Origin of the sequence: Streptomyces sp. NPDC102283 (genome assembly GCF_044766265.1) — a bacterium.
In the GTDB taxonomy this organism is placed as follows: Bacteria; Actinomycetota; Actinomycetes; order Streptomycetales; family Streptomycetaceae; genus Streptomyces.
Genome location: NZ_JBIWLQ010000015.1, coordinates 168,558 through 217,895, shown reverse-complemented (window position 1 = coordinate 217,895; position 49,338 = coordinate 168,558). Strand labels below are relative to the sequence as shown.

58 protein-coding genes and 1 pseudogene (1 of these 59 cut by a window edge) are annotated in these 49,338 nt (G+C 72.2%); 32 read left to right on the top strand and 27 right to left on the bottom strand.

Going from position 1 to position 49,338, the window contains the following annotated elements:
- Positions 1-421 precede the first annotated feature (421 nt).
- Positions 422-874, bottom strand: coding sequence for an ATP-binding protein (locus tag ACIRJT_RS27645; protein WP_403914071.1), 453 nt, complete (start codon positions 872-874; stop codon positions 422-424).
- A gap of 248 nt (positions 875-1,122) precedes the next feature.
- On the opposite strand from ACIRJT_RS27645, the gene ACIRJT_RS27640 reads away from it, so the two are divergent.
- From ACIRJT_RS27640 to ACIRJT_RS27630, 3 genes are all read left to right on the top strand, one after another.
- Positions 1,123-1,974 carry a helix-turn-helix domain-containing protein gene (locus tag ACIRJT_RS27640; protein ID WP_403914069.1) on the top strand — a complete coding sequence of 284 codons (852 nt, stop codon included), beginning with the start codon at positions 1,123-1,125 and terminating at the stop codon, positions 1,972-1,974.
- Between the two features lie 10 nt (positions 1,975-1,984).
- The gene (locus tag ACIRJT_RS27635) at positions 1,985-2,182 is read left to right on the top strand and encodes a DUF397 domain-containing protein (protein WP_403914067.1); all 198 of its coding nucleotides are present in this window, start codon (positions 1,985-1,987) and stop codon (positions 2,180-2,182) included.
- Between the two features lie 285 nt (positions 2,183-2,467).
- The gene (locus ACIRJT_RS27630; protein ID WP_403914065.1) at positions 2,468-2,878 is read left to right on the top strand and encodes a hypothetical protein; all 411 of its coding nucleotides are present in this window, start codon (positions 2,468-2,470) and stop codon (positions 2,876-2,878) included.
- 111 nt (positions 2,879-2,989) lie between these two features.
- On the opposite strand, the gene ACIRJT_RS27625 is transcribed toward ACIRJT_RS27630, so the two are convergent.
- Positions 2,990-3,454: a spore-associated protein A gene (locus ACIRJT_RS27625; RefSeq protein ID WP_403914063.1), complete on the bottom strand. Its 465-nt coding sequence runs from the start codon at positions 3,452-3,454 to the stop codon at positions 2,990-2,992.
- Positions 3,455-3,721: 267 nt separating this feature from the next.
- On the opposite strand from ACIRJT_RS27625, the gene ACIRJT_RS27620 reads away from it, so the two are divergent.
- Positions 3,722-4,360, top strand: a complete 639-nt coding sequence (locus ACIRJT_RS27620) for a maleylpyruvate isomerase family mycothiol-dependent enzyme (RefSeq protein WP_403914061.1) — start codon at positions 3,722-3,724, stop codon at positions 4,358-4,360.
- 105 nt (positions 4,361-4,465) lie between these two features.
- On the opposite strand, the gene ACIRJT_RS27615 is transcribed toward ACIRJT_RS27620, so the two are convergent.
- Both ACIRJT_RS27615 and ACIRJT_RS27610 read right to left on the bottom strand, forming a co-directional pair.
- Positions 4,466-5,161, bottom strand: a complete 696-nt coding sequence (locus ACIRJT_RS27615) for a fascin domain-containing protein (RefSeq protein WP_403914059.1) — start codon at positions 5,159-5,161, stop codon at positions 4,466-4,468.
- Between the two features lie 220 nt (positions 5,162-5,381).
- The gene (locus ACIRJT_RS27610) at positions 5,382-5,792 is read right to left on the bottom strand and encodes a MerR family transcriptional regulator (RefSeq protein ID WP_403914056.1); all 411 of its coding nucleotides are present in this window, start codon (positions 5,790-5,792) and stop codon (positions 5,382-5,384) included.
- A 62-nt stretch (positions 5,793-5,854) separates the two neighbouring features.
- Here ACIRJT_RS27610 and ACIRJT_RS27605 point away from each other — a divergent pair.
- Positions 5,855-6,343: pseudogene (locus tag ACIRJT_RS27605) on the top strand (alkene reductase); the annotation flags it as partial.
- Positions 6,344-6,459: 116 nt separating this feature from the next.
- Positions 6,460-7,437 (top strand): phosphatidylinositol-specific phospholipase C, encoded by a 978-nt coding sequence (locus tag ACIRJT_RS27600; protein WP_403914054.1) that lies wholly within the window; start codon positions 6,460-6,462, stop codon positions 7,435-7,437.
- Positions 7,438-7,455: 18 nt separating this feature from the next.
- On the opposite strand, the gene ACIRJT_RS27595 is transcribed toward ACIRJT_RS27600, so the two are convergent.
- From ACIRJT_RS27595 to ACIRJT_RS27575, 5 genes are all read right to left on the bottom strand, one after another.
- Positions 7,456-8,907: an ATP-binding protein gene (locus ACIRJT_RS27595; protein ID WP_403914052.1), complete on the bottom strand. Its 1,452-nt coding sequence runs from the start codon at positions 8,905-8,907 to the stop codon at positions 7,456-7,458.
- Entirely contained in the window at positions 8,904-9,638 is a 735-nt protein-coding gene (locus ACIRJT_RS27590) for a response regulator transcription factor (protein WP_403914050.1), read from the bottom strand. Before ACIRJT_RS27590 ends, ACIRJT_RS27595 begins: the two co-directional genes overlap by 4 nt.
- An 88-nt stretch (positions 9,639-9,726) precedes the next feature.
- Positions 9,727-10,776 carry a S1C family serine protease gene (locus ACIRJT_RS27585; protein WP_403914048.1) on the bottom strand — a complete coding sequence of 350 codons (1,050 nt, stop codon included), beginning with the start codon at positions 10,774-10,776 and terminating at the stop codon, positions 9,727-9,729.
- A gap of 128 nt (positions 10,777-10,904) precedes the next feature.
- Positions 10,905-11,945 carry a LacI family DNA-binding transcriptional regulator gene (locus ACIRJT_RS27580; RefSeq protein WP_215110868.1) on the bottom strand — a complete coding sequence of 347 codons (1,041 nt, stop codon included), beginning with the start codon at positions 11,943-11,945 and terminating at the stop codon, positions 10,905-10,907.
- Between the two features lie 24 nt (positions 11,946-11,969).
- Complete coding sequence (locus tag ACIRJT_RS27575; RefSeq protein WP_403914044.1) at positions 11,970-12,776, bottom strand: winged-helix domain-containing protein; 807 nt, start codon at positions 12,774-12,776, stop codon at positions 11,970-11,972.
- A gap of 291 nt (positions 12,777-13,067) precedes the next feature.
- On the opposite strand from ACIRJT_RS27575, the gene ACIRJT_RS27570 reads away from it, so the two are divergent.
- The 8 genes from ACIRJT_RS27570 (at position 13,068) to ACIRJT_RS27535 (ending at position 18,828) form a co-directional block, all read left to right on the top strand.
- Entirely contained in the window at positions 13,068-13,994 is a 927-nt protein-coding gene (locus ACIRJT_RS27570) for an alpha/beta hydrolase family protein (protein ID WP_403914042.1), read from the top strand.
- 59 nt (positions 13,995-14,053) lie between these two features.
- Positions 14,054-14,308, top strand: a complete 255-nt coding sequence (locus ACIRJT_RS27565; protein WP_403914040.1) for a MoaD/ThiS family protein — start codon at positions 14,054-14,056, stop codon at positions 14,306-14,308.
- A gap of 10 nt (positions 14,309-14,318) precedes the next feature.
- Positions 14,319-15,815, top strand: a complete 1,497-nt coding sequence (locus ACIRJT_RS27560; RefSeq protein ID WP_403914039.1) for a hypothetical protein — start codon at positions 14,319-14,321, stop codon at positions 15,813-15,815.
- A 167-nt stretch (positions 15,816-15,982) separates the two neighbouring features.
- A complete protein-coding gene (locus tag ACIRJT_RS27555; protein ID WP_403914037.1) occupies positions 15,983-16,672 on the top strand; it encodes a DUF2993 domain-containing protein in 690 nt (229 codons plus the stop codon).
- Between the two features lie 280 nt (positions 16,673-16,952).
- On the top strand, positions 16,953-17,033 hold the full coding sequence (locus ACIRJT_RS27550; protein ID WP_350310325.1) for a putative leader peptide: 81 nt from the start codon (positions 16,953-16,955) through the stop codon (positions 17,031-17,033).
- A gap of 164 nt (positions 17,034-17,197) precedes the next feature.
- Positions 17,198-18,037 (top strand): sulfurtransferase, encoded by an 840-nt coding sequence (locus ACIRJT_RS27545; RefSeq protein ID WP_215110756.1) that lies wholly within the window; start codon positions 17,198-17,200, stop codon positions 18,035-18,037.
- A gap of 83 nt (positions 18,038-18,120) precedes the next feature.
- Entirely contained in the window at positions 18,121-18,408 is a 288-nt protein-coding gene (locus tag ACIRJT_RS27540; protein WP_003968135.1) for a DUF1416 domain-containing protein, read from the top strand.
- A gap of 162 nt (positions 18,409-18,570) precedes the next feature.
- Positions 18,571-18,828: a DUF3099 domain-containing protein gene (locus ACIRJT_RS27535; protein ID WP_403914033.1), complete on the top strand. Its 258-nt coding sequence runs from the start codon at positions 18,571-18,573 to the stop codon at positions 18,826-18,828.
- Positions 18,829-18,891: 63 nt separating this feature from the next.
- Here the strand turns inward: ACIRJT_RS27535 and ACIRJT_RS27530 are convergent, their stop codons facing one another.
- On the bottom strand, positions 18,892-19,254 hold the full coding sequence (locus ACIRJT_RS27530) for a DsrE family protein (RefSeq protein ID WP_403914030.1): 363 nt from the start codon (positions 19,252-19,254) through the stop codon (positions 18,892-18,894).
- 322 nt (positions 19,255-19,576) lie between these two features.
- On the opposite strand from ACIRJT_RS27530, the gene ACIRJT_RS27525 reads away from it, so the two are divergent.
- From ACIRJT_RS27525 to ACIRJT_RS27515, 3 genes are all read left to right on the top strand, one after another.
- Positions 19,577-20,149 carry an FABP family protein gene (locus tag ACIRJT_RS27525; protein ID WP_047177390.1) on the top strand — a complete coding sequence of 191 codons (573 nt, stop codon included), beginning with the start codon at positions 19,577-19,579 and terminating at the stop codon, positions 20,147-20,149.
- A gap of 84 nt (positions 20,150-20,233) precedes the next feature.
- A complete protein-coding gene (locus ACIRJT_RS27520; RefSeq protein ID WP_403914027.1) occupies positions 20,234-20,782 on the top strand; it encodes a Fur family transcriptional regulator in 549 nt (182 codons plus the stop codon).
- A gap of 9 nt (positions 20,783-20,791) precedes the next feature.
- Positions 20,792-21,757 carry a YgfZ/GcvT domain-containing protein gene (locus ACIRJT_RS27515; protein ID WP_403914025.1) on the top strand — a complete coding sequence of 322 codons (966 nt, stop codon included), beginning with the start codon at positions 20,792-20,794 and terminating at the stop codon, positions 21,755-21,757.
- A gap of 19 nt (positions 21,758-21,776) precedes the next feature.
- Here ACIRJT_RS27515 and dtd read toward each other — a convergent pair whose 3' ends face one another.
- Positions 21,777-22,226, bottom strand: a complete 450-nt coding sequence (gene dtd / locus ACIRJT_RS27510) for a D-aminoacyl-tRNA deacylase (protein ID WP_371624377.1) — start codon at positions 22,224-22,226, stop codon at positions 21,777-21,779.
- 115 nt (positions 22,227-22,341) lie between these two features.
- Here dtd and ACIRJT_RS27505 point away from each other — a divergent pair, with 115 nt between their 5' ends.
- From ACIRJT_RS27505 to ACIRJT_RS27495, 3 genes are read left to right on the top strand one after another with little or no spacing between them, the layout of a single operon-like run.
- Positions 22,342-22,998, top strand: a complete 657-nt coding sequence (locus ACIRJT_RS27505; protein ID WP_403914022.1) for an ABC transporter substrate-binding protein — start codon at positions 22,342-22,344, stop codon at positions 22,996-22,998.
- A gap of 50 nt (positions 22,999-23,048) precedes the next feature.
- A complete protein-coding gene (locus ACIRJT_RS27500; protein ID WP_403914021.1) occupies positions 23,049-24,035 on the top strand; it encodes an asparaginase in 987 nt (328 codons plus the stop codon).
- A gap of 24 nt (positions 24,036-24,059) precedes the next feature.
- Positions 24,060-25,310 carry a GNAT family N-acetyltransferase gene (locus tag ACIRJT_RS27495; RefSeq protein ID WP_403914018.1) on the top strand — a complete coding sequence of 417 codons (1,251 nt, stop codon included), beginning with the start codon at positions 24,060-24,062 and terminating at the stop codon, positions 25,308-25,310.
- A gap of 83 nt (positions 25,311-25,393) precedes the next feature.
- Here ACIRJT_RS27495 and ACIRJT_RS27490 read toward each other — a convergent pair whose 3' ends face one another.
- Positions 25,394-26,242, bottom strand: a complete 849-nt coding sequence (locus tag ACIRJT_RS27490; protein WP_403914015.1) for an ABC transporter permease — start codon at positions 26,240-26,242, stop codon at positions 25,394-25,396.
- Positions 26,235-27,239, bottom strand: a complete 1,005-nt coding sequence (locus ACIRJT_RS27485) for an ATP-binding cassette domain-containing protein (protein WP_403914012.1) — start codon at positions 27,237-27,239, stop codon at positions 26,235-26,237. Before ACIRJT_RS27485 ends, ACIRJT_RS27490 begins: the two co-directional genes overlap by 8 nt.
- 154 nt (positions 27,240-27,393) lie before the next feature.
- Here ACIRJT_RS27485 and ACIRJT_RS27480 point away from each other — a divergent pair, with 154 nt between their 5' ends.
- Both ACIRJT_RS27480 and ACIRJT_RS27475 read left to right on the top strand, forming a co-directional pair.
- Positions 27,394-28,239, top strand: coding sequence for a TetR/AcrR family transcriptional regulator (locus ACIRJT_RS27480; protein WP_403914010.1), 846 nt, complete (start codon positions 27,394-27,396; stop codon positions 28,237-28,239).
- 19 nt (positions 28,240-28,258) lie between these two features.
- The gene (locus ACIRJT_RS27475) at positions 28,259-28,954 is read left to right on the top strand and encodes a TetR family transcriptional regulator (RefSeq protein WP_403914007.1); all 696 of its coding nucleotides are present in this window, start codon (positions 28,259-28,261) and stop codon (positions 28,952-28,954) included.
- 109 nt (positions 28,955-29,063) lie between these two features.
- Here ACIRJT_RS27475 and ACIRJT_RS27470 read toward each other — a convergent pair whose 3' ends face one another.
- The 4 genes from ACIRJT_RS27470 to ACIRJT_RS27455 all read right to left on the bottom strand — a co-directional run bounded on the left by ACIRJT_RS27470 (position 29,064) and on the right by ACIRJT_RS27455 (position 33,109).
- A complete protein-coding gene (locus tag ACIRJT_RS27470) occupies positions 29,064-29,861 on the bottom strand; it encodes a phosphotransferase (RefSeq protein ID WP_403914005.1) in 798 nt (265 codons plus the stop codon).
- A gap of 41 nt (positions 29,862-29,902) precedes the next feature.
- Positions 29,903-30,607 carry an HAD-IA family hydrolase gene (locus ACIRJT_RS27465; protein WP_403914113.1) on the bottom strand — a complete coding sequence of 235 codons (705 nt, stop codon included), beginning with the start codon at positions 30,605-30,607 and terminating at the stop codon, positions 29,903-29,905.
- A 331-nt stretch (positions 30,608-30,938) separates the two neighbouring features.
- Positions 30,939-31,925, bottom strand: a complete 987-nt coding sequence (locus tag ACIRJT_RS27460) for a peptidoglycan-binding protein (protein ID WP_403914002.1) — start codon at positions 31,923-31,925, stop codon at positions 30,939-30,941.
- A 329-nt stretch (positions 31,926-32,254) separates the two neighbouring features.
- On the bottom strand, positions 32,255-33,109 hold the full coding sequence (locus ACIRJT_RS27455; RefSeq protein ID WP_403914000.1) for an alpha/beta fold hydrolase: 855 nt from the start codon (positions 33,107-33,109) through the stop codon (positions 32,255-32,257).
- A gap of 138 nt (positions 33,110-33,247) precedes the next feature.
- On the opposite strand from ACIRJT_RS27455, the gene ACIRJT_RS27450 reads away from it, so the two are divergent.
- Positions 33,248-33,424, top strand: a complete 177-nt coding sequence (locus tag ACIRJT_RS27450) for a hypothetical protein (RefSeq protein ID WP_403913997.1) — start codon at positions 33,248-33,250, stop codon at positions 33,422-33,424.
- A 45-nt stretch (positions 33,425-33,469) separates the two neighbouring features.
- Here ACIRJT_RS27450 and ACIRJT_RS27445 read toward each other — a convergent pair whose 3' ends face one another.
- Positions 33,470-34,267, bottom strand: coding sequence for a hypothetical protein (locus ACIRJT_RS27445; RefSeq protein WP_403913995.1), 798 nt, complete (start codon positions 34,265-34,267; stop codon positions 33,470-33,472).
- A gap of 218 nt (positions 34,268-34,485) precedes the next feature.
- Here ACIRJT_RS27445 and ACIRJT_RS27440 point away from each other — a divergent pair, with 218 nt between their 5' ends.
- From ACIRJT_RS27440 to ACIRJT_RS27430, 3 genes are all read left to right on the top strand, one after another.
- Entirely contained in the window at positions 34,486-35,007 is a 522-nt protein-coding gene (locus ACIRJT_RS27440) for a helix-turn-helix domain-containing protein (RefSeq protein WP_403913992.1), read from the top strand.
- A gap of 36 nt (positions 35,008-35,043) precedes the next feature.
- Complete coding sequence (locus ACIRJT_RS27435; RefSeq protein ID WP_403913989.1) at positions 35,044-35,727, top strand: hypothetical protein; 684 nt, start codon at positions 35,044-35,046, stop codon at positions 35,725-35,727.
- Between the two features lie 146 nt (positions 35,728-35,873).
- Entirely contained in the window at positions 35,874-36,215 is a 342-nt protein-coding gene (locus tag ACIRJT_RS27430) for a DUF2516 family protein (protein ID WP_403913986.1), read from the top strand.
- Here ACIRJT_RS27430 and ACIRJT_RS27425 read toward each other — a convergent pair.
- The 4 genes from ACIRJT_RS27425 to ACIRJT_RS27410 form a co-directional block, all read right to left on the bottom strand.
- Positions 36,197-37,618 carry a PP2C family protein-serine/threonine phosphatase gene (locus ACIRJT_RS27425; RefSeq protein ID WP_403913983.1) on the bottom strand — a complete coding sequence of 474 codons (1,422 nt, stop codon included), beginning with the start codon at positions 37,616-37,618 and terminating at the stop codon, positions 36,197-36,199. The two genes, ACIRJT_RS27430 and ACIRJT_RS27425, sit on opposite strands and share 19 nt — an antisense overlap.
- 292 nt (positions 37,619-37,910) lie before the next feature.
- Positions 37,911-38,999 (bottom strand): NlpC/P60 family protein, encoded by a 1,089-nt coding sequence (locus ACIRJT_RS27420; protein WP_403913980.1) that lies wholly within the window; start codon positions 38,997-38,999, stop codon positions 37,911-37,913.
- Positions 39,000-39,104: 105 nt separating this feature from the next.
- Positions 39,105-39,323, bottom strand: a complete 219-nt coding sequence (locus ACIRJT_RS27415; RefSeq protein WP_403913977.1) for a hypothetical protein — start codon at positions 39,321-39,323, stop codon at positions 39,105-39,107.
- 116 nt (positions 39,324-39,439) lie between these two features.
- Complete coding sequence (locus ACIRJT_RS27410) at positions 39,440-40,225, bottom strand: class I SAM-dependent methyltransferase (protein ID WP_403913974.1); 786 nt, start codon at positions 40,223-40,225, stop codon at positions 39,440-39,442.
- 190 nt (positions 40,226-40,415) lie between these two features.
- Here ACIRJT_RS27410 and mshA point away from each other — a divergent pair, with 190 nt between their 5' ends.
- Together mshA and ACIRJT_RS27400 are read left to right on the top strand one after the other, a co-directional pair.
- A complete protein-coding gene (gene mshA / locus ACIRJT_RS27405) occupies positions 40,416-41,768 on the top strand; it encodes a D-inositol-3-phosphate glycosyltransferase (protein ID WP_403913971.1) in 1,353 nt (450 codons plus the stop codon).
- 71 nt (positions 41,769-41,839) lie between these two features.
- Positions 41,840-42,352 carry a YbjN domain-containing protein gene (locus tag ACIRJT_RS27400; protein WP_217224532.1) on the top strand — a complete coding sequence of 171 codons (513 nt, stop codon included), beginning with the start codon at positions 41,840-41,842 and terminating at the stop codon, positions 42,350-42,352.
- 87 nt (positions 42,353-42,439) lie between these two features.
- On the opposite strand, the gene ACIRJT_RS27395 is transcribed toward ACIRJT_RS27400, so the two are convergent.
- Complete coding sequence (locus ACIRJT_RS27395; RefSeq protein ID WP_403913968.1) at positions 42,440-43,447, bottom strand: phosphotransferase family protein; 1,008 nt, start codon at positions 43,445-43,447, stop codon at positions 42,440-42,442.
- Positions 43,448-43,745: 298 nt separating this feature from the next.
- Between ACIRJT_RS27395 and ACIRJT_RS27390 the strand changes: the two genes are divergently transcribed.
- Positions 43,746-44,552, top strand: coding sequence for a hypothetical protein (locus tag ACIRJT_RS27390; RefSeq protein WP_403913965.1), 807 nt, complete (start codon positions 43,746-43,748; stop codon positions 44,550-44,552).
- 52 nt (positions 44,553-44,604) lie between these two features.
- On the opposite strand, the gene ACIRJT_RS27385 is transcribed toward ACIRJT_RS27390, so the two are convergent.
- The 3 genes from ACIRJT_RS27385 to ACIRJT_RS27375 all read right to left on the bottom strand — a co-directional run bounded on the left by ACIRJT_RS27385 (position 44,605) and on the right by ACIRJT_RS27375 (position 45,755).
- Complete coding sequence (locus ACIRJT_RS27385; protein WP_403913962.1) at positions 44,605-44,847, bottom strand: hypothetical protein; 243 nt, start codon at positions 44,845-44,847, stop codon at positions 44,605-44,607.
- The gene (locus ACIRJT_RS27380) at positions 44,844-45,092 is read right to left on the bottom strand and encodes a hypothetical protein (protein ID WP_403913960.1); all 249 of its coding nucleotides are present in this window, start codon (positions 45,090-45,092) and stop codon (positions 44,844-44,846) included. The genes ACIRJT_RS27385 and ACIRJT_RS27380 overlap by 4 nt, the downstream gene beginning before the upstream one ends.
- Before the next feature lie 273 nt (positions 45,093-45,365).
- Positions 45,366-45,755, bottom strand: coding sequence for a hypothetical protein (locus ACIRJT_RS27375; RefSeq protein ID WP_403913957.1), 390 nt, complete (start codon positions 45,753-45,755; stop codon positions 45,366-45,368).
- Positions 45,756-45,987: 232 nt separating this feature from the next.
- On the opposite strand from ACIRJT_RS27375, the gene ACIRJT_RS27370 reads away from it, so the two are divergent.
- Positions 45,988-46,731 (top strand): class I SAM-dependent DNA methyltransferase, encoded by a 744-nt coding sequence (locus ACIRJT_RS27370; RefSeq protein WP_403913955.1) that lies wholly within the window; start codon positions 45,988-45,990, stop codon positions 46,729-46,731.
- Between the two features lie 56 nt (positions 46,732-46,787).
- Complete coding sequence (locus ACIRJT_RS27365) at positions 46,788-47,480, top strand: hypothetical protein (RefSeq protein WP_403913952.1); 693 nt, start codon at positions 46,788-46,790, stop codon at positions 47,478-47,480.
- Between the two features lie 82 nt (positions 47,481-47,562).
- Here the strand turns inward: ACIRJT_RS27365 and ACIRJT_RS27360 are convergent, their stop codons facing one another.
- Positions 47,563-48,324, bottom strand: a complete 762-nt coding sequence (locus ACIRJT_RS27360) for a phosphoglyceromutase (protein ID WP_371624355.1) — start codon at positions 48,322-48,324, stop codon at positions 47,563-47,565.
- A gap of 206 nt (positions 48,325-48,530) precedes the next feature.
- Here ACIRJT_RS27360 and ACIRJT_RS27355 point away from each other — a divergent pair, with 206 nt between their 5' ends.
- Positions 48,531-49,338, top strand: the 5' portion of a protein-coding gene (locus ACIRJT_RS27355) for an MDR family MFS transporter (protein ID WP_403914111.1). Its footprint extends 521 nt past the window's final position; 808 of the gene's 1,329 nt are visible here — the first part of the coding sequence; it begins with the start codon at positions 48,531-48,533; the stop codon falls past the right edge of the window.

Sequence of the window (49,338 nt, the reverse complement as noted above, 5' to 3'; positions counted from 1 at the left end):
ACCACCCGCCGTAACAGCCACACCCCAGGCAGAGGAACCGACAGCGGCACCGCCAGCGACACCGGCCGAAGTGCCCGCCTCCCCTCCGACCACGGCTCTCACCTGGGTGTTCGCCGGACAGCGGGACGGCCTTCGTCTGATCGTGCGCTCCGGCCAAGGTGCACCGATCACGATCAGGGGTCGACAGTTCGGTGTCGAGCCGAGCCGGGTGACGAAGGCGGGCGCGAAGCCGCCGAAGTGTTCGCGCACGTGGGCCTGTCCGGCACACAGCGCCTGGCCGGGGATGAAGTCGCGGCCGGTGGCATCGCCGCAGAGCCACCAGGCGGCGCTTCCCTCGCGGCGGGCCCCGGCGCGAGGGCGATCCCGGCGGCGAGCGCACCGAGAACAACGGCTGCCACGGTGACGCCCCACGGGGCGACGCTCACGGGGTCGGCTCCGGTCGCCCGAGCGTGAACCAGACGACCTTGCGCCCGGGGTGCTGACGATCGCCGCCGCGCGTCCCCCAGGCCAGCGCCAGGCTCTCCACCAGGGCGAGCCCCCGCCCGCCCTCTGCTTCCGGGCCCGCCCGCAGTGCGTCGAGCGCGCCGGTGAGCGGGCCTCCCTCGTCCGTGACGGTGACGGTGACCCGCTTCCGGTTGACGGCCGCGTGGACCCGGATCAGTGGCGTACCGGTGTGGCGGTGAGCGTTGGTGACCAGCTCGGTCACGCAGATCCGGGCGTCGTCGACCAGCCCGAGGTGCCGGCTGACCTCCAGCAGTGAGGTGACGAAGTCCCGCGCGATGCGGGGGGCACTCGCGGTGTTCGGCAGGGTGAGGCGGTAGACCTCTCCGCCGAGTGGGTTGGTGTGTACGGGAGTTGGGGTTACGGCGGTCATGTCGGTCTCCCTTGTGGTCCGGTGCGGTGAACGGGGGCGCTGAGCCCGGCCCGTGGCGATGGCCGCCGCGCCGCGCGTGTCAACGCGCGTCGAAGCGGCTGCACTTCGGGGGTGCCGAGGTGTAGCGCGGTGCTGCGACGAACCGTAGCGCATTGTCTAACGCGTTAGACGTCTTCTCGTAACTTCCTCGACGGCTTGGATGCCTACGGAGTGGGGGTCCACACTGGGACCCGACGAGAGGAGGGTCGATGCCATCGAGGAAGGCGCCCACGGCACGTCAGCGCCGTGTGGGTACCGAGCTGCGTCGGATTCGTGAGCACACAGGGCTGTCGCTCACGGGGGCGGCGGCAATGCTCGGTACGGACCGCACCACCATCAGCAACATCGAATCCGGAAGGTTCGGTGTCAGTGCCGAACGGATTCGTACCTGGGCCGGCCACTACGGGTGTCCCGACCACGCTTATATCGAGGCTCTCGCGGGAATGGCTACCGAGCGCATAAGCGGCTGGTGGGAGGATTATCGAGGTCACCTCACCAGCGATGCCCTTGATCTGGCGGAGCTGGAGTATCACGCGGTCGGCATCAGGTCGGTCCAGATCATGTATATGCCCGGCTTGCTCCAGACCGAGGACTACGCACGCGCCGTCTTCGCGGAGAGCGTGCCGCCGCCCACGCCTGCCCGCCAGCGGCGTCAGCTGTCGCACCGGCTGAGACGTCGTGATGTCCTTGACCGGGCCGAGCTGGCCTCCTGCACGTTCCTCATCCACGAGGCTGCGCTGCGTATGACCTATGGCGGTGCGGCGGTCGCCCGCAGCCAACTCGACCACCTGCTGCGCCAGTCGGATCGGGAGAACGTCGTTATCCGTGCCATCCCCTTCGCGGCGGGCGGTTTCCCGTACGCCAGCAGTTCGGCACACTACGTCTACGGTGTCGTTCCGCAGCTCGACACCGTCCAGACGGACACCTCGACCGGGTCGGGTTTTCTGGATTCGGAGACGAGTCTGGAGAACTGGCGAGTCGCGCTGGACCGAACCGAGGAGAGATCTCTCGACCCGGAGAGCTCGCGAGACTTCATTCGTGGAATCGCTAGACAAGTATAAAGGCGTGAGAATGTTGGAAATTCAGTGGCGCAAGTCATCGAAGTCCTCGAATGCGGAGGGCTCCGACTGTCTGGAACTCGCTGAGTGTGGTGGCGAGATCCTGCTCCGTGAGAGCGACAACCCCGACGTGGTCGTCCGCACCACGCGCGCCAAGCTTCGGGCGTTCCTGGGCGGTGCGAAGGAGGGCGAGTTCGACGACTTGGCCTGAGCGTGCGTGCTCCGGCAGTGGGCGGCCTCCACCGGCGCAGGTGGAGGCCGCCCACTTTTGCTTTCCGCGCGACCAGATCTCTTCTCACCCGTTAGACGTCAAACACTTGATACGTAGCTACATCACACGCTAGCTTCCTGCTGTGCCGCCACCGTGTGTGCGGACAACTCCCCTTCTGTCTGCGCCCGTTGGGGGAGTCGCGAGCCAGTGCGCCCCCTTCCCGCAGCTCGTCACGCCGGCCGTGGGTGGGGGGCGTTCCTGGTGTCACATCAGGAGGCCCTTGCCATGTGCGACCCCGATCCCGATCCGACGCGGCCCGAAGGCTCCGCCCTTTACGCCTACTGGTGCGAGCGGTCCACGTACCCCTTGTTACGCGGCAGCTCCCCCGACGCCTTCGTGCGGTACTCCGTGCCCACCGCGCCGGAGGCGATCCGGCTGTTCCAGGCGGAAGCGCGTGCTCTCGCGGAGGCCATGACCCCCGACGCGCGCCGTGAGGCGCTGGAGCGGATCGACGGCGGAGGCCGCGTGCGCGCGATCGCCGCCCTGCACCGGGGGCGTACCTGCGGGTTCTCGCTCGGGCACGGCGACCGGTGGACGGAGTGGACCGTACGCCCGCACCTCGCGTTTCCCGTGGCTGCCCGGCACCTGCTGTCCGTCCTGCCCCCGAGGTGCTGCCCGTGCGCGGCGTCACGCTAAGGGCTGCTGAACGGAAGCCGCCCGGGGCGGGGGGGGGGGGGCCCCCCGCCCCCCCCCCGGGGGGGGGGGGGCCCCCCCCCCCCCGCCGGGCGGCTTCCGTTCAGCGTCGGCTCAGTGCCGGTTCGCCGCCAGGGAACCGCAGTTGGTGCCGTTCTTGCCCGCCACCTCGCCGGAGATCTCGCCGCGCCACGTGACGCACAGACCGCGTGCGTCGAGATAGACCGGTCCCGCGTACGTGGTGTAGTACCCCGTGTCCGAGACCGTCGTCGTGGGAGAGGCGAACCCGAGCGAGGCCGTCATGTGCACGGCCTTCCCGGGTGCGGTGCGGACGGTCACCACACAGTTCCTGCCGGTGGCGGAGCTGTACGTGAGGAAAACCGTGCCCTTGGTGCCGATCTGCGCGGAGTTCACCACGGAGTAGCCGCCCCCGCAGGCGCCGTTGTACTTCGCGGCCGCGGCGGCCTTCGGTGCCGCGGCCGTCGGTGCCGCGGCGGCGGCCGGGGCGAGGGCGATCGCGGCGCAGGCGGTGGCGGTGACGGCGGCGCCGATGGCCGATGCGCGTCGGATGTTGGTCATGTCGTTCCCCGGTTTCTCGAACGGTCATGGCGGGACGCCCGGTCCGGCGCCCGGATCCCCACCCCTGGAAGTGGCGTGGGTCACGTCCTGTTGGATAGACCGTGACGCGGTGGAGTTGTACTGTCGGCGCGCTGTTACGAATTCATGACACAGTTGGACAAGATCACCTTTCTTGATCCATTTCCGGTGGTCCGGGATGCGATGAGTTTCGGTGGCGCCCCCGGTCTCCTACGGCAGATGTGGTCACCGGTTCGAGTGGAGGCAGCCGTGGAGAGCGACACGAAGCGCGGGATCTGGCGGATGGTGCACGCCGAGCGCGCCGCGCTGGCCGACGACCTCGCGCGGCTGGACGCCGGGCAGTGGGACGCGCCGTCGCTCTGCGAGGGATGGACGGTGCATGATGTGGCCGCGCACCTGGTGGACACCGCCCGTACGACGCGGATCGGCTTCGTGGCGGGCCTCGTGCGGGCGGGGTTCGACTTCGACCGCCAGAACGCGCGCGGCGTGGAGCGCGAACGTGGGGCGTCGCCGCAGGAGACGCTGGAGCGGCTGCGGCGGGTGGTGTCGCGGACGACGACTCCTCCGGCCCCGCTCGACACCCGGCTGGTCGAGGAGGTCGTCCACGGCGAGGACATCCGCCGTGCGGTGGGCCTGGTCCGCTCCTACCCCCAGGAGGCCGTGGTCCGCGCGCTGCGCCTTCAGGCGCGTACGCCGGCGGCCTTCGGCGGGGCGAAGGAGACGGTGGCGTCCGTACGGCTGACGGCGACCGACGCCGACCTGTCGATCGGGGAGGGGTCGGAGGTGACGGGTCCCGCGCTGTCCCTGCTCCTGGCGGTGTCCGGCCGGCGGGAGGCGGTCGAGGAGCTGAGCGGCCAGGGCGTCTCCGCGTTCACGGCTACCGGCTGAGGGCGATGAGGGAGGTCCGTTCCCTCGCGGTGTGGTCCGGGCGCGCGCGCCGCGCCCCGGTCTCCGTCCGGATGCTGACGGAGGCCGGGGCGCGGGCGGGCGGGATCAGCCGACGATGTCGTACAGGTCGAACTGCTCCCAGGAGCCGGTGACGTCGGCGGAGCGGGCGCGCAACGTGTACTGGAGCGAACCCGTGTAGCTGTTCTCCATCGCGACGAAGAGGTTGTTCAGGGTGGACTGGAGCGCGTAGAGGTTCAGGTCCTCGTTGTAATAGAGCACGAACCGCTCCCAGCCGCCGGCGGTCGTCGAACGGGCCCGCAGCACGTTCTGCGCCTGGCCGGTGAAGTTCTTTTCGACCGCCACGTAGCGGTTGTTCGCGAGGGACTTGAGAGCGATGGTCTGGCTGGCCTCGTCCCACTCGAACGCGAAGCTCTCCCAGGCGCCGAAGACGTCGGTGGAACGGGCGCGCACCGCACCGGTGTTCGGCGCGGCGTAATTCACCTCGGTGACCGCGAACTTCCCGTTGCGCATCGACTTGATGGCCATGGGGCCGGACTCGTCGGCCGGGGCGGTGGCGCTTCTGCCGGAGGCGGACAGGGACTGCTGTCTGTCGGTCGACTCGGCGATGTGTGCCAGGTCGTCGCCGTTCACCTTCTCCCAGCCTGCGGGGGCGCCACCTGCGGAAGCCTCGCGCGTGGCGCTGCCGGCCGGGCGGCCTTCGTGCGAGGTGGCTCCGGCCGCCGGGGCCGCCAGGACGGAGGCGGTCAGCAGGGCGCTCAGGGAAAGGAGGGCGGAGGTCATGCGTCGCACAGGTCTTCCTCGCTTCTCATTGCCGCGCATTCCGGGATCCGGAATGCGCGGAGGGTGGAGAGAAAGGGGTCCGGGCGTCGCTCGATCGCGCGCCGGAGGTCCCGAAGTGGTGTCAGAATAAGGCCAGTTCGAGATCTCCGGTAAAGGTTTTCAGGGCGGCTCGGAAATTCCGGAAACGGCCGCGCTGAATATATTCTTCCGCTGTTTTCCGTTAAGGAAGGCGACCTGCTCCGTCTTTGTCGCGGACACTTCGCGCCCCCGGGCGCAGCGTGCCGCGGTGGGCCCGGTTGACGGCCATCAGGTCGTCCAGGGCGTCCCGGGTGGAGCGGAGGTCGTCGATGTGCGCGGAGAGCCGCTCCCGCTCCTGCGCCATCCGCTCCATCGCCGCGTCGGAGGTCTCCTGGCTGGGGGCCTCGACGCAGGGCAGCAGCTCCGTGATGGTGCGGCTGGACAGGCCGGCGGCGTAGAGCCGCTGGATGAAGCGGACCCGCTCGACCTCGGCGTGCGTGTAGTGCCGTTGGCCGCTCGGGCTGCGGCGGCTCGTCAGGAGGCGCTGCTCCTCGTAGTAGCGCAGGGACCGGACGCTGGCCCCCGTGACGGCCGCGAGTTCTCCGATGCGCATGGTGTGGCCCCTCCGCTCCCCGCCGAGTGGGGCGCTGTACGGGCTTGCCCCTCACATTGAGCGGGTCGCTCGCCAACCGGGTGCGGTTCGCCGTGGACGCGACGGCGGCCACCGTCGACGCCGTGGGCGCGGCCAGGACCGGCATCCGGCTTTCGCCGGGCGGGACGTTCTGGGGTGTCGAGGAGCGGGACGTACCCGAGCTCTACGCCGTACTGCTCCGGGAGTTGGCACGGCTGGAACCGGCCTATGTGCACCTGGAGGCGACGGCCGACGAGGACGTGCTGGTCGCCCTGCGCCGGGCGTGGCCCGGCACGCTGATCATGAATCCGGTGCTGCCGATGGGGGCCGAGCGTGGCGGGCGTGCGGACGCGGACCGCTGGTTGGGGCTGGGCGCCGATCTCATCAGCTTCGGCCGGGCCTTCATCGCCAACCCGGACCTGGTCGAGCGGATGCGCGTCGGGCTGCCGATCGCTCCGGAGGACGAGGCGACCTACTTCCAGGGGGGCGACACGGGATACGTCACCTATCCCTCGTACCAGCACGCGGGCTGAGCCGGTATCGGGGCCGGGGGCGGTCGCCCTCTTCCAGAGGTGACGTGCGCCCGTCAGAATCCAAGGGCCAGGGGGCCAGACACCCCCTCCCCCCACGGCCCTTGGAGGCGCCCCGCATGTCCACCCCCGGCCCCGATGCCCGTCTCATCCCCAGTCCCGCGCGCACGCCCGAGCCCCTCTCCCTGCCCTCCTTGCCCTCCTTGCCCTCCCGCAGAGGCTTCCTGGCCGGCGCCCTCGCCGTCTCCGCCACCGCGATCGTCGGCGCGGCGCCCGCCGTCGCCGCTACGCGGGAGGCCGGCCGGGCGGTCCGCGGAACGCAGGACTGGATGGCAGCCCTGCCCGACGGCACCGCGCTCCGGCGGCTCACGATCCCGGGCACGCACGATTCGGGGGCCCGGTTCGGCGGCCCCTGGTCGGAGTGCCAGAACACCACGATCGCCCAGCAGTTGGTCAGCGGTGTCCGCTTCCTCGACATACGGTGCCGTCTCATCGACGGCTCGTTCGCGATCCACCACGGGGCCTCGTTCCAGAACATGATGTTCGGCGACGTCCTCGTCGCCTGCCGGGACTTCCTGGCTGCGCGTCCGACCGAGACCGTGCTGATGCGGGTCAAGCAGGAGCACTCCTCCGCGAGCGACGCCGCGTTCCGGGCGGTCTTCGACGACTACCTGGACGTGCGCGGCTGGCGCTCGCTGTTCCGCCTCGACGCCGCCCTCCCCGACCTCGGCGGAGCCCGGGGCAGGGTGGTGCTGCTCGCCGACAACGGAGGGCTCCCCGGAGTGCGGTACGGGGACCAGGCCCTCTTCGACATCCAGGACGACTACATGGCGGAGCCGTTCGCCAAGTACCCGAAGATCGAGGCCCAGTTCCGCAAGGCGGCCCAGCAGCCGGGCAGGTTCTTCATGAACTACGTCTCGACCGCCGCCCTGATGCCGCCCCGCTGGAACGCCGACCGCCTCAACCCGCAGGTGCACTCCTTCCTGGAGCGCGCGGAGACCGCCGGGTGGACAGGGCTCGGCATCGTCCCGCTGGACTACCCGAACCAGCGGTCCGGGCTGGTGGAGTCGCTGATCCGGCACAACCCGACGGGGTGAGGGGAGGGCGGCCCAAAATCACCTCCCCGGCGGCGGCGTCGGCGCCCCCGGCAGCGTGAGCGCCGCCACGGTGCCGGGGCCGTCGTCCGGGGCCGGGCGCAGGGCGATCGTGCCGCCCGCCTGGTGCACCGTACGGGCCACGATGGACAGGCCCAGGCCCGATCCGGGGAGCTGGCGGGCGGTCGGGGAGCGCCAGAAGCGTTCGAAGACGTGCGGGAGATCCTCGGCGGGGATGCCGGGGCCCCGGTCCCGGACCGTCAGCTCGCCCCGGTGCAGCCGCACGTCGATCGTGCCGCGCGGCGGGCTGAACTTCACCGCGTTGTCCAGGACGTTGACGATCGCCCGCTCCAGGGCGGCCGGTTCCGCGCGTACGTACCAGGGGGCCAGGTCCTCCGTGACCGTCAGCTCCGGGCCCCGCAGCCGGGCGCGGCGCAGAGCGGTGCGGGTGATCTCGTGCAGGGCCACCACCTGGAGCGGGCCCGGCTCGGCCGCGTCGGGGCGGGCCAGCTCCTGGAGGTCGCCGATCAGCGCGGCCAGCTCCGTCATCTGGGCCTTCACCGAGGCCATCAGCGCCTTGCGGTCCTCCGGCGGGATCATCCGGCCCGTATCGTCGCTGCGGGCCAGCAGCTCCACGTTCGTCCGGAGCGAGGTCAACGGGGTGCGCAGCTCGTGGCCCGCGTCCGCGATCAGCTGGGCCTGGCGGTCGCGGGAGGAGGCGAGCTGGGCCGTCATCGAGTTGAACGAGCTGGACAGCCGGGCGATCTCGTCCTCGCCCGCCACCGGGATGCGCACGGTCAGGTCCTCGGTGCGGGCCACGTGCTCGACGGCCTCGGCCAGCTCGTCGACCGGCCGGAGCCCGGCCCGCGCGATCCACAGCCCGGCCGCGCCCGCGCCGAGGACGCCGATGCCGGAGACGATGAGCAGCACCCAGGCGAGCTGGTTGAGCGGGTCGGTGACCTGCTTCATGGAGACGGCGACGGAGACGGCGACGCCGGGCCGACCCTGTCCCGCGGGCGAGGTGTAGACCCGCATCCGCGTGCCGTCCTCGGCCGTCGCGGTGTGCGTGGCGTCGTCGCGCAGCCCGGCGGCGACGGCCCGGTCGGCCGGCTCGATCGGGATCGCGGACTTGCCGGGCACCGTGCACGGCTTCTCGCCCACGGCCGGCACCAGCTGGATCGTGTACGGGCCCACGATCTGGAAGTCGCCGGCCAGCCCCCTCGTGCAGGACGTGGCCAGCAGCCCGATCGCGTCCCCGTCCGGCCGCACCTGGGACAGCGTCGTGTCGAGCTGCTCGGTCAGCCGGTCCCGGGTGGTCAGCCAGCAGGCGGCGGCCACCGCGGCGACCGCCACCGCGACCGCCGTAGCTACCAGCATCGCGAGCCGGGAGCGCAGCGGCAGCGCGCGGAAGCGCCGCACGAACCGGTTCGCGGTGGGCCCGGCCTCGCCCGCGGGGGGCCGCGCCGTGCTCACGCCTCCCCGCTCCCGCCCGTGCGCAGCGCGTAGCCCACCCCGCGCACGGTGTGGACGAGGCGCGGCTCGCCGCCCGCCTCCGTCTTGCGGCGCAGGTACATCACGTACACGTCCAGGGAGTTGGAGCTCGGCTCGAAGTCGAAGCCCCAGACGGCCTTGAGGATCTGCTCCCGGGTCAGCACCTGGCGCGGGTGGGACAGGAACATCTCCAGCAGCGTGAACTCGGTGCGGGTCAGCTCGACCCGCCGCTCGCCCCGGGTGACCTCGCGGGTGGCCAGGTCCATCCGCAGGTCGGCGAAGGAGAGGACGTCGGTGTCGGGGGCGTCCGTGCCCGCCGCGGAGGCGTAGGAGCTGCGGCGCAGCAGGGCCCGGATGCGGGCGAACAGCTCGTCCAGCTCGAACGGCTTGACCAGGTAGTCGTCCGCCCCGGCGTCGAGGCCGGTGACCCGGTCGCCGACGGTGTCGCGGGCGGTGAGCATGAGGATGGGCGTGGTCGAGCCGGTGGCCCGGATGCGGCGGGCGGCGGTGAGGCCGTCCATCCGGGGCATCTGGATGTCCAGGACGATGAGGTCGGGGCCGTAGGCCTCGGCCACCGCCAGGGCGTCGTACCCGTCGACCGCGACCTGTGTCCCGTATCCCTCGAAGGCGAGGCTGCGCTGGAGCGCCTCGCGCACGGCCGGCTCGTCGTCGACGATCAGGATGCGCTGGGGATCGTCTTCGGCGGGGCTCATCGCTGTCTCGTCCTCTTCTCGTGTCGACCTGGTCCGTCCCGCCCTGCGGGGGTGCCTCAGCCTTGCACGGCCGGGGCGCTGTGCGGGATCAGGAACCGTCGCCCGCGCGCAGGGTGTCCAGGTCGGCCTTGAGGGTGTCCACCGGGATCGCGAAGCCGAGACCCACGCTGCCCGCCGCGGAACCGCTGCCCGCTGCCGAGGAACTCGGCGCGTACATCGCGGAGTTGATGCCGATGATCTCGCCGTCCATGTTGATCAGCGCACCACCGGAGTTGCCGGGGTTGAGCGACGCGTCGGTCTGGAGCGCCTTGTACGTGGTGGTCTCCTCGCCCGTGTCGCCGTTGAACTGCTGCCCCCCGAACTCGAACGGCCACTGCTGACCGCCACCCTGCCCGCCCTGACCCTGGCCCTGACCTTGCCCCTGTCCCGAACTGCCGGAGTCGTCCTTGGCGACGGTGACGTCCCGGTCGAGCGCGGAGACGATGCCGCTGGTGACGGTGCCGGTCAGGCCCTCGGGCGAGCCGATCGCCACGACCTGGTCGCCGACCTTGACCTGCGAGGAGTCGCCGAGCGTGGCCGTCTTCAGACCGCTCGCGCCCCGGAGCTTGATGAGCGCGAGGTCCTTGTCGGGGTCGGTGCCCAGGACGTCGGCCGTATAGGTCCTGCCGGTGGAGAGGGTGACCTGGATCTGCTGCGCGCCCGAGATGACGTGGTTGTTGGTGACGATCTCGCCGTCCTCGGTGATCACCACGCCGGACCCGGTGGAACTGCCCGCCGACGAGGCCGCGCCGATCTCCACGATCGCGGGCGAGACCGCCTCCGCGACGCCCGAGACGGTGCCCTTGCTGCTCTGCGAGACGGTGGTGCCGTTGACCGCGCCGCCGGAGCCGGTGGCGGCGGAGCCACCGCCGTTCAGCTGGCCGACGAGGGTGGCGGTGCCGCCGCCGATCACGCCCGCGGCGAGCGCCACCGCCGCCAGCAGCGCGATGGGCCGCTTGGCCCTGCGCCTGGTGGTGGGGGCGTACGGAGGCGGCGGCGGGTAACCGCCCGGGGCGCCGTCGTACGCCGTGCCGAAGCCGTACGGGGTCGGGTCCTGGTCCGTGGTGTACGCGCCGCTGGGGCGAAGGTTCTCCGTCATGTCCACCAGGCTGGTCGGCGAAGATGAGAAGGGCCTGAGTACGTCCTGAGAAGCCCGGAAGAACCGCGTATGCCCGCTGTAAGGGCCGAAGATCCGAAGAAGGGCCGAAGATCCGAGGGAGCGGGCGTTCAGGCGGACGCGGGGGGCTCCCCGCAGCCGCACGAGCGCCGGACCACCAGCGCGGAGGGGAACTGCTTCAGCCGCTCGCGCCGCGATCCCGAGACCCGCAGCGAGTCGTCCAGCACCAGGTCCACCGCCGCCCGCGCCATCGCCGGGCGGTCGGAGTGGACCGTGGTCAGCGGAGGATCGGTGAGGCCGGCCTCCTTCACGTCGTCGAAGCCCGCCACCGCCAGCTCGCCCGGCACGTCGATGCGCAGCTCACGGGCGGCCCGCAGCACGCCGAAGGCCTGGTCGTCCGTGGCGCAGAAGATCGCCGGGGGCCGGTCCGGGCCCGCCAGCAGTCCGAGGGCCACCTGATAGGCGTCGTAGCGGTTGTACGGGGCCTGGAAGAGCCGGCCCTCCGTGGAGCGGCCCGACTCGTGCATCGCCCGTCGCCAGCCCTCCACGTGGTCGGCGACCGGGTCGCCGACCGCCGGGGTCTCCTCCGTGCCGCCGAGGCAGGCCACGTACGCGTTGCCGTGCTCCAGCAGGTGCCGGGTGGCGAGCTGGGCGCCGCCCACGTCGTCGGTGACGACGGCGACGTCGTCGATCGCCTCGGGGCGTTCGTGCAGCAGGACGACCCGGGCGTCCCAGGCCTCGATCTCGGCGGCGGCGCGCTCGCTGGGGCCCTGGCTGACCAGGATCAGCCCGGAGACGCGCATACCGAGGAAGGCCCGCAGATAGTGGACCTCGCGCTCGTCGCGGTAGTCGGAGTTGCCGACGAGCACCATTTTCCCGCGCTCGGCGGCGGCCTGTTCGACCGCGTGCGCCATCTCCGCGAAGAACGGCTGCCGGGCGTCCGGCACGATCATGCCTATGAGGTCCGTGCGGCGCGAGGCCATGGCCTGGGCGACCCGGTCGGGCCGGTAGCCCAACTGCTTGATCGCGGCGAGCACCCGCTCGCGCGTGGCCGGGGCGACCGGCCGGGGTCCGTTGTTGATGACGTAGCTGACGACCGCGGTCGACGTCCCCGCCAGTCTCGCCACATCGTCCCGCGTCACCTTGGCCACGCGCCGCAGTCTACGCGGATGGACCTACCTCTTGGCAGCCTCCACCGGGGCTTCTTCCGTCACCCCGTGAGCCGGGGACTGATCCGAACGGGCGGCGGGGCCGGCCGCCTTCTGCTGGGCGGCGGCCCGGTCCTTCGCCTCCTCCGCCGCGCGCTCGACCTTCTCCGGCGTGACGAAGCGGTAGCCGACGTTGCGCACGGTGCCGATCAGCGACTCGTGCTCGGGGCCGAGCTTGGCGCGCAGCCGCCGCACGTGGACGTCGACCGTCCGCGTACCGCCGAAGTAGTCGTAGCCCCAGACCTCCTGGAGGAGCTGGGCGCGGGTGAAGACCCGGCCCGGGTGCTGGGCGAGGTATTTCAGCAGTTCGAATTCCTTGAAGGTCAGGTCCAGGACCCGGCCCTTGAGCTTCGCGCTGTACGTCGCCTCGTCGACGGAGAGATCGCCGTTGCGGATCTCCATCGGGGAGTCGTCGGAGGTGATCTGCCGGCGGCCCATGGCCAGGCGCAGCCGGGCCTCGACCTCGGCCGGTCCCGCCGTGTCCAGCAGCACGTCGTCGGTGCCCCAGTCGGCGGTGACGGCCGCGAGACCGCCCTCGGTGACGACGAGGATCAGCGGACAGCCGAGCCCCGTGGACCGCAGCAGCTGACAGAGCGAGCGGACCTGCGGAAGGTCGCGCCGCCCGTCGACGAGGATCACGTCGGCGCCCGGGGTGTCCACGAGGGCCGGGCCCTCGGCGGGGGCCACCCGCACGCTGTGGAGCAGAAGCCCGAGGGCGGGGAGCACCTCCGTCGACGGCTGGAGTGCGTTCGTCAGAAGCAGCAGTGAACTCATCGCCGGCCACCTGCCTGGTTCGGTCGATCGTGTTGCACGGTTCGCTCGCCCATTACGTCGGTCCTCCTCGTTCCCTGCGAGAGGGGCACTCCCGGGGCGGACCCGGGGGAGTATGCGGCACTGCTTCGTACGTCATGCGGTCATGCGGTCCGCGTCATGCGGGTTTCACGGTGCGGTCCCGCGCCCTGGGACCGCTGAGCTTGTGGAAACGTCGTCGTAACAACGCCGGTAAAGCACAAAAGGACCCGGGGGCTGCATTGCCCGGATCCTCTTCGCAGCAGAATAGCCCACATGAGTTCCGCGTCCGAGGGTCGATTCCCGAGTTCCTCTGTTCCCTTGCTCACGCGCCCCCCACGATCCGCCACGTTGCTGACGGATGACGGCGTACCGGTCGAGGCGGTGTACGAACCGTGTACGGCGGGTGCCGGCACGCCGGGGGGTGAAGCGGGCGAGGGGCCCGCGGCGACCCCCGCGATCGTCGTCGCGCACGGTTTCACCGGCTCGGCCGACCGTCCCGCCGTGCGGCGCGCCGCACGGGTCTTCGCCCGGCGCGCGGCCGTGGTCACGTTCTCGTTCCGGGGCCACGGACGGTCCGGCGGGCGCTCCACGGTGGGCGACCGCGAGGTGCTGGACCTGGCCGCGGCGGTGGCCTGGGCGCGGGAGCTGGGCCACTCCCGGGTGGTGACGGTCGGGTTCTCGATGGGCGGCTCGGTGGTGCTCCGGCACGGCGCCCTGTACGCGGCCGGACCCGCGGAATCCTCGACGGGGCGTACGGCCGTGCGGGTACCGGCGCGCGTGGGGCGCACAGGGAGTTCGGGGGCGCACTCGGACGCAGTGGTCTCCGTCAGCGCTCCCGCCCGCTGGTACTACCGGGGGACGGCCCCGATGCGCCGGCTGCACTGGGTGGTCACCCGCCCCTCGGGCCGCCTCGTCGGGCGCTACGGACTCCGTACCCGCATCGCGACCGAGGACTGGGACCCCGTCCCGCTCTCCCCGGTCGCCGCGGTCCCGCTCATCGCCCCGGCCCCGCTGCTGCTCGTGCACGGCGACCGGGACCCGTACTTCCCGCTGGACCACCCGAGGATGCTGGCGGAGGCGGCCGTTCCGGGCGGCGCGGAGCTGTGGCTGGAGCGGGGGATGGGCCATGCCGAGAACGCGGCGGACGACGCCCTGCTGGCCCGCATCGCCGACTGGGCGACGGCCGCACCGTCCGCGTGACCCATCATGGAGAGCTGACGCACGAGGCGTCCGACGAACCGACCCGAAGGAGTGGCGCCATGGCAGCGGGGACGATCCGCTACTGGGCCGCGGCCAAGGCCGCGGCGGGCACCGCGGAGGAACCGTACGCGGCGGAGACCCTCGCCGAGGCGCTCGACGCGGTGCGCGAGAGGCATCCCGGCGAACTGGGCCAGGTGCTCCGGCGGTGCTCGTTCCTCGTCGACGGGAACCCCGTCGGGACCCGTGGGCATGAGACCGTACGCCTTGCCGAGGGCGGCACGGTCGAGGTGCTCCCGCCGTTCGCAGGAGGGTGAACCGCAGGCCATGAGCAGCAGCGATCAGCAGTATCCGCATCCGTACGACCCCGAGCGGCAGCCGCCGCCGGCGTCACCGCACTGGCCCGACGGTACGGCCGGGCAGTCCGCCGTGCCCCAGGACCCGGCCGCCTTCGACCAGGGCGCGACGCAGACGTGGCAGGCGCCGACCTGGGACACGCAGTACCAGCCGACGATCCGCCCGGACGGCGAACAGCACCGGGCGCAGGCGCAGGCGCATTCGCAGGGTCAGGGTCAGGAGTACGGGCAGCCGGGGCAGCCGGAACCGTACGGGGCGCCGCAGCCGGAACCGTACGGGGCGCCGCAGCCGGATCCGTACGGCGCGCAGTATCCCGGCCCGTACGGGGCACCGGAGCCGCACCCTCCGTACCAGCAGCGGTACCAGGAACCGCAGCGGTACCAGGGTCACCAGCAGCAGAACCAGTACCAGGAACCGCGGCAGTACCAGGGTCACCAGCAGCAGAACCAGCACCAGCACCAGTACCAGGAACCGCAGCAGCAGCAGCACCACCAGCACCAGCACCAGCACCAGCAGCCGTACCGGCCCTCGGCGGCCGACACCGCCTATCTGCCGCCCCAAGGGGCCTCGGGCTCCTTTCCGCTGCCGCCCGAGGTCCCGGCCGTGCCCGCCACGCCCGCCGCGCCCGTGCCCGCCCCCGAGTCCGTGACCGTGCGGCCGGAGGCCGGCGACACGGGCTACAGCGCGCCCACGACGCTGGGCAACGCCCGGATGACCGACGCGCAGCGGGCCCGCGCGGAAGGGCGCTCGCCGATCATCGCGCCGGGGATGCGGCCCGCGGCGCTCACCGCCGTGCTCGGCCTGCTGCTCGCGGGGGGCGCGGCGATCGGGCCGTACGCGCTGCTCGTCCCGGTGGTGCTCCTCCAGGCGGTGACGGCCGCCGGATGGTTCCGGCTCAACGGCATGTGGCCCGCCCGCCAGGGCATCGCTCTCGCCTTCGCCGGGGGCCTGGCCGCCGACGTCGTCCTGCTCGCGGCGGGCCGGGAGCACGGCCCCGCCGCGCTGCTGGGCACCCTGGGCGTCTGGGTGCTGCTCACCGTGGTCCTCCAGCTCCGCAGCCACGCGGGGGCCGACGAGCGGATGTACGGCCTGATGGCCACGGTCGTCTCGGCGTCCCTCGCGGTGCTCGCGGCCGGACACCTCGCGGCGGTCCCGGACGCGGTGGTGGTCGGCGGGGTGGCCGTCGCGGCGGCCACGCTCGTCCGTGCCCTTCCGCTGCCCGGCCCGGCCTCCGTCGCGGTGGCCCTGCTCGCGGGTGTGGGCGCGGGTCTCGCCACCGGCCACTCGATCGACATCGGCGCGAAGGGCGTGCTGATCGGCCTCGCGGCGGCCGGGTGCGCGCTCATCGGGCTGCGGGTGGCGAGCTACGACTACCCGTCCCGGTTCGTGCACATGACCGCCGGGGTGGCGCTGCCGCTGGCCGCGGCGGCCCCGGCCGTCTACCTGGTCGGCCGCGCCGTCCTCTGACCACCGCCGGGCGCCGCTGCTGACCACGGCACGGGCGCCGCTGCTGACGGCCCCTCGGGAACCGATGGGGGGCCGTCGGTCGTCGATCATCCAGGGCGTCCCTGTCCTGCGGCAGTAGGCTCACGGGCGCCAGGGGGACCGATCGGCTCAGGGTGGGGGAACGACACATGCGCGCGCTGCGAATACTGCTGGTCCTGGTGGTGGTGCTCGGCGGCCTCTTCCTCGCCGTCGACCGCGCGGCCGTCTGGTTCGCCGAGTCCGAGGCCGAGGACCGGGTCACGATCAGCGGGGGCGGGCCCGCCACGACGGAGATATCGATCAAGGGTTTCCCCTTCCTCACCCAGCTCGCCGGTTCGCGGCTGGACCGGGTCGACGTCAACCTCACCGGCATGGAGACCAGCGCCGCCGGCCGCGCGGTACGGGTCAGCGAGGTCCGGGCCGAGCTGCACGACGTGAAGCTCGGCGCCGGCTACCGCAGCGCCACCGCCGCCCGCGCCACCGGCACCGCGCTCGTCAGCTACGAGGACCTGACGGCGGCGGCCAGCGACGGCGTCGTGGTGGAGTACGGCGGCAAGGGCAAGGCGAAGGTCACCGGCACGGTCGAGATCCTCGGCCGGCCGATCTCGCGCAGCGTGCTGTCCACCGTGACCCGCGTCGACGGTCGGACGATCAAGGTGCGCGCGGACGAGGTGCCGGGCGAGGGACTTCCCGGAGTCGAGGAACTGGTCCGCAAGAAGACCGACTTCGAGGGCGACATCGACGGGCTTCCGCAGGGCCTGGAGCTCCGCGAGGTCAAGGTGACCGAGAAGGGCCTGGAGATATCGGTGACCGGCTCGGACGTCTCCCTGACCGGCTGACCACTGCGCTTACGCCCGCTTACGCCCCTTTACGCCCTCCGAAGCCCTCCTGCGCCCCCTGTCCCGCCGCCCTCGCCCCCCCGCTGCCCGGCGACCGACGCGGCCGATCCGGATAGTGAGACGCTCGCGTCCGGTCCGCAGATGCGGGGAAGGTCCGGGGGAGTGCCGCGCGGGATCCGGGGCCGGCCCATCCCTCGCCCGTCTCACATCACGGATGATCGCGTCTCATCATGCGACACGACGGTGACATCTCCGTCCGTACCTCCCTACGATCGGACCCATGAAGCGACAGGCGGATCTCACGAAGCGGCGGGCAGTAGACCTGTGCCGCGTCGCCGCCATGCTCTGTCGCACCTTCTGAGCGGGGCGTTCGCACCGTCCCGTTTCTCCCCGGCCCTTCGACCGTCGTCAGGGCCGGTCCCGTGCCCCGTACGCGCCGCGTTCCGTGCCTCCGCGCGTACACCCGCACCCAGCAACTCCGCATCTCGCACCACCCCGCCGCAGACTGCCCCGGAGGAGAACAACATGAGCCGCAGCGACGTCCTGGTAGACGCAGACTGGGTCGAGGCCCACATCGACGACCCGCAGGTCGCCATCGTCGAGGTGGACGAGGACACCTCGGCGTACGAGAAGAACCACATCAAGAACGCGATCCGGATCGACTGGACCAAGGACCTCCAGGACCCGGTCCGCCGGGACTTCGTCGACCAGGCCGGCTTCGAGAAGCTGCTCAGCGAGAAGGGCATCGGCAACGACACGCTGGTCGTCCTCTACGGCGGCAACAACAACTGGTTCGCCTCCTACGCCTACTGGTACTTCAAGCTGTACGGCCACGAGAACGTCAAGCTCCTCGACGGCGGCCGCAAGAAGTGGGAGCTCGACTCCCGCGACCTGACCGACGCCGTCCCGACGCGCCCGGCCACGCAGTACACGGCCAAGCCGCAGGACGAGTCGATCCGCGCCTACCGCGACGACGTCGTCAAGGCCATCGGCAGCCAGAACCTGGTCGACGTGCGCTCGCCCGACGAGTTCAGCGGCAAGCTGCTCGCCCCGGCCCACCTCCCGCAGGAGCAGTCGCAGCGCCCCGGCCACGTGCCGAGCGCCCGCAACATCCCGTGGTCGAAGAACGCCAACGACGACGGCACCTTCAAGTCGGACGACGAGCTCAAGGCCCTCTACGAGAACGAGCAGGTCGACCTGGCGAAGGACACCATCGCCTACTGCCGCATCGGTGAGCGCTCCGCGCTCACCTGGTTCGTGCTCCACGAGCTGCTCGGCCAGGAGAACGTCAAGAACTACGACGGTTCCTGGACCGAGTACGGCTCCCTCGTCGGTGTGCCGATCGAGCTCGGCCCCGCCAAGTAATCCGCACGACCCGCACGACCGTACGACCCGACCGACCCGACCGACCCGACTGACCCGCACGACCCGACCAGAAGGACAGAACCATGTGTGGAGCACAGGCCGGTGGCCCCGACGCTTCGACGATCAAGCCCGGTGAGACCACCATCCAGGGCAGCGTGACCCGCGACGGCGAGCCCGTCACCGGCTACGTGCGGCTGCTGGACTCGACCGGCGAGTTCACCGCCGAGGTCCCGACCTCGGCGACCGGACAGTTCCGGTTCTACGCCGCCGAGGGCACCTGGACGCTCCGCGCCCTGGTTCCGGGCGGCAGCGCCGACCGCACGGTCGTCGCGCAGACCGGCGGGCTCTCCGAGGTCGCCATCGCCGTCTGATCCGCGACGATCCGCGGCACGCCGTTCCGTACGGCACGCAGAACGGCCGAAGGGCCGCACCCCAGGGGGTTGGACGCCACCTGACGCGGGGTGCGGCCCTTCGTGCCGTCCGGGGGCCGCCGCCGGGTGGGCGGGGGGGCCGAGGAGTCCTACGCTGGGAGCATGTACGCCCGACGCAGGCGGAGCTACTTCCTCATGATGGGCGGATGCGTCGCGCTCTTCGTATCCGCCTGGGCCGTGGTGCGCCTGTGGTCCATGCCGGTCGCCATCGGCATGTGCGTGGTCGCCATGGTGATCCCGCCCGTCGCCGCGGTGGTCGCCAACCGGCGGGGTCCGGAGGACCGTTGGTGGGACGACCCCTCCGGCGACCCGAAGTCCGACGAGTGGTGGGACGAGCTGGACGGCAAGAAGCGGCGCTGAGTCACGGGAGCGCTCGGCCGCGCCGCGGGAGACCCCTGCCGAGTCGTGGGTGCCCCCGCCCGGTCAGTAGACGAGCGCCTGGGCGCCGTCCGCCATGGCCTCCTGCACGAAGACCTGCGCGCCCGCGATCCGTACGCCCTCCAGCACGTCCTTCTCGCCGATCTCGCGCCGGGCCGCGCACTGGGTGCACAGGGTGATCCGGCCGCCCGCCAGGATCGAGTCCAGCAGGTCGGGCAGCGGCGCGGCGTGCGGCAGTTCGAATTCGGCGGCCCGGCCGGGCAGGGCGAACCACGAGGACTCGCCGGTCAGCCAGAGCGAGACCTCCACACCGCTGGCGACGCCCACGGCCGCCACGGTGAAGGCCTGGGAGCAGCGCTCGGCGGCCTCGGGCCCGGCGGTCACCTTGATCACAAGCTTCTTCGGCATGTCCCGAACTGTAATCGGCCGGGACACGGCCTCCCGGCTCTCCCCGGCGCCTCCCGCCCCTCCCGGCTCACCTGGACGAGAAGGCCGGGCCCCCACCCATTAGGCTGGGGGCCCGGCCCTGTCAACGCCGCCACCCGCTCGTCACGAGGAGCCCCCTGTGCTTGAGGCATTCTTCACCGCCCTGCTGATCCTGGTCTGCGTGGGCGTCACCGCCTTCGCCGCGATCACCGTGAAGAAGCTGTACCAGGGCCAGCGCTGACCTTCGCCGTTCCCACGGTTCCCCGCCCACCCCTCGCACCCTCACAGATCGTCTGAGCCGCTCATGATCGAGATTCCGTCCGACCTCCACCCGGACCTCGTCCCGCTGGCCTTCCTCCTCGGCAACTGGGCGGGCGCGGGCGTGTCCGACTTCCCCGGCGCCGAGAAGTGCAACTTCGGCCAGGAAGTCACCTTCAGCCACGACGGCCGTGACTTCCTGGAGTACGTCTCCCACACCTGGGTCCTGGACGACGAGGGCAAGCAGGTCCGGCCGCTGGAGACCGAGACCGGCTACTGGCGCATCGACAAGGACCGCAAGGTCGAGGTCGTCATGGCCCGCGACCAGGGCGTCATCGAGATCTGGTACGGCGAGCTGGCCGACCAGAAGCCGCAGATCGACCTGGTCACCGACGCGGTGGCCCGCACGGCGGCCTCCGGCCCGTACAGCGGCGGCAAGCGGCTCTACGGGTACGTCAAGAGCGACCTCATGTGGGTCGGCGAGAAGGCCACCCCCGAGGTCGAGCTGCGTCCGTACATGTCGGCGCACCTGAAGAAGGTCGTCACCCCCGAGGAGGTCGCCGAGATGGCGCGGAACCTCGAAGACATGCCGGACGACGGCATCGCGTTCTTCAAGTAGGGAATCTTCCGGGATTCCTCCGGCAGGGAGCCCGCCCGGATCCGGGGCTGCTTCCCGGTGCTCACCCCGCCCTACACTGGGCGTGTGGTGAGCACCGACTGGAAGACCGATCTTCGGCAGCGCGGCTACCGGCTGACGCCCCAGCGTCAGCTCGTCCTGGAGGCGGTCGACGCCCTGGAGCACGCGACGCCGGACGACATCCTGTGCGAGGTGCGCAGGACCGCGTCCGGCGTGAACATCTCCACGGTGTACCGGACCCTGGAGCTCCTGGAGGAGCTCGGGCTGGTCAGCCACGCCCATCTGGGGCACGGCGCCCCGACGTACCACCTGGCCGACCGGCACCACCACATCCACCTCGTCTGCCGGGACTGCGCGGACGTCATCGAGGCGGACCTCTCCGTCGTCGCCGAGTTCACCGAGAGGCTGCGCGCCGATTTCGGCTTCGAGACGGACATGAAGCACTTCGCGATCTTCGGCCGCTGCGCGGACTGCGCGGCGGCGAAAGCGGCGACGGACGGGGCGGCGAAAGCAGCGAAGGACGGGGCGGCGGGCGGGGCTGTCGGCGGGACCGAGGACCGGACCCCCGACGCGGGTGCGAACACGCCAGCGAAGGACGCGTCCGCCAGGTCGTAGGCTGGGCGCATGAAGAGCCCCTTGCTGTCCCTGCCCGGTGCCGTTCCCGCCGAAGGCCGCGACGAAGGTGTCGCCGCGCACTACGGCGACCTGTTCCGCGAGCAACGCGCGCTGGCCGACGGCAACGGCTTCGTCGACCTCTCCCACCGGGGCGTCGTCACCGTCACCGGCGGCGACCGGCTGAGCTGGCTGCACCTGCTGCTCACCCAGCACGTCAGCGACCTCGCGCCGCACCAGGCCACCGAGGCGCTCATCCTGTCCGCCAACGGGCACATCGAACACGCGATGTATCTGGTGGACGACGGCACGACGGTGTGGATGCACGTCGAGCCGGACACCCAGGGCGAGCTGATCGCCTACCTGGAGTCGATGAAGTTCTTCTACCGGGTCGAGGTCGCCGACCGCACCGCCGACATCGCCGTCGTCCACCTCCCGGCCGGCTCCATCGCCGAGACCCCGGACGGAGCGGCCGTACGGGAGACCCCGCAGGGCCGGGACCTGTTCCTGCCGCGTGCCGACCTGGAGGCGTACGCCGCCGCCCACGGCCCCGCCGCCGGCATCCTGGCGTACGAGGCGCTGCGCGTGGAGGGCCACCGGCCGCGCGTCGGCTTCGAGACCGACCACCGCACCATCCCGCACGAGCTGGGCTGGATCGGCGGCGCCGTCCACCTCCAGAAGGGCTGCTACCGGGGCCAGGAGACCGTCGCCCGCGTCCACAACCTGGGGAAGCCGCCGCGCCGGCTCGTCTTCCTGCACCTGGACGGCAGCGAGGTGCACCTGCCCGGACACGGGACGCCGGTGCGGCTCGCGGCCGACGGCCAGGAGGGCCGCCAGCTCGGCTTCATCACCACCTCGGCCCGCCATCACGAGCTGGGCCCGATCGCCCTCGCCCTGGTCAAGCGGAACGTGGCCGTCGACGCGGAGCTGCTCGCCGGGGACACGGCGGCCGCCCAGGAGACGGTCGTCGAGCCGTAAGCACTCACTCCGCGTACGGCTACACCTCGATGATCACCGTGAACGGGCCGTGGTTCGTGAGCGAGACCCGCATGTCCGCTCCGAACCGGCCCGTCTCCACGTGCGCCCCGAGCGCCCGCAGCCGCGCCACGACCTCGTCCACCAGCGGTTCGGCCACCTCGCCGGGCGCGGCGGCGTTCCAGGTGGGCCGGCGGCCCTTCCGGGCGTCCCCGTAGAGAGTGAACTGAGAAATCACCAGGAGCGGGGCGTTCACGTCGGAACAGGACTTCTCGCCCTCCAGGACGCGCACCGACCAGAGCTTGCGGGCCAGCTGCGCCGCCTTCTCCGGGGTGTCGTCATGGGTGACCCCGACCAGCACACACAGGCCCTCGCCGACGATCTCCCCGACGATCCCGGGGGCCGAGGGGTCGTCCGTCGCACCCGCGACGGAGACGCTCGCGCCGTCCACTCTCTGTACCACTGCACGCATACAGACCAACCTATCTTGGGCTGAACGGGTACAGAGCACCTGCATCGGCACCGTCCGGAGTGGCACGATGCACGATGTCGGTGTGCCGACGCACCGGTCGAGGGGACGGAACAGCATGAGTACATATGGAGCCGGACAATCTCCCGGTGCCGTACCGGGCGCACGTCACCGCACCAGCACCCTGCGGTCACCCGTACAGCGCAGTCTGCCGGGGCAGGGTCCCGCGCTGCCGCCCGCGACGCCCGCGACAGCGGCCACCGTGCCCGAGCAGACCGGCGGCGACGCGGGCTTCGGAGGGCTGCGGCTGCCGGCGCTGCGGACGCTGCGGCGGGACGCCCAGCGCGACGAGGCCGATCTCAGCTACGTACGCCGACTGGTGCAGGGACGGATCGACATCCTGCGCGCCGAGCTGGCCCGCCGCCGGGACCCGGAGGCCCCGGTGGAGGACGCGGCGGTGGTGAGCCGGCTCTCGGAGATCCTGACCGACACCCCGTCCCGGCACCGCACCTCCGCCCGGCACGTCACGCTGACGACGCCGCGCGGCGACGAGTTCCGGCAGCTCGCCGCCGAGAACCTCGCCGAGGTCGAGCTGTCCGATCTGGACGCCCGGACGGACGAGGAACTGCACACGGCGATGGGGCGGCTCGTCCGCTACGAACAGAAGGTCTCCCGCCGCCGTCACGAGCTCCAGCGCACGGCCGACGATTGCGGCGCGGAGATCGCCCGCAGGTACCGTGACGGGGAAGCACAAGTAGACGACCTGCTCGCCTGAAGCGATCCTTCCGGGCACGGGTCCCGCACGCCCGTCCCCGGAAGGCCACCATGACGTCCACCGACGCCCCGCCCGTCGTACCTCCCGCCCCGGCCCCCGCCCCGCCCGTCCTGGCCGAGGTCGTGCGCTCCGGGTTCACGGAGGGGCACCACCGGGGATCCCTGGTCCTGCTGGCCGCCGACGGCAGCGTGGAGCGGGCGATCGGGGACCCGGCGGCGCCGGTCTTCCCCCGGTCCTCCAGCAAGCCGATGCAGGCCGCCGCGATCCTGCGGGCCGGTCTCGACCTCTCGGGCGAACGGCTGGCACTGGCCGCCGCGAGCCACTCCGGGGAGCCCTTCCACATCGACCTCGCGCGGAAGATGCTCGCCGAGCACGGGCTGAGCCCGGCCGACCTCCAGACCCCGCCCGACCTGCCGCTGGACCCGGTGGAGGCGGAGGCCTACCTCGCGAGCGGGAACGTACGCGAGCGGATCACGATGAACTGCTCCGGCAAGCACGCGGCCATGCTCGCCGTCTGCGTCCGCAACGGCTGGGACACCGCGACCTACCTCGCCCCGGACCATCCGCTCCAGCAGCTCGTCGGGCAGTTCGTCGCCGAAGCCGCCGGCGAGCCGGTCGCGGCGGTCGGCACGGACGGCTGCGGGGCCCCGCTGATGGCCATCGGGCTGACCGGCCTGGCCCGCGCCTTCCGGTCGCTCGTGCTCGCGGAGCCCGGGAGCGCCGGGCGCCGGGTCGCGGACGCGATGCGCGCCCACCCGGAGTACGTCGCGGGCACCCGGCGTCCGGACACCTGGCTGATGCGCGAGGTGCCGGGGACGCTCTCCAAGATGGGCGCCGAGGCGGTCCAGGCGGTGGCGCTGGCCGACGGCCGGGCCCTCGCCTTCAAGGTCGACGACGGGTCGGCCCGGGCGCTCGGCCCGGTGCTGGCCCGTGCCCTGGAGCTGCTGGGCGTGGACGCCCCGGTGGTCGCCCGGATCGGACGATCCCCGCTGCTGGGCGGGGCGGCGGAGGTCGGGGAAATTCGCGCGACATTCTGAGGGGCGCGTGCCTAGCGTGAGGGAATGAGCCTCGATGTCCGCACCGTCACCTCGTCCGACTACCCCGACTGGCTGAGGGCGGTGCAGAACGGGTTCCTGACCGCCGGCGGGCCGGGCGAGGACGATGTCGCGGACCGGCTCGTCGGCACCGATCTCTCCCGGGTCCAGGGCGTGTTCGACGCCGGGCGCTGCGTGGCGACGTTCCGCTCGTTCGACCAGGAGCTGACCGTCGTGGGCGGGGCCACCGTGGCGGCCGACGCGATCAGCGGGGTCACGGTGGCGCCCACGCACCGCCGGCGCGGACTGCTCAGCCGGATGATGGCGACGGACCTGGCGGCGGCCAGGGAGCGCGGCGAGGCGGTCGCCTCGCTGGTCGCCGCCGAGTACCCGATCTACGGGCGGTACGGCTTCGGCCCCGCCGCCTGGAGCTCCGTGTGGGAGGTCTCCGTGCACCGGGCGGGCCTCGACCCGCGCCGCTCGGGGCAGCCGGCGGGCGGCGGCCGGATCGAGATGGTGGACGGCGCGGACGTCCGCAAGATCGGCCCCGAGGTGCACGCGGCGCTCGCGGCCCGGCAGCCCGGCGTCGTCACCCGCGGTGAACGCTGGTGGCGGACGCGCACGGGGGCCGCGCCCCGCTCGGAGCACGAGAAGTGGAGCGAGCCGTTCTACGTCGTGCACCGCGCCGCGGACGGTGGGGTCGACGGCCTGATGACGTACGGCGTGGACGACGCGTGGGGCGACAACAAGCAGCCGCTGAACACCGCCTCCGTACGGGACCTGATCGCGCTGAACCCGGCGGCCGAGCGGGCCCTGTGGCACTACCTCTGCTCGGTCGACTGGATCACCACGGTCCGCTCGGGCTACCGCGCCCCCGACGACCTGCTTCCGCTGCTGCTGCCCGACCCGCGCGCGGCCCGGCTGATCACGAACACGGACTGGCTGTGGCTGCGGCTGCTGGACGTGCCGCGCGCCCTGGAGGCCCGGACCTACGACACCGGGGCATCGCTCGTCCTGGAGGTCCGGGACGAGGCGGGGCCGGCCGGGGGCCGTTTCCTGCTGGACGCCTCGACGTCCGGCGCCCGGTGCGCCCCGACCACCCGGAGCGCCGATCTGGCCCTGGACGTGGCCGAGCTGGCGACGCTGTATCTGGGCGACGAGTCCGTGCGGCGGCTGGTGGACCTGGGCCGGGCCGAGGAGCTGCGGGCGGGTGCGGCGACGACGGCGGACGCCGTGTTCCGTACGGGTCGGCGGCCGTGGTGCCCGGACGTGTTCTGAGCCCCGCGCCCACCGGCTCTCCCGCCCGCCGCCGGCTCTTCCACCCGCCGCCGGCTGCCTCGGCCGCGTCCCGGAGCCGGCGGTCAGCGTGTCCGGATCCGGAACAGCGTCCCCGAGGCGCCGATCGCCACGGCGAGCATCCCGGCGGCCCAGGCGAGCGCGATCCAGGGGGTGCTGCCCACCTCCTGGCCGAGCAGCAGCCCGCGCAGGGACTCGATGGCCGGGGTGATCGGCTGGTGGTCGGCGAAGCCGTGCAGCCAGTCGGGCATGTTCTCGGTCGGGACGAAGGCGCTGCTCGGGTAGGGCAGGAACGACATGAAGAACGTGAATCCGCTCGCCGCCTCCGGGGTACGGGCCAGCATTCCGATCGCCGCCGAGATCCAGGACAGGGCCACGATGTAGGCCACCAGGACGCCGCCCACCACGAGCCAGCCGCTCCAGGAGGCGGCGGGGCGGAATCCGATCAGCAGCGCGACGCCGAAGACCAGGGCCGTGGCGCAGAGATTGCGGACCGTGCTGGCCGCCACATGCCCGGCCAGGACCGGCGTACCGCCCACGTCCAGGGAGCGGAACCGGTCGATGATGCCGCCCTTCATGTCCTCGCTGACGGCGGTGGCGGTGGTCGCGGCGCCGAACCCGGCGGACAGGAGGAGGACGCCCGGGACGACGTACATGACGTACGAGTCGTAGCCCGTCCCGGTGTCGATGGCGCCGCCGAAGAAGTAGACGAAGATCAGCATCAGCATGATCGGCAGTGCCAGGGACGTGATCAGCGCGTCGGTGTTGCGGCTGCTGATGCGCAGGGCGCGCGCGGTCATGACGGCGGTGTGGGTGAGCCGGCCGGGCCCGCGACCGGATTCGGGGTCGGGGCGCCGTGCGGCCCCGCCGGTGTGCCGGGCCGGGTTCCCGCGCCGAACGGCGGTGTCAGACATGGGTGGGTGCCTCCGGGGTCGTGGGCGCCTTCGAGGTCAGGTCCAGGAAGACGTCGTCGAGGGTCGCGCTGTGCAGGCTGAAGCGTTCGATCTCGCGGCGCGTCGGGTCGATCTCGTCGAGCAGGGCGCGCACCTGGGCCGCCGAGCCGTCGGTGGCGAGGCCGAGCGTCAGGGTCTCGGGGGAGTGGTGGACCGCCCGCCCGGCCAGTCGGAGGTATGCCTCGCTGCTGGTGAGGACCAGGTCGAGCCGGTGTCCGCCGACGCGGGACTTGAGGTCGGCGGCGGTGCCCTCGGCGGCGATCCGGCCCTGGTTCAGCAGGGCGATCCGGCCGGCGAGGCGGTCGGCCTCCTCCAGGTACTGGGTGGTGAGGAGGATGGTCGCCCCGCTCGCGGCCAGCTCCCGGACGACCTCCCAGAGTTCCTGGCGGCTGCGCGGGTCGAGGCCGGTGGTCGGCTCGTCCAGGAAGAACACCCCGGGCTCCGGTGAGCCGACGAGCCCGGCGGCCAGGTCGAGGCGGCGGCGCATGCCCCCGGAGTAGGTCCGAACGGGTCGGCGGGCCGCCGAGGTGAGGTCGAAGCGCTCCAGCAGCTCCCCGGCCCGCCTCCGGGCGTGGCCCCGGGAGAGCCCGGTGAGCCGGGCCATCATCCGCAGGTTCTCCTCGCCGGTCTGGGTCTCGTCGACGGCGGCGAACTGGCCGGTGAGGCTGATCGAGCCGCGCACGGCGCTCCGCTGGGCGACGACGTCGTACCCCGCGACACGGGCGGTGCCGGAGTCGGCCTCGGTCAGCGTCGCGAGGATCCGCACGGTGGTGGTCTTGCCGGCCCCGTTCGGCCCCAGCAGGGCGAAGACGGTGCCGCGCCCGACCTGGAGGTCGATGCCGTCGAGGACCCGGACGGCGGGTTTTCCGTAGGACTTGGTGAGGCCGTACGCCTCGATGGCGCGGTCACCGGCGGCGTCGCCGCTGCCGTTGGCGGTGTTTCTGGTCGGGCCGGTCATGTTCGGATCTCCTTTTGCGTATGCCATACGCGTTACTGCGTAAGCATTACGCATCTCTAGGATGGGGTCAAGGCGCGCGGGGGCACGGGGCGTGACAGCGGCATGGCGGCGGCGCGACGGAGGCGCGGTCGGGATGCCGGGCGAAGGGGATGCGGTGACGGAGAAGAGCGGCTCGGGCGGTGGCGACCTGCCGGCCAGCCTGGAGGCGGCCTGGGGGCTGCGGGACCGCCCGGCCAAGGGCCCGAAGCCCGGTCTGAGTCTGGAGCGGATCGTGGCCGCGGCGGTGCGCGTCGCGGCGGCCGACGGGCTCGCGGCCGTGTCCATGGGCCGGGTCGCCCAGGAGTTGGGCGCGTCCACGATGTCCCTCTACCGGTACGTCTCCGCCAAGGACGAGCTGTACGTCCTGATGCAGGAGGCGGCGGTCGGCCCGCCCGAACCCCTGTCCGCCCTGGAGACGGGTGCGGGCTGGCGGGCGGCGCTCACCGAATGGGCGGCCGCGCAGCGCGAGCGGTACCACGGCCACCTCTGGGCGCTCCGGATCCCCATCGGCGGCCCGCCCGCCACCCCGAACTCGATCGCGTGGTGGGAGCAGGGGCTCCAGGCGCTGAGGGGCAGCGGTCTCGGCGAGGGCGACAAGACCTCGGTGATCCTGCTGATCTCCAACTTCGTGCGCAGCGAGGCGCTGATGACGAGCGACCTGAAGGCCGCCGGCGCCGCGCGCGGGATCACGCCCGAGGAGTTGGCGGCCTCCCACGAACGCACCCTCAAGCGGCTCGTCGACCCCGAACGGCACCCCGGGATCACCCGGCAGCTGGAGACCGGGGTGATGAGCGAGCCGGACGAGGCGGACTACGAGTTCACCTTCGGCATGGGCGTGCTGCTGGACGGGGTGGAGGCGCTGATCCGGCGGTCGGCCGACGCCCCCGGTGCCGCTGGAACCTCCGGCTGCTCCTCGGGTTCCGTCTCCGGCTCCTCCTCCCGCGACGCCAAGTCCGGTTGAGGTCGGGGGCGTACGCTTCATGGTCATGAGCGGAGAGAACGCCGGGGGCGAGCCCGGGAGCGGGGCCGGAGCGCGGGCCTCGGGCCGGGCGCCGGAGCGTCCCCCGGCACCGGTCGGTCTGCGGGAGCGCAAGAAGCGGCTGACCTATCGGGCGGCCTCCGACGCGGCCATCGCGATGTTCCTGGAACGCGGCTTCGACAAGGTGTCCGTGGCGGAGGTGGCGGCCGCGGCGGGCATCTCCAAGCCGACGTTGTTCCGGTACTTCCCCGCCAAGGAGGACCTCGTGCTGCACCGGTTCGCCGACCACGAGGACGAGTCCGCCCGGGTGGTCGCCGAACGGCCCCCCGGCGAGGGCCCGCTGGACGCCCTGCACCGCCACCTCCTCGACGGCCTCGACCGGCGCGACCCGGTGACCGGACTCTGCGACGTACCCGAAGTGCTGGAATTCCACCGCCTGTTGTACGGAACGCCGTCACTGGTCGCCCGCATGTACGCCTACCAGGGCCGCTCCGAGGCGGCGCTCGCCCGGGCCCTCGGCGGCGGGCTGCCCGAACGGCTCGCTGCCGGGCAGATCATCGCCGTCCTGCGCATCCTGGCCCTGGAGAACTGGCGGCGGATCGACGCGGGGGAGAGCGCGGACCGGGTCCACGCGTCCGCGGTACGGGCGGCCGAGCAGGCGTTCGTCCAGCTGCGGACGGGGCTGAAGTCGGACTGAGCCGCAGCCGCAGCCGCAGCCGCAGCCGCAGCCGCAGCCGCAGCCGGAATCGGAGCCGGAGCCGCGGTCGCGGTCGCGCGGGTGAGGGGTGCGGCCCGCTCCGCGCCGGTCAGTCGGCCAGCAGGGCCGCGGTCAGCTCGCGACGGTGGTCCGCCAGCCAGGCCTGGTGCCGGTCCCACGCCGCCCGCCCGTTCTCCTCGTACGCCGCCGCGTACGCCGCGTCCCCCCGCTCCACCCGCCGTTCGACGAACGCCCGGCACACCGCGGTGGCCTGCTCGATCACCCGGGGCAGGGCGGCCCGGTCCGCGCGCCCGAGTCCGTAGCCGCCGGCCAGGACGCGCAGCCGGTGCGACGGGTCGAGGCCGGCGCGGCCCCGCATCGGAGCCCAGTAGCGAGCCGTCATGGCCACGTCCCAGACCGGGCGGCCGGGCGCGGCCAGGTCGAAGTCGATGAGGGCGGCCGCGCGGCCGTCCCGGAACACCACGTTCTCCAGGCACGCGTCGTTGTGGCAGACCACCGCGCCCGGAGCCGCCGCACCCTCCGGGTCGGCCAGGTCGGCGGGCCAGCCGTCCGCCCGGCCGGACGGGACGGCCGCCGCCGCGTCGTGCATGCGCCGGAGCAGCGCCCCCACGGAGCGCAGGGTGTCGTCCGTCCAGGTCCAGGGCGGGTGCGGGGCGACGGCGACCTCGCCGGGGACGTACGAGAGCCGCTCCCGGAGCCCGGAGGCGGAGACTCCCAGAGGTACGGGCGCCCTGTCGAACCCCTGCTCCCGGAGCGCCCGGAGGTGGGTGTGCAGGACGGCGGCATGCGCAGGTGCGGGACGTTCGACGGCGTCGCCGTGACGGAAGACGGCTCCGGCGTTGGCCAGTCCGCCGGACAGCGCTTCCGGGCCTCGGCCCTCGCTCAACGCTTCCGGGCCCCGGTCGTCCGGGTCCCGGCGCTCCGGGCTCAACGCGGCCGGGCGGTGAGCTGCTCCGCCCCGTCCGCCGCCCCTTCGGTCTCCGCCGCCCCTTCGGTCTCCGCCGCCCCTTCGGCCTCCACCGGCGCCTCGGCACTCGTCGCCTCCGCGGCGTACGACCCCAACGCCCGCCGCAGATCGTCCGGTTCGCGGAAGAGGACGCCGGTCATGCCGAGGGCGGTCGCCGCGTCGACGTTCTCCTGCCGGTCGTCCACGAACAGGCACCGGGCCGGTGGTACGCCCGCCCGTGCGGCCGCGATGCCGTAGATGGCCGGGTCGGGCTTGGCCACCTGCTCCACCGCGCTGCTCACGACCGCGTCGGCCAGGTCGGACAGGCCCAACAGAGCCAGGTCCGCTTCCAGTTGGAGAGTGGCGTTGGTGACGAGCACCACCGGGACGTGGGTCCTGGCCCGGCGCAGCAGCGACACCGCTTCCTCATCGGCCCGGAACGGCGCGTCCGCGAGTGCCCGGGCCAGCGCGCGGGCCCGTTCCCCGCCCACCCGCTCCGCGAGCCCGGCGGCGATGGCCTCCACCCAGGCGTCGGGGGTGATCCGGCCCAGGAGCAGCGGGAGATCGACCTCGGGCGCGTAGGCGATGTCCGTCGTGGTGCCCTCCGGCAGTCCGGCGGCCCGCTCCAGGGCGGCGAGCGGGGCGGTGTCGTAGAAGCGGACGACATTGTCGAGATCGCAGAGCACGGCGTCGAAGGCGCGGTCGGCGCGGTCGGCGCGGTCGGCGCGGTCGGCGGGGACGGCGGGGACGGTGTGGTCGGCGGGGACCGGAGAGGGCGCAGGAGGTGTCGCCGGAGTGCCGTGGCCGCCGGCTGCGGTTCGCGTGCGCATGTCTGCCCGGTTCTCCTACGGTGGCTTTCGGTGTGGTGCGCCGGGCGTGGTGCGCCGGGTACGTCGGGTGCGGAGGAACGTGGTCGACCATAACCGGCCGCCGGACCGTTCATGGCCGACCACTGCCACCCTTCCGGGCGGCCCGCGGGACCTCACGCGTCACCGTGTGTCCCACTCTCGGCGGCGGTCAGCCGGTCAGCGCCCGCCAGGTCACCGGGCCCGCCTCGCCGTCGGCCACCAGGCGGTTGACGCTCTGGTAGGCGCGTACGGCGCTGGTGGTGACGGAACCGAATCCGCCGTCGACCGCCAGTCGGGCACCGCGCTTGTTCAGCGCGGTCTGCAGGGCCCGGACGTGGGACCCGCCCGCGCCCTGCCGCAGCGGGTACACGAGCACGGGCCAGGTGGCCGGTCCGACCTGGCCGTCGGCCGCCAGCCCCTTGGAGCGCTGGAACTGCTCGACCGCCTCGACGGACACGGAGCCGTAACTCCCGTCGGCGGCGAGCCCGTGGCCGCGCTGGTTCATCAGGTGCTGGATCACCACGACGGTGGCGCCTCTCGCGCCCGGGTCGATCCGCGACCAGCCGCCGGACAGGTCCACGCCCCGGGCGGCCAGGAAGGCGACCGGGTTCACCGTGGTGCCGAGCCGTCCCGAGTGGGTCTCGAAGTGCAGGTGGGGCCCGGTCACGTTGCCGGTGGCCCCCATGTCGGCGATGCGCTGCCCGGCCGAGACCTCGGCGTCGAGCCCGACCCGGTAGGCGCTGAGATGTCCGTAGTACGTGTACTGGTCGTCGCCGTGCGCGATCACCAGGGCGTTACCGGTCCGGCCCGGCAGCCCTCCTCCCCACGACCGGCGGACGACCCTGCCCCCGGCCGCCGCGTGCACGGCGGTGCCCGTGGAGTTGCTGACGTCCTGGCCGGCGTGGGACGCGCCGCCCCGGGGTGCGCCGTAGTGGCCCCCGGCCGGGAACCGGCCCAGGGCGGGATTGGCCCACGCCCCGTTCTTCGCGGTCGCCGCCGCCGCTGCCGCCGTGGAGGCCCCGGCCGTCAGGCTCAGGCCGAGGACGCCCAGGCCCAGGCCCGCCAGCAGGCCCCGACGGGACGGACCGCGGTCCGGACTCCCCCGGTCCGCCGGTGTCTCCGCCGGCGCGGCGGACGTCGCACAGGATCGGCACATCAGGTCTCCCTCGTAGCGGGTCGAGCACAGGGGGCGGGTCGAGCACGTGGGACGTCCGTGCGAGCGGGTGCGTGGTGCGTGGTGCCTGGGTGAGCGGGTGAGCGGATCAGTGGGTACGAGGATCTACCCGCATAGACGATAGAGGTGGGCGGCCGCCCGGTCAGGGGCCCACGGGCCCAATGGGGGGCCCAACACGCGTATGCGTGAGCGGAGTTCCGTACCACCCGCCCCGCCTGCCGCTCAGGAGACGGGGCGGAGGCGGGGGAGGGGGAGGGGGAGGGCTGAGGTGGCGGGGCTTCGCCGGGAACGGCGGACCGCCCGCCGGACGGTCAGAGCGCTGCGAGCCCGGCGAGCAGCTCGGCGGCGGGCTTCGGATGGACGAGCCAGTGCAGATGGCTTCCGTCGAGCGTTCGGACGTCGAAGGGGTTGTCGGGTGTGAGCACGTCGGCCTCGCGGATCATGCGGTCCTGCACGGCGGGCGGAACGCTGGCGTCGGCGGCCAGGCGGACGTAGGTCCTCGGTATCCGGCCCCAGGTCGTGGCCTGTGCCCGGTCGGCGTCCGTACCGGCGTCGAGGTTCTCGTCGGACTGGAAGGTGCTGAGGAAGGTCCGGAACTCGTCATCGGTGAGGTCGGCGGCGAATGCCTTCTTGAGCAGGGTGAGCGCAGACGGGTCGGCCGTGCGGAAGTTGAAGCGCAGCAGCCCGAGTTCGGCCGGATTCCCGACGAGCACGGAGGTGAGGGCCTCCGCGTCGACGTCGGCCATCTCCGGCTGGGCGTAGTAGCCGCCCACCTCCAGGTCGACGGGGCACCAGGCGGAGACGTAGACGATCCGGTCGATCAGGTCGGGCCGGGCGTTGGCGACGGCGGTGGTCGTGATGCCGCCCCTGCTGTGGGCGACGAGGACGGTGGGCCCGTTCCGCTTGGCCCGTTCGAGGACGTCGATCACGCGGGCGGCGTTGTCCGCGAGGGTGACTCCCTTGATGCCTCCCGGCTCCGTGGCGAGGGCGTCGAGATCCTGGGGAGCCTGGTAGGACGCCGGCGACGTCGCCTCGAATCCGTGCCCCGGAAGGTCGACCGCGACCGAGCGGTGCCCGAGCAGGGCGAGTTCGGCCTGTAGTGGCGCGAACGAGAACGAATTCGCGAAGGCCCCGTGGACGAGGATGAACGTCGGTTGATTCTGCATGCTTCAGCCTCCAACAGAACGATCTTCGGAACAAGGTCCGGGAACGGGACGGGCGAGCCTGTCACAGACGTTGGTGGAACGCCCTTGTGCGTCCACGTCGCGCACAGGCGGGCGAAGCCGTCGCCGTACCCGGTGTCCGTGGAGACGCTCAGCCGCGCGGAGACCGGGCCGAGGACCTTCACCGCCTCGACCGGCGGCGGTCCGGGAGGGCTGGGGGCCGCCGGATCGTGGAGGAAGGACGTCAGCGGAGTGCTGTTCGGCGACCGGCGACCGGCGACCGGCGACCGGCGACCGGCGACCGGCGCGCCGGCCTGAAGGCCATCGCCCGCCTCGGTGGACATCGGGCCGGTCCGAGGGGGTTCAGAGCGTGAGCACGGGCCGGGTGGAGAAGTCCTCGCAGAGACTCTCGCCGTCCGGGCCGTACGCGAACTCGGCCATGGAGGGGTTGCGGTTGGCGGTGGCCAGGGGCAGCCACGCCAGCACCCAGCCGTACCCTCCGCACACCGACTCACCACCGTCGCCGCCATGGGCAGCGGTGACGTCGCTCGTCAGCTCGGTGCTGTAGGTGTCGTAGGCGATGCGCAGGCAGAAGCCGCTCAGTTGGCGGTGCGGGCCGGCGTGGTCGTCGTAGGGGACGTCGCCGGAGGCGCAGTCGTTGCCCCACCGGAACAGCGTGTCCGCGCCGGCTCCGCAGGCGTGCTCCCACTCGTCGGAGCTCGGCATCCGCAGGCCGCGAGCCGCGAGCACGGCGGGCATGTCGGCAGGCGGCTCGGTCAGATTCTCGTCCTCCACGGCCATGAGCACCGTGGCCAGGGTGACGCTCCGGCGCGGGCTGAGGACCTGCGCGAGGTGGGCTCGCAGGTCGGGGCCGTAGCCGTAGCCCTGTTCCAGGCTCTCCGCGTAGTCGGCGGCCTGCTCGGGCGTGGGCTGCCAGGTGTCGAGATCGAACCCGAGGGTCACCGCGCCGCCGGGTATCAGGGCGAACTCCTGCCCGTCCCGCTCGATCCGAACCCGGTGCAGCGGGGAGCCGAGATGCTCAACGGTCTCCACAGCGGTCACGCGGCCGTCCACCCGGTGCGCGGCTTCCCGGGCGATGCGACGTGCGGCAGGCAGCTCGAAGGACCGCCACTGGTCAAGGCTGAGATCGGCGAGAGACATGGGCCGAAGTGTCGCACCCGGGTCTGACACGGCTCACGACCGAAGTCCCGCCCCGGTCGGCCGGGGTTCGAGGCGGTGGCGCGGGCTCGGTCGTGACGGGCGATCCCGGGAACGCTGCCGCCCGGCGCCGAACGTCACAGGTGCCGAGCACAGTGGCACGCGACACTTTTGCAAGCATGTGCTTGCAAAAGTTAGCAGGAGTGTTGCAGTATCGAGCCATGGCATCACTCAACGTCGGCAATCTCGGTGAGTACCTGCGGGAGCAGCGCCGTGCAGCGCAGCTCTCGCTGCGGCAGCTCGCCGATGCGACCGGGGTGTCGAACCCGTATCTCAGCCAGATCGAGCGCGGTCTGCGCAAGCCCAGCGCGGACGTGCTCCAGCAGGTCGCCAAGGCGCTGCGGATCTCGGCCGAGACCCTGTACGTCCGTGCGGGGATCCTCGATGAGCGGGAGCGGGAGGAGCTGGAGACCCGGGCGGTCATTCTGGCCGATCCGTCGATCAACGAGCGGCAGAAGAACGTGCTGCTGCAGATCTATGACTCCTTCCGCCGCGAGAACGGATTCGTCCCCAGGCCCGATGCGGACGCGGATGCGAAAGCCGGTGCGGAAGCGAAAGCCGATGCGGACGCGATACCCGATGCGGACGCGAAAGCTGACGCCGACGCGGGCCGCGATGCCGGGCCACGCGACGGCGACGACGCCGGTGCGGACGCCACCGAAGACCACGACCCTCACAGTTGAAACAGCTGGTTCTGATGATCCGGGAGGACCACAGTCATGGCCATCACCGATGACCTGCGCAAGACCCTCACCGACCCCACCCCCCTCTACTTCGCCGCCGGCACGGCCGACCTGGCCGTGCAGCAGGCGCGCAAGGTTCCGGCGCTGATCGAGCAGCTGCGGGCCGAGGCGCCCGAGCGGATCGATGCCGTGCGCAACACCGACCCCAAGGCCGTGCAGGAGAAGGTGACCACGCAGGCCAAGGAGGCCCAGGCCACCGTGCAGGCGAAGGTCACCGAGGTGTTCGGTTCGTTCGACGCCGCCGACCTGAAGAAGCTGGGCGAGAACGCGCAGGATCTGGCGCTCCGCAGCGTGGGCGTGGCCGCCGAGTACGCCATCAAGGCCCGGGAGACGTACGAGAAGGTCGCCGAGCACGGCGAGCAGACCGTACGGACCTGGCGCGGGGAGACGGCCGAGGAGATCGTCGAGATCGCCGCCGTCGTCGAGGCCGAGCCCAAGCCCGCGCCCGCCGCGACGAAGCCCGCGCCCGCCGCGACGAAGCCCGCGCCCGCCGCGACGAAGCCCGCGCCCGCCGCCCCGGCGAAGTCGGCTCCCGCCGCGACGAAGGCCAAGCCCGCCGCCCCGGTGACGTCCGCCGAGGCCAAGGCCGCGCCCGCCAAGAAGACGCCCGCGCCGCGCAAGCCCGCGGCCAGGAAGACCCCGCCGCCCGCCGGCGAGTGACCCTCACGGGTCGCGCCGGGACGCGGGACTCGGTAAGCGGGACCGGGGCGCGGGGCGGGCACCTTTACGGGTGGCCGGCTCGTTGTCCCGGTACCTTGGCCCTTAGGGCCGCAGGGCGCTCATCCACTCACTAGGCGGTACACACCATGTTGCTCTCAGCGTTCGGCTCGGTGCTCCAGCTGCTCTATCTGGCGATGCTGGTGCTGGCCGTGGTCGCGTTCGTCTTCGCGGCGACCGCCCGTGAGGACGCCTACCGGGCCGCAGACAAGAAGAAGAAGTCCTTCTGGCTGATCCTCCTCGGGGTCGCTGTCGCCGTGAACCTGCTCCCCGCCTCGCTCTTCTTCCTCCAGATCGCCGGCGTGGTCGCGTCGATCGTGTTCATGGTCGACGTGCGTCCCGCGCTCAAGGCGGTCTCGGGCGGCGGCGGTGGCCGCAGCGGCGGCTCCAGCAGCGACGGTCCGTACGGTCCCTACAACGGCGGGCGCTGAGCCCTCGCCGCCCGCACGGGCGGGGACGGCGGCCGGTCGACGGACGCGGGGTGGGAGCGCGGTGCGCTGCCGCCCCACTGTCGTATCCGCTCCGGATCACGGCCCAGCAGCAGGACCGCCACGTCGTCGGTCAGCTCGCCGCCGTGTCGCTCCCGCACCTCGGCGACCGCCGCCTCCAGCAGCTCCTCGCCCGCCAGCCCCTGTTCCAGCCGGCCGTTGACCATCGCGACCATGCCGTCCTGGCCGAGTCGCTCACTGCCTCCGGTCCCCACGCGCCCCTCGATGAGCCCGTCCGTGTACATCATCAGGCTCCAGGCGCCGCCCAGCTCGACCTGACGACGCGGCCACCTGGCCCGCGGCAGCAGTCCCAGGGCCGGGCCGCCGTCCTCGTACGGGAGCAGCCGGGCGGGCAGGCCGCGGCGGGCGAGCAGCGGTGCGGGATGTCCGGCGAGGCAGAGTCCGGCCCGTCGCCCGTCGGGCGCGATGTCCACGGTGCAGAGCGTCGCGAAGATCTCCTCGCTCTGCCGCTCGTGCTCCAGCACCTGCTGGAGCGTGGAGAGCAGCTCGTCCCCGCACAGCCCGGCCAGGGTCAGCGCCCGCCAGGCGATCCGCAGCTCGACGCCGAGCGCCGCCTCGTCCGGGCCGTGTCCGCAGACGTCGCCGATCATCGCGTGCACCGTGCCGTCCGGGGTGCGGACGACGTCGTAGAAGTCGCCGCCGAGGAGGGCGCGGCTGCGGCCGGGGCGGTAGCGGGCGGCGAAGCTCAGGCCGGAGCCTTCCAGCAGCGGGGTGGGGAGCAGGCCGCGTTCCAGGCGGGCGTTCTCCTGGGCGCGCAGCCGGGACTCGGTCAGCTGGTGCTGGGCGATGTCGGCGCGCTTGCGCTCCACGGCGTAGCGGATGGCGCGGCTCAGGACGCGCGCGTCCAGCTCGCCCCGGAAGAGGTAGTCCTGCGCCCCGACCCGGACCGCCTCGGCCGCCAGCTCCGTGTCGTCCTGCGCGGTCAGCGCGAGGACCGCGTGCAGCGGCGCGATGCGGAGTACGTGGGTGAGGGCCGCCAGCTCGTCGGCCCGCGCGGAGACGGGCGCGGGCAGCGATCCGCTGTCGGAGGGCCCGCTGCCGGCCGTCCCGGCGTCCGTGGCGGGCGTGCCGGGGCCGGATCCGCCGCCCGTGAGGGACAGCGCCAGGTCCAGCAGGATGCAGTCGACGTCGTCGGTGAGCAGCCGCGCGGCCTCGGTGAGGTTGCGGGCGGTACGGATACGGACCCGGGTCCCGGCCGCTGCCGAGAGTTCGGGGACGGTGATGGTGGTGCCCGCCGGGTCGTCCTCGATCACCAGCAGGGTGAGGTCGCCGTGCGAGGTCTCCGCAGCGGGAGCGGATCGCTGCGGCGGTACGGGTACGGGCATCGGTTCGAGTTTCCTTCCCTCCCCCCGAGGGCGCGGCGGGTCGACGATCGACGATCCGCCAGTCGGGGACGATAGCGGTCCGCGGCGGGGGAACGGAATGGCGCACGGGGACCGCCCCCCGTCGTACGCGCCGTCATAAGCCGCGTCCCGACACGGATCCGGCGCGATGGGCCGCGATAACGGCGCAGAAGCGCGCATGACAAACATCACGCGCCCGTGAGCGGCGGCGTGGCCCCGCTCACGTGGCCCCGACCACGGCCTCGCGAGGGCCTCGCCCCGTGTCCGGTCGGTCCTACTTGTCCGGGCGGACCACGCCGAGGATCTTCATCGAGCCCGCGCCCGCCAGCGTGACGTCGCGGCCGGGGCGCGGGGCGTGGACGATCGAGCCGTCGCCGACGTACATCCCGACGTGGCTGGCGTCGGCGTGGTAGATGATCAGGTCACCGGGGCGCATGTCCTGGATGTCGATGCGCGGCAGCAGCCGCCACTGTTCCTGCGAGGTGCGCGGGATCGTGCGTTTCGCCGCCAGCCACGCCTGCGAGGTCAGCCCCGAGCAGTCGTACGAACCGGGGCCCTCGGCCCCCCAGACGTACGGCTTGCCTATCTGCGCCGTCGCGAAGGCCACCGCCGCCGCTCCGCCCTCGCTCGCCTCGCCGCTGACGTCCTTGACGGCGCCGGAGGAGAGCCAGGCGGTCTGCGCCTTGTCCGCGGCGTTCCGCTCCAGTTGGCGGAGCCGGTCGCGCTCCTTCTCCTCCAGCTGCGATTCGATCTTCTCCGCGGCCTTGATCCGGGCGTTGATCTTCTTCTTGGCCTTGGCCTGCTTGACCCGGGTCGTCTCCAGCTTCTCCCAGTTCGCGCTGGCGTCCTGGGTGTACGTCTCCAGGTCCTCCTGCGTCCGGTTCAGATCGGTCAGGAGCGACTTGGAGGCCTGCTGGCTCTGGCGGACCTTGTTGATCCCGTCCAGGAAGAGCTTCGGGTCGTTGCTCAGGGCCAGTTGCGCGCCGGGCGGCAGGCCGCCGTTGCGGTACTGCTCGCGGGCCTGGGCCCCGGCCCGGTCCTTCAGGGCGGCGATGCGCGCCTGGCCGTCGACGATCGCCTTGGCCAGCTTCACGATCTCGCCGGACTGCTTCTTCGTCTGCTCCTCGGCGAGGTTGTACGCGTCCGTCGCCGCGGCCGCCTTCCGGTACAGCGTGTCGATCTGCTCGCGGACCTTCTCGAGGTCCGCGTTGGAGTAGCGGGGCGGCGAGCCCGCGGAGGAGGAGGCGGACGGGGAGGGCGGGGGCTCCGGAGTCGGCGCGGCCATGGCCTGGCCCGTGGACGTCAGCAGGGCCAGCGCACAGACCAGCGTGATGGCGGCAGTGGCGCAGTGGCGTCGGTTCACGAGCTCCCCCTCCGGGTTGTTACTCCGGGCCCGCCTCCGGACGAAAGCGGTGAACATGATGAAGGCGATCTAGGCGATCTAGGCGATCTAGGCGCTGTAGGTGGTCTACGTGATCTGGGTGACGTAGATGGTGACGATCGTGAAGGTGATGAATGCCGCGTATGACAGAAAAGCAATAGAAGCCGGGTATCGTGCATCTGACTTACCGTCAGTAACTTTTCGGCGACGTCGCGATCGTGCCATGTCGTCCCGTAAAGCAACAGAGGCCGACGGCACCTGGCGCGTCACATGCCGCACCCACAGGGCCGCTTCGTCACTGTTCACCCCCGGCTCGTCCGGCTCGCACTCCGCCTCGACCTGCGCCGTCTCCCCCCACTGGGACGAACGATGCCCCCGTGGCGTTCCCGGAGCGAAGGATTTCTGCCCTTCCGGGCAAGGGCTCAGTGACCGTTGGGCCGCAGCGCGTCCCACGGCACGGTGATCTCGCCCTGCCGCCACCTCCGTACCCCGTCCGTCACCGGCCAGTCGGCCGACAGCGCCCGTACCGCCGCGATCCAGCGCTGCCGCGCGCCGAGCGAGGCGTACGGGGAGGCCGTCGCCCAGGCCCGGTCGAAGTCCCGCAGGAACGCGTGGACCGGCTCGCCCGGCACATTGCGGTGGATCAGTGCCTTCGGCAGGCGTTCCGCCAGGTCCGAGGGGCGGTCCAGCGAGCCGAGCCGCGTCGCGAAGGTGACCGTGCGCGGGCCCTCGGGCCCCAGCGCCACCCAGACGTGCCGGCGCCCGATCTCGTCGCACGTCCCCTCCACCAGGAGTCCGTCCGGGGCGAGGCGGGAGCACAGCCGCCCCCAGACCTCGGCGACCTGGTCCTCGTCGTACTGGCGCAGCACGTTCGCCGCCCGGATGAGCAGGGGCCGGACGTCCAGCGGGACCTCGAAGCCGCCGTGCACGAAGGTGAGGCCCTCGCGGGCGTACGGCTGCGCCGCGGCGACCCGCTCCGGGTCGATCTCGATGCCCGCCACCACGGTGCGCGGCTCGGCGGTGCGCAGCCGGTCCAGCAGCTCGACCGCGGTCCAGGGGGCCGCGCCGTACCCGAGGTCGACGGCCGTCGGGGTCCCGGCGCGGCGCAGGGCGGGGCCGTGCACGTCGGCGATCCAGCGGTCCATGCGGCGCAGCCGGTTCGGGTTCGTGGTCCCGCGGGTGGCGGTGCCGATGGGGCGCTGGCGCATGGGTCGAGCGTATGCGACGGGGCGGAGCGGGGCGGATGCCAGGACGCCCCGCCGTTGCCGTGCGGCGCGCCGCACGGCAACGTAATGATTTGGCAAAGCGGAAATGAAAGACGGGATTCCACTGTTCTCGCCCTTCGGAGGAGCTCCGTGCCCTCCGGCCAGCATGCCCCGATCGAGGAGGACCGACGAGGTGAGCCAGTACGTCTCCCGGCTCGGCTCCACCCGCACGGCCGCGCGCCTCAGGTTCCCCGGAGGCTTCTCCGGAGCCTCCCGGAAGCCACGCCGCATCGCGATGCTCTCCGTGCACACGTCCCCGCTCCACCAGCCCGGTACGGGCGACGCGGGCGGGATGAACGTCTACATCGTCGAACTGGCCAAGCGCCTCGCCGCGATCAACATCGAGGTCGAGATCTTCACCCGGGCCACCACCGGTTCGCTGGCCCCCGCGGTCGAGCTGGCGCCCGGCGTCCTGGTCCGGCACGTCGACGCCGGGCCGTACGAGGGCCTCGCCAAGGAGGAGCTGCCCGCCCAGCTCTGCGCCTTCACGCACGGCGTGATGCAGGCCTGGGCCGGTCAGCGCCCCGGCTACTACGACCTCGTGCACTCCCACTACTGGCTCTCCGGCCAGGTCGGCTGGCTCGCCGCCCAGCGCTGGGGCGTCCCGCTCGTGCACGCCATGCACACCATGGCCAAGGTCAAGAACGCCGCGCTCGCCGAGGGGGACACCCCCGAGCCGGCCGCCCGGGTCATCGGCGAGACCCAGATCGTGAACGCCTCCGACCGGCTGATCGCCAACACCGCCGAAGAGGCCGACGAGCTCGTCCGCTTCTACGACGCGGACCCGGCCGCGGTCGCCGTCGTGCACCCCGGCGTCAACCTGGACCGCTTCCGGCCTGCCGACGGCCGCGCCGCCGCGCGGGCCCGGCTCGGCCTGCCGCAGGACGCGCTGATCCCGCTCTTCGCGGGCCGCATCCAGCCGCTGAAGGCCCCGGACGTGCTGCTGCGCGCCGTGGCGGTCCTCCTGGACCGGGACCCGTCCCTGCGGTCCCGCATCGTCGTGCCGGTGGTCGGCGGCCCGAGCGGCAGCGGACTCGCCAAGCCCGAGGAGCTCCAGAAGCTGGCCGCCCGCCTCGGCATCGCCGACGTCGTGCGGTTCCATCCGCCGGTGGGCCAGGATCGGCTCGCCGACTGGTTCCGCGCCGCTTCGGTGCTGGTCATGCCGTCGTACAGCGAGTCCTTCGGGCTGGTCGCCATAGAGGCGCAGGCGACCGGCACCCCGGTGGTCGCCGCGGCCGTGGGCGGGCTGCCGGTGGCGGTGCGCGACGGGGTCGGCGGCTTCCTGGTGGAGGGGCACGACCCGGAGGCGTACGCCCGTGCGCTCGGGCGGTTCGCGGACGCGCCGGAGCTGGTCGAGCGGATGGGGGCGGCCGCCGCGGCGCACGCCCAGTCCTTCGGCTGGGACACGGCCGCCTCGGCGACCGCCGACGTATACACGGCCGCGCTCTGCGACCACCGCCGGCGCGCCCGGGCGCACCACGGCTGAGGCCCGCGCGCGGGGGCGGACGCCGCCGGTCCCGTGCCGTGCGCGGCGCGCCCCTGTCGTACGCTCGCTGCATGGCTGACGTACCGGACGAAACAGCAGCGGCCCAGGTCATCGAGGCGACGCTGAACGACGCCGGGCTCGTATGGGAGAGCCCCGGGCGCGGCAACTACGTCGTGACGCTGCCCGGCACCCGCAAGCTGTCGACGACCTGCTCGCTGATCGTCGGCAAGCACTCCCTCTCCCTCAACGCGTTCGTCGTCCGGCACCCCGACGAGAACGACGCCGAGGTGCACCGCTGGCTGCTGGAGCGCAATCTCCGCCTCTTCGGAGTGAGTTACGCGATCGACTCGCTCGGCGACGTCTATCTGGTCGGCAAACTGCCACTGTCGGTGGTCACTCCCGAGGAGCTGGACCGGCTGCTCGGCGTGGTGCTCGAAGCGGCCGACGGAGCGTTCAACACCCTCCTGGAGCTGGGATTCGCGAGCTCGATCCGCAAGGAGTACGCATGGCGGGTGTCGCGCGGCGAGTCCACCCGGAACCTGGACGCGTTCAGCCATCTGACCCGGCGTCCGTCCGACAGCTGACGCGCCTCCCGGCCACCCTGTACGAGGCGCAGCGCGGCGTACGCCTGCACCGAGGCTTTCCGTGCCACGCCACCACGGACGCGCCGGTCAGACGCCGCCACCGCGGGCGGTGTCCAGGGCGTCGACGAGATGGGGCGCGACCGACTCCCAGGTCGTCTCCGCGGCTTCGGGCCCGACCGCGCGGGGCACCGTCTCGACCAGCATGATGAGGTAGAGGTAGCTCCGATACAGCGCGTAGCGCGTCCGCACCGAGTCCGTGAACTCCACCGCCCCGCCCGCGGACCGCGCGTACCCGTCGAGGAAGTCCCGGTCCCGCTCGATGTCCGCGAAGAGCGCGAGGGAGACGAAGTCGGCCACCGGGTCGCCCCAGAACATCCGCTCCCCGTCGATGATCCCTCCGATGGCGCGGGCGCCGGGGTCTCCCGTGACCAGCAGGTTCCCCGGCCACAGGTCGAAGTGGACGAGCGCGGGACGGGTGACGTCGTCCAGTACGCGGGCCGCGTCCGCCAGCACCGTGCGGATGTGGTCGACGGGGTACGGCAGCCGGGCCCGGTAGGTCTCGGCGTCGGCGAGCACGGCCTCGGCCATCGCGGTGAACGCGGCCCGCCAGGTGGGGGCGAGCTGCCCGAACGGCTCGGCGGGATAGCCGAATCCCGCGGGTCCGGTCACGGTGTGCAACCGGCCGACGAGGCCGCCGAGTTCGGCGCGCAGCCGGGGCTCGTCGTCGGCGCTCGGCGCCCCGTCGACCTCGTGCCAGGGGCGGCCGGGGCGGGCGGTCATGACCAGGTACGCGCCGGTCGGGGAGGCCGGGTCCGGCTCACTGCGCACGACGCGGGGGACGGCGGGGCCGCCGGCCTGCGCGGCGGCGGTGTAGAACGCGACCTCGTTGACGAGGAGGTCGCGTTCGTACCGCAGGGCGTCGGTGTGCGGCGGGGGCGTCTTGACCACCCAGTCGCGGCCGTCGGTGAGCGTGACGCGGGTGACGGTGTTGTACGTGCCGCCGGCGAGGGTGGTGTGCGAGGCGATGTCGCGTTCGCCGACCCCGAGGGCGTCGAGGATCCGGGAGAGGGGCGGGACGGGGACGTGGCCGGACATACGGGGTGACGCCCTTTCGTATCGCGGGTGCTGGGCTGGGCTGGGGCTGTGGGAGGGGGAGGGGGGAGAGGGCAGGGGAGAGGGTGCGCGGCGGGGTTGTACGGCGGTGCCGCACAGTGAGTTCACAGGATGATCACAGCAGAATCACGATCGCCGGAGGGTGCCACCGGATCGGTCATCGATCACAGGTTCGATCGTAGGGTGTGGATCACTGCGACGGCCCGTCCCGGACGGAGGCGAAGTGCCGTACGGGGACAGGGCGGTTGCTTCCGAACCGGAGATTGCAGGAAGTAGAACCATGCGCGCCACTGCCGTACGCCGTACCGCCCTCGCCGCCTCCGCGGCCGCTCTCACCCTGCTGGCCACCGCCTGCGGCGGCACGTCGGACGCCGACAAGAAGGACGGGAAGGACGACTCGGGCGCTGCGGGCAGCAGCTCGGCGCCGAAGACCCCGGCCAAGGCGCTCACCGCGGCCGAGCTGGAGAAGGCCACCCTTGTGCAGGGCGATGTCCAGGGCCGCAAGATCACGAAGGCCGGCCCGGCCGACGAGGTCCCGGCGGACGGCGTCACGGTCGACGAGGAAGGCTGCCTGCCCGTCGCCCACGCCATGTTCGGCGTGGCCCAGAAGGGTTCGGTGGCCACCACGAAGCGCAAGGTGATCGACGAGCCCAAGACCGACGGCAAGAAGAAGTCGCTGGAGGACATGGCGGAAGGCGAGGTCGAGGACGCGTTCAAGGACGCCTTCAACCTGACGTCCACCTTCGTCGCGCTGCACTCGTACGAGGGGACGGCGGGTCCGGACGCGTTCGCCGCGCTGAAGAAGGCCGCCGCGGACTGTGCGGGCGGCTTCACCGCCACGGTCGCCGGCACGCCGACGAAGGTCACCTCGATCGCCGAGGAGAAGGCCACCGGCGGCGACGAGGCCGCGGCCTGGACGGTCACCTCCGAGGAGGACGGCGACACCGCTCCGTTCAAGTTGGTGGCGCTGCGCAAGGAGGCCACCGTGGCTACGTTCTTCTCCTTCAACCTGGCGGCGGTGGGCGGCGACGTGAAGTTCGAGGTGCCGGCGGAGGTCGTGGCGGCGCAGGACAGGAAGCTCGCCTGACGCGTACGGACGCCGCGCCGCGCCTCTGCCCTCACCTCCCCCTCTCGGGCGGTCAGGGCAGGGGAACGAGGCGGACGACGGTGACGGTCAGGACGGATCGGGAGACGTAGTACAGGACGATGGCCCCGGAGACGGTCGCCTCACGTCGGTCCTGCTCGCTCTTGACGGCGGAGGACGCGTGGCCGTACGGCTCCTTGCCGAGGGTGCGGGCCATCTCGTCCCGGAAGGACTCGCCGCCGCGCATCTTGGCCAGGGTGTCGTCGGCCGGCGGTGCGTAGGAGATGCGGAAGCTCAAGCGACGCTCCGCCTCTCGGCCTCGTCCTGCGCCAGCCGGTCCAGGATCTTCTCGGCCTCGGGATCGGGGACGGCCTCCAGCATCCAGTGCCGCATGACGGACTGGATCTCGTGCACCCCGGCCTCGTTGATCGCGAGATCGAACTCCTCGCGTCTCTCTTCGGGCAGCGCGGCCCGGATGTCCGGGATGCTGTTGGGCACCTCGACCTCGGCACCGCCGACGAAGGTCTTCAGAGACTCACCCATGATCGCTCTCCTCGATCTCCTTGCCCTGGAAGCACACGGACGGCATGGGCTCACCGTAGTGCGTACGAGGGGCACTTCGGACGGTCGGGCGAGGTCACGGATCGGGCACGGACCGGGGTGTGTGCGAAGGCCCGTCGTGGCGTACCGGGGTCCGCCGTGGCGTACCGGGATGCGCCGCGTGTTTCGGCACGCACGGCCCTGCGGCAGCGCGGCGTACCCAGCACGCACGCACGCACGGCCCGACCGCAGCGCGGCACGGGCCGCCGCCGGGCCTCAGTGCCGCCCGAGCCTCTCCGCGACCCGGTCGCGCAGGATCGCGTACTCCTCCTGAAGCCGCCGCCACTCGCTGACGGGCGGCCTGACTATGACGTCACCGCCCACGACGACCTCCTCCGGCCCGAACTGCTCCCGGGTCAGGTCGACATCCACACCGGAGCCCAGGCGGTTCCACCAGTGGAAGTCGGTGCGCACACCGTCGACATGGACCTCACCCCGGATCAACTCCCCGCCGAGCAGGTCGTTGAGCACCATGGCGGTCACGCCGCACTGGTCCCGCGCCGGATTGTCCGGAGTCCAGCGGTCCCGGTACTCCGGGGTGCAGGTCTCGGCGCTCCAACTGTCACGGAGCGCATGTTCGATGTCGGAGAGCAGGTAGGTCGCCATGGTGACCATGGTGGCAGGGGGCACTGACAACCCGTCATCCCGAAGCTGCGGGCCTTGCCCGGGCGGCATCTCCGGTTGCGTTCTCCGTGGCGGCGGTGATCGGCTTCCACACCTGGCGGCGACGGCCCGCACGGCGCGCGTGTCAGCGGCCGACCGCGACGCCGGCCGTACGAAAGCGCGTCGACCGAAATCGCGTCGACAGGGTCCTGGGCGCCCGGCAGAGTGGTCGCCCGTGACGAGCAGTGAACTGTGGAGCCAAGAGACCGCCGACCGCTACGACGCCGAGGAGGCCGAGAACTCCTCGGCCGCCGCCCTCGAACCGACCCTCGCCTTTCTCGCCGAACGCGCCGGAGAAGGACGCGCGTTGGAGTTCGCCATCGGGACCGGGCGCGTGGGCGTGCCGCTCCGGGAGCGCGGCGTGCCGGTGGCGGGTATCGAACTGTCCGAACCGATGGCGGCGGTACTCCGCCGCAAGGTCGACGCGAACACCCTCCCGGTGACCATCGGGGACATGGCCACCACGGTCGTGCCCGGCGAGTTCACCCTGGTCTACCTCGTCTACAACACCATCTCGAACCTGCTCACCCAGGACGAGCAGGTCGAGTGCTTCCGCAACGCGGCCCGCCACCTCGCGCCCGGCGGCCGATTCGTCATCGAACTGGACGTTCCTCCTCTGCGGTCCCTGCCACCGGGCCAGGTCGCGGTGCCGTTCGACGTGTCCGACCGCCATCTCGGCTTCGACACCTTCGACCTGGTCGAGCAGACCCTCGTCTCGCACCACTTCACCCGCGACGGCGACGACGGCCGCTACCGTCGCGCCGACTCCCGGCACCGCTACGCCTGGCCGGCGGAGCTCGACCTGATGGCCCGCATCGCCGGGCTGGAACTGGAACAGCGCGTGGCGGACTGGCACGGAGCGCCGTTCACCGACGACGCGGACCAGCACATCTCGGTCTGGCGCAAGCCGGCGGCCTGAGGCAGCGGGGCCGGGGCCTCTCGTCTAGCATGATCCGATTCGGACCTGGGGGTCTTGTGCGAAAAATATCGACCGCCGGAACAGCGGTCCTGGCGTGCCTGGTCGTGGGCGCCGCCCTGACCGGCTGCACGGACGGCGGCACATCGGAGGAAACCTCCGCCAGCCGGCTGCTCGACGACGCGAACGCCGCGATGAGCGATCTGAAGTCGGTGACCATCGAGACGGCCACCAAGGTGACCGGGGGCGAGGACCGGTCCAGCCACCTGGTGACCGACCTCAAGGCCACATGCGTGTTCAGGACGGCCACGGCCTCTGGCGCCCGGCTCGACCAGATCCGGATCGAGGGGGCCGACTACATCCGCCCCAATCGGACCCATATGGAGGAGTCGGGCCGGAAGGTCGCGGGCAAGGGCGAGCAGAGACTGTGGGTCAAGGAGCTTTCCAGCGAGTCGAAGCCGGGCGACGAACTCTCGGACTGCACTCACGAGTTCACCTCGTTCGGCGAAGCCACCAAGGGCGAGTCCTCCGAGATCGACGGAGTCCCGACGGTTCTGCTGAAGGTGCCCGACAAGGAGACCAAGGGCGAGTTCGGCTTCCACGTGGCCACCGAGGGCAAGCCGTACATCCTCAAAGTCGTCTACAAGGACGCCACGTTCGACAACACGGTGTCGTTCAGCGCCTTCGACGAGCCGTTGGACGTCCGCCCCCCGGGCAAGGACGACGTCATCGACATGAGCGGCGTCGGCTGACCGGCAGCACGACCGAGCCCCCTCCTCGCGGACGAAGCGGACCATCCGCGAGGAGGGGGCTCGGTGAGCCGGAGAAGGCGGGCTACTTCTTCTTGCCCTGGTTCTTCACGGCCTCGATGGCGGCCTTCGCCGCGTCCGGGTCCAGGTACGTGCCGCCCGGCTTCAGCGGCTTGAAGTCGGCGTCGAGCTCGTAGGAGAGCGGGATGCCCGTCGGGATGTTGAGGCCCGAGATCTCCTCGTCAGAGATGCCGTCCAGGTGCTTCACCAGACCGCGGAGGCTGTTGCCGTGTGCGGCGACGAGGACCGTGCGGCCCGTGAGGAGGTCCGGGACGATGTTGTCGAACCAGTACGGGAGCATGCGGACGACGACGTCCTTCAGGCACTCCGTGTCCGGGCGCAGCTCCGGGGGGAGCGTCGCGTAGCGCGGGTCGTCGAACTGGCTGTACTCCGCGTCGCGGGCCAGCGGCGGCGGCGGGGTGTCGTACGAGCGGCGCCACAGCATGAACTGCTCCTCGCCGAACTCGGCGAGCGTCTGCGCCTTGTCCTTGCCCTGGAGCGCGCCGTAGTGGCGCTCGTTCAGGCGCCAGGAGCGGCGGACCGGGATCCAGAGGCGGTCGGCGGACTCCAGGGCCAGCTGGGCGGTCCGGATCGCGCGGCGCTGGAGGGAGGTGTGCAGGACGTCGGGGAGCAGACCGGCGTCCTTGAGCAGCTCACCGCCGCGGACCGCTTCCTTCTCGCCCTTTTCGGTGAGGTTGACGTCCACCCAACCGGTGAACAGGTTCTTCGCGTTCCATTCGCTCTCGCCGTGGCGGAGGAGGATCAGCTTGTACGGTGCGTCGGCCATGAGTCCGAGCGTAATCGAACCCGTGCGGGCTCCGCGCGCCCGCCCGTAACGCGGACAGGGCCCGGGCCGGGAGGGCCCGACGGGCGGACGATTGACGGCGGGCGTCAATCCAGTGGCGGGCGGGGAGCCGGGCTTCGTAATGTCTCGGACGTTGTCGGGAGTGTTACCCGAGGCCTCGTTCCGTACGTCCCGTGGGGGGAACCCTTATGTCCGTCGCCGGTCTGCGCACAGCCGCCCGCGAGACCGTCTCCGGGCTGCCCCGCGAGTTCTGGTGGCTGTGGACCAGCACTCTGGTCAACCGCCTCGGGGCGTTCGTCGCGACCTTCATGGCCCTGTACCTGACGCTGGACCGGGGCTACTCCGCTTCGTACGCCGGGCTCGTCGCCGCCCTCCACGGGCTGGGCGGGGTCGTCTCCTCGCTCGGTGCGGGAGTGATGACCGACCGGCTCGGGCGGCGGCCCACCATGCTGATCGCCCAGCTCTCGACCGCGGTGTCCGTGCTGGTGCTCGGGTTCATGGTGCACCCGTTCGCCATCGCCGCCGTGGCGTTCTTCGTCGGGATGGCGAGCAACGCCTCGCGCCCCGCCGTCCAGGCGATGATGGCGGACATCGTGCCCCCGAAGGACCGGGTCCGGGCCTTCTCGCTCAACTACTGGGCCATCAACCTCGGCTTCGCGATCTCCTCCGCCGGCGCCGGGTTCATCGCCGAGTACAGCTACCTCGCCTGCTTCATCGGCGAAGCCCTGATGACGCTCGTGTGCGCCGTGCTCGTCTTCATGAAGGTGCCGGAGTCGCGGCCCGAGGAAGCGGCCGTGAAGACCGTCGGCGGCAAGCGGCCCAAACCCGAGGTGCGGCTGACCACCGTCCTGCGCGACGGGCGCTACATGGGGGTCGTGGGGCTGTCGTTCCTGGTGTCGCTGATCTTCCAGCAGGGGTACGTGGGGCTGCCGGTGGCCATGGTGAAGGACGGGCTGTCCAGCTCCGACTTCGGTACCGCCATCTTCGTCAACGGAG

Coding starts and splice junctions, on each gene's coding strand:
- ACIRJT_RS27645 (WP_403914071.1), bottom strand. CDS start 874: ATGACCGCCGTAACCCCAACTCCCGTACACACCAACCCACTCGGCGGA.
- ACIRJT_RS27640 (WP_403914069.1), top strand. CDS start 1,123: ATGCCATCGAGGAAGGCGCCCACGGCACGTCAGCGCCGTGTGGGTACC.
- ACIRJT_RS27635 (WP_403914067.1), top strand. CDS start 1,985: ATGTTGGAAATTCAGTGGCGCAAGTCATCGAAGTCCTCGAATGCGGAG.
- ACIRJT_RS27630 (WP_403914065.1), top strand. CDS start 2,468: ATGTGCGACCCCGATCCCGATCCGACGCGGCCCGAAGGCTCCGCCCTT.
- ACIRJT_RS27625 (WP_403914063.1), bottom strand. CDS start 3,454: ATGACCAACATCCGACGCGCATCGGCCATCGGCGCCGCCGTCACCGCC.
- ACIRJT_RS27615 (WP_403914059.1), bottom strand. CDS start 5,161: ATGACCTCCGCCCTCCTTTCCCTGAGCGCCCTGCTGACCGCCTCCGTC.
- ACIRJT_RS27610 (WP_403914056.1), bottom strand. CDS start 5,792: ATGCGCATCGGAGAACTCGCGGCCGTCACGGGGGCCAGCGTCCGGTCC.
- ACIRJT_RS27600 (WP_403914054.1), top strand. CDS start 6,460: ATGTCCACCCCCGGCCCCGATGCCCGTCTCATCCCCAGTCCCGCGCGC.
- ACIRJT_RS27590 (WP_403914050.1), bottom strand. CDS start 9,638: ATGAGCCCCGCCGAAGACGATCCCCAGCGCATCCTGATCGTCGACGAC.
- ACIRJT_RS27585 (WP_403914048.1), bottom strand. CDS start 10,776: ATGACGGAGAACCTTCGCCCCAGCGGCGCGTACACCACGGACCAGGAC.
- ACIRJT_RS27575 (WP_403914044.1), bottom strand. CDS start 12,776: ATGAGTTCACTGCTGCTTCTGACGAACGCACTCCAGCCGTCGACGGAG.
- ACIRJT_RS27570 (WP_403914042.1), top strand. CDS start 13,068: ATGAGTTCCGCGTCCGAGGGTCGATTCCCGAGTTCCTCTGTTCCCTTG.
- ACIRJT_RS27565 (WP_403914040.1), top strand. CDS start 14,054: ATGGCAGCGGGGACGATCCGCTACTGGGCCGCGGCCAAGGCCGCGGCG.
- ACIRJT_RS27560 (WP_403914039.1), top strand. CDS start 14,319: ATGAGCAGCAGCGATCAGCAGTATCCGCATCCGTACGACCCCGAGCGG.
- ACIRJT_RS27555 (WP_403914037.1), top strand. CDS start 15,983: ATGCGCGCGCTGCGAATACTGCTGGTCCTGGTGGTGGTGCTCGGCGGC.
- ACIRJT_RS27550 (WP_350310325.1), top strand. CDS start 16,953: ATGAAGCGACAGGCGGATCTCACGAAGCGGCGGGCAGTAGACCTGTGC.
- ACIRJT_RS27545 (WP_215110756.1), top strand. CDS start 17,198: ATGAGCCGCAGCGACGTCCTGGTAGACGCAGACTGGGTCGAGGCCCAC.
- ACIRJT_RS27540 (WP_003968135.1), top strand. CDS start 18,121: ATGTGTGGAGCACAGGCCGGTGGCCCCGACGCTTCGACGATCAAGCCC.
- ACIRJT_RS27535 (WP_403914033.1), top strand. CDS start 18,571: ATGTACGCCCGACGCAGGCGGAGCTACTTCCTCATGATGGGCGGATGC.
- ACIRJT_RS27530 (WP_403914030.1), bottom strand. CDS start 19,254: ATGCCGAAGAAGCTTGTGATCAAGGTGACCGCCGGGCCCGAGGCCGCC.
- ACIRJT_RS27525 (WP_047177390.1), top strand. CDS start 19,577: ATGATCGAGATTCCGTCCGACCTCCACCCGGACCTCGTCCCGCTGGCC.
- ACIRJT_RS27515 (WP_403914025.1), top strand. CDS start 20,792: ATGAAGAGCCCCTTGCTGTCCCTGCCCGGTGCCGTTCCCGCCGAAGGC.
- dtd (WP_371624377.1), bottom strand. CDS start 22,226: ATGCGTGCAGTGGTACAGAGAGTGGACGGCGCGAGCGTCTCCGTCGCG.
- ACIRJT_RS27505 (WP_403914022.1), top strand. CDS start 22,342: ATGAGTACATATGGAGCCGGACAATCTCCCGGTGCCGTACCGGGCGCA.
- ACIRJT_RS27500 (WP_403914021.1), top strand. CDS start 23,049: ATGACGTCCACCGACGCCCCGCCCGTCGTACCTCCCGCCCCGGCCCCC.
- ACIRJT_RS27495 (WP_403914018.1), top strand. CDS start 24,060: ATGAGCCTCGATGTCCGCACCGTCACCTCGTCCGACTACCCCGACTGG.
- ACIRJT_RS27490 (WP_403914015.1), bottom strand. CDS start 26,242: ATGTCTGACACCGCCGTTCGGCGCGGGAACCCGGCCCGGCACACCGGC.
- ACIRJT_RS27485 (WP_403914012.1), bottom strand. CDS start 27,239: ATGACCGGCCCGACCAGAAACACCGCCAACGGCAGCGGCGACGCCGCC.
- ACIRJT_RS27475 (WP_403914007.1), top strand. CDS start 28,259: ATGGTCATGAGCGGAGAGAACGCCGGGGGCGAGCCCGGGAGCGGGGCC.
- ACIRJT_RS27460 (WP_403914002.1), bottom strand. CDS start 31,925: ATGTGCCGATCCTGTGCGACGTCCGCCGCGCCGGCGGAGACACCGGCG.
- ACIRJT_RS27455 (WP_403914000.1), bottom strand. CDS start 33,109: ATGCAGAATCAACCGACGTTCATCCTCGTCCACGGGGCCTTCGCGAAT.
- ACIRJT_RS27445 (WP_403913995.1), bottom strand. CDS start 34,267: ATGTCTCTCGCCGATCTCAGCCTTGACCAGTGGCGGTCCTTCGAGCTG.
- ACIRJT_RS27440 (WP_403913992.1), top strand. CDS start 34,486: ATGGCATCACTCAACGTCGGCAATCTCGGTGAGTACCTGCGGGAGCAG.
- ACIRJT_RS27435 (WP_403913989.1), top strand. CDS start 35,044: ATGGCCATCACCGATGACCTGCGCAAGACCCTCACCGACCCCACCCCC.
- ACIRJT_RS27430 (WP_403913986.1), top strand. CDS start 35,874: ATGTTGCTCTCAGCGTTCGGCTCGGTGCTCCAGCTGCTCTATCTGGCG.
- ACIRJT_RS27425 (WP_403913983.1), bottom strand. CDS start 37,618: ATGCCCGTACCCGTACCGCCGCAGCGATCCGCTCCCGCTGCGGAGACC.
- ACIRJT_RS27410 (WP_403913974.1), bottom strand. CDS start 40,225: ATGCGCCAGCGCCCCATCGGCACCGCCACCCGCGGGACCACGAACCCG.
- ACIRJT_RS27400 (WP_217224532.1), top strand. CDS start 41,840: ATGGCTGACGTACCGGACGAAACAGCAGCGGCCCAGGTCATCGAGGCG.
- ACIRJT_RS27395 (WP_403913968.1), bottom strand. CDS start 43,447: ATGTCCGGCCACGTCCCCGTCCCGCCCCTCTCCCGGATCCTCGACGCC.
- ACIRJT_RS27390 (WP_403913965.1), top strand. CDS start 43,746: ATGCGCGCCACTGCCGTACGCCGTACCGCCCTCGCCGCCTCCGCGGCC.
- ACIRJT_RS27380 (WP_403913960.1), bottom strand. CDS start 45,092: ATGGGTGAGTCTCTGAAGACCTTCGTCGGCGGTGCCGAGGTCGAGGTG.
- ACIRJT_RS27375 (WP_403913957.1), bottom strand. CDS start 45,755: ATGGCGACCTACCTGCTCTCCGACATCGAACATGCGCTCCGTGACAGT.
- ACIRJT_RS27360 (WP_371624355.1), bottom strand. CDS start 48,324: ATGGCCGACGCACCGTACAAGCTGATCCTCCTCCGCCACGGCGAGAGC.